The sequence below is a fragment of the Photorhabdus kleinii genome, from assembly GCF_025384885.1.
GTDB lineage: Bacteria > Pseudomonadota > Gammaproteobacteria > Enterobacterales > Enterobacteriaceae > Photorhabdus > Photorhabdus kayaii.
This window is the reverse complement of record NZ_JAJAFY010000014.1, coordinates 1-57,671: the sequence shown is the minus strand read 5'-3', so window position 1 is coordinate 57,671 and position 57,671 is coordinate 1. Positions and strand designations below refer to the sequence as shown.

The following is a 57,671-nucleotide window of genomic DNA, read 5'->3' as shown; positions in this document are numbered from 1 at the left end:
TAAAACGAAAAACCGAATCTTCATTGTTCCACATGTTGTTACAGGAAAGTACACTTGTGAGATAATAGCCTCCCGCAAAGATGGCCTGCCAGGAAAGGCCACCATAACACTTTATACGGATGCAATCGTTGAAAATAATGAGCCCCAGTGGTTCAAAGGGGACAGTAACGTAATGGAGTCTAAGCTACTCGATCTGTGTTACGAAGTATCTTGCGAAGGAACGGGTTTTTCATGGCAGCGAAAACCTGAAGAGCAAGTTCAATTCGAAAATAACTGGGAAAATGGGGTGCCGTTAATTATAATGCAAGACAGCCAAGATATCCAAAATGTGATCTATAGCCTTGTGCTCTGGTCTGCACCCGTTGATTTAAATCCCAATTTTAAAGATCCTGCCATCCTTTTACCCAATGAATAAAATAATAACCAACAGAAACTAAGAGTAAAGGTCATTTATCTGGGATGAAGTGATAGCAACACAATGAAAATCTTTAACCAGACAACCGGGGAACAATCCCCGGTTGAATATCCAATGAATACGGATAATATACTGAGTTATCATTCACCTTGTTTTTTATCAATCTGAAATATCACAATATTCAATTCAAGTTATTATACTGATTTTCCAATAAAAATTAAAAAAGCGATAACTTCTCACTTCAAATGAGAAGTAAATAACCAATTACTGTAACTGTTAATATTTACACTAACCATTTAATATCATTACGTCGGGTTTAACTCTTCTGAGTCACATCATTCACGTTCAATCACATTATCCGCTTACCTTTTCATGTTATTCTTTCAATACTTTCATTCGTATAACACCTCAATTTATGTGATATTTTCTTTACTGGAATACATCCACAAAATTATAAACTGATCGTGTTTTTCTATTATCTTTTTATTCAAATAACAGGTAATGTTACCCAGTAGCAATATAAATCTAGCTTAACTCGCGATAAACCGATTTTATCTTATAGGTAAAAGTAAACCCAATATTAACCTTATTTAGGAGAGCCAATATGAACCAAAATGACCATCCCTCATCAAACATGGCTACCGGTGATCGTTTTATCCAGCAAAACCTAAAATCAGGAAGAGAAAGTAACTCTGGTGGCAATACCTCCATCATCTCTATTGAATCGACAACCGTCATGTTATTGCAAAATGGCAGAGTGATCACTTGGGGGAAAAACTCAGATGATAATCAAGTCCCGCCACCAATTGCCGAATTTGCCGAATTGCAGGATATTGTCAGCATAAGTGCAACAAAATCTGCATTTTCAGCCTTGCGGGCAGATGGCAGCGTGTCTATCTGGGGTTCACTCCTCAATGACCTACTCCCGCCACAATCAAAAGTGGATAAGATGAAGAATATTGTCAGTGTGAGTTCAATTCCAATAAGAGATGTTTTCACGGGCCTACGGGCGGACGGCAGCATAGCCTCTTGGGGAGCAGTGGATTTTTTAAACACGGCTCTGCCAAGAATGTGTGGATTATCGCTACACAATATCATCAGCCTAAGCGCAACAGAGCAATCTTTTGCCGCCTTACGGGCAGATGGCAGCGTCGTCTCCTGGGGATTGGATTTTTTGCCAACCCCACCCGAAATTGCCGCATTAAAGGATATTGTCAGCCTAAGTTCAACAAATAATACTTTCGTGGCCCTACGAGCGAACGGCAGCGTTGTCTCTTGGGGTGTGGAAATTATCCCGCCAGAAATCGCCAAATTACAAGATATCGTTAGCATAACTACCAATTATAATTATGCCGCCGCCCTACGGGCAGACCACAGCGTCGTTTCCTGGTGGGGAATAGTGGTTCCACCCGAAATTGCCGCATTAAAGGATATTGTCAGTTTAAGTGCCACACCGTATGCCTTTGCCGCCTTGCGAGCCGACCGCAGTGTGGTTGCCTGGGGAGATATGGACATTGGCGGAACATTACCACTTAAGATTGCTCAACTGAACGATATCGTCAGCCTGAGTGCAGCAGATTGTGCTTTCGCAGCTCTGCGGGCAGATGGCAGCGTCGTTGCCTGGGGACAACCAAGTCGCGGTGGTTATGTGCCACCGGAAATTGCTAAGTTGAAGGATATCGTTAGCCTGAGTGCATCACACTCTGCATTTGCAGCCTTGCGAGCAGATGGCCGCAGTGTAGGTTGGGGAGGAGGAGATACCAAAGCACATGGTGAATACGATTAATCAGTAAATGTGTTTTTTAGCAGGAGAGATGCTGGCCTGAAAATTGAGTTAATCCTCATAATCTCTTCACCTGTTATGAACGGATTAACACACTACGCTGACCGCCAGCAAATCAAATACCGCAATACAGGTGCTTACACCCTTTAAGCAGAAACCCAGTTTGATGGGGAAGAAATAGGTTTTGCGGCGCAGAATTCCTACAAATAAATCCGACACAGCCTATCAGGAGAGTGATATGAATCAACATAACGAGTTCTCATTCAGCACAGAGACCAAAGACACTTTTATCAAACAACGATCTGGAAGAAAAACTATCAGCTATGGTAGCAATGACGTCATAGACTCTAATGACTTTGGAACCGCCATATTATTACAGAATGGCCATATCGTTGCCTGGGGGGATACGCGCTACGGTGGCGAAATCCCACCTGAAATTGCTCAACTGAGCGATATTGTCAGTTTAAGTGCAACAAGTGGTGCTTTCGCCGCCTTGCGAGCCGACCTCAGCGTCGTTACCTGGGGAGATGCGCGCTACGGTGGCAAAATCCCACCTGAGATTGCTGAACTGAACGATATTGTCAGTTTAAGTGCCACACAATACGCCTTTGCCGCCTTGCGAGCCGACCGTAGCGTCGTTAATTGGGGGGATAAGTTCTACGATGGCAAAACCCCACCTGATATTGCTCAACTGAACGATATTGTCAGTTTAAGTACCACACAATACTCCTTTGTCGCCTTGCGAGCCGACCGTAGCGTCGTTACTTGGAGCAATGAGTACTACAGTGGCGAACTCCCACCTGATATTGCTCAACTGAACGATATTGTCAGTTTAAGTTCAGCATATGATAGTTTCGTCGCCTTGCGAGCCGACCGCAGCGTTATTGCTTGGGCCGGTAGTTATAATTATGTCCCATCAGACATGGCTCAGCTGAATGATATTGTCAGTTTAAGTGCAAATAATGATGCTTTCGCTGCCCTACGGGCAAACCGCAGCGTTGTTGCCTGGGGAGGGGGTTATAGCGGTAATGTCCCATCAGACATTGCTCAGCTGAATGATATTGTCAGTTTAAGTGCAAATGATGATGCTTTCGCTGCCCTACGGGCAAACCGCAGCGTTGTTGTTTGGGGAAGGAGTGATAGGAATGATGTCCCATCAGAAATTGCTCGGCTGAATGATATTGTCAGCCTAAGTTCGACAAATTCTGCTTTCGCGGCCTTACGGGCAAACCGTAGTGTCGTTGCCTGGGGAGATCTAGATAATGGTGGCATACTCCCACTCGATATTGCTCAACTGAACGATATCGTCGGCCTGAGTGCAACAAATTCTGCTTTCGCGGCCCTGCGGGCGGACCGTAGTGTCGTTGCCTGGGGGAAGCCAAGTACCGGTGGGTTTGTTCCACCCGAAATCGCTAAATTGCAGGATATTGTCAGCGTAGACTCATCGGGGCGCGCCTTTACGGCTTTGCGAACAAATGGCAAACGAGTTGGCTGGGGAGGCGGGGATATTAAAGCACATGGTGAATACGATTAATTGCCGATTAAGCCATACTCTTTCATTGTAACCCGGTGACTGCTCCCCGCCGTAAAAAAACAGCGAGGCTTCCCACTTCTCAGGCCGCAACCGTCTTTATGACGGATTTACGCTGGCCTCCGTGGGCAGAAACGACAAGTCCCGCCGCCTGTAATGCTGTTATGCCCTTGCGCTGGATGTTGATCGCCGCATTGATATCGCGGTCATGTTCGACTCGACAGAAAGGGCATTGCCAGATCCGCCCGCTCATGGACTGCCGCCAGACGTAATCGGGCCTTGCCGCGGTTAGCACTGCCCTTTTAAGACAGTAAAAACGCTCAAAATAACGCGCTTTTTCATCTCAATGCGTCAGATATTATAGTGCTTCTTAAATTAATGATGTCATGCAGTATGAACTGCTATATCCAGCTTTCTATTTAACTGATGCAAAGCCAGTTCAACTATTTCAACCTTTGATGAATGTTCAACATCAAGAAGCCTATCAATCTGTGGCCCCTTTTGCCCCAACCGACGCGCAAGATCTGCTTTGCGTGTTCCTGTTTCTATCATTGCATTATGCAATGCCACTTTCATTACCACGAGAATAGGAAGACTGACGACGTATTCACCTTCCTCCAACACTGATGCTTCAGGTATAGGCCGACGTTCGCCTATTTCTATAGAAATAGCCGTAATCAACCCATCAATAGATTCGAGAAGCGCTTCATCGACTGAGTCACCTACCGAGTTGAATAAGGGAAGATCTCGACAACTAGCCACATAACTTCCCGTTTCTTCGTCATATTCCAGCTTTATGGGATAATTAAACATAGTACCTCCCTTGAAATTTAAAGCCCCAGATCCTTCATTATTTTCTTTCTCAATGGTTCCGGAATTTCTTTGGAACCATGATCGGGGAAAACCGACGATTTACCGTTTATGGATACCTTGCGGTGGCTTCCTCCACCTCTAGCCTTCTCAATTAAAACTCCTTGAGAAATTAGCCATCGGCGGAACTCACTGTATTTCATCCATGCCTCCTTTTCGACCAAGCGATGATGACACATAAAACAGCAAATACAACATTTTTGTTTCATTCAACAACAGTTGTGATAATACATAGAGCAAAATTTTAACTAAAGAAGTCAACCCCTTGGCGATACAAAATATCCATTGGCAATTTTTCCCCTAAGAAAATTTCGGCGGAAATGCATCGGCAACGCGACATGTGTGAATGGGTACGTGTATACTATTATAAGAATTTTATTCTGCTTTATTTAATTATTATCCAATCAACCAAGATACCACCATGATCCAAGGCACGTTATATATTGTCTCTGCGCCAAGCGGAGCGGGTAAATCAAGCCTGATTCAGGCTTTGTTAAAGACTCAACCTCTGTATGATACTCAGGTTTCTGTTTCCCATACCACACGTGCAATGCGTCCCGGTGAAAATCAGGGTGAGCACTATTTCTTTGTCACGGAAGAAGTCTTTCGTCAGATGATCAGTAACCATGAATTTCTGGAACACGCCCGTGTTTTCGGTAATTATTACGGCACATCCCGAAAAGTGATTGAAGACACCCTTGCCAGTGGCGTTGATGTTTTTCTTGATATCGATTGGCAAGGAGCGCAGCAGATCCGCAAACAAATGCCCTCTGCCCGCAGCATTTTTATCCTGCCGCCGTCAAAAGAAGAGCTCCGTCGCCGTCTGCGCGGTCGAGGGCAGGATAGTGAAGATATTATTGAAAAACGCATGGATCAAGCCGTTGCAGAAATGGTTCACTATAACGAGTATGATTATTTAATCGTTAATGATGATTTCAATACTGCATTGGCCGATCTGCACACCATCATCCGTTCAGAACGCCTGCATCGGGAGCGCCAGGCACAACGGCATGATGCTTTAATCAGCAAATTATTGGCAGACTGAACCAAGTTTCAGTATGATGCCCAGTCATTTCTTTACCTGTGGAGTCGCACACATATGGCACGCGTAACTGTTCAAGACGCTGTAGAAAAAATTGGTAACCGTTTTGACCTGGTGTTGGTCGCCGCTCGTCGAGCACGTCAACTGCAAACAGGTGGTAAAGATCCTCTGGTTGCTGAAGAGAACGATAAAGTCACGGTTATCGCTCTGCGTGAAGTGGAAGAGGGCCTGATCAACGGTAAAATTCTGGACGTGCGTGAACGCCAGGAACAACAAGAGCAGGAAGCCGCAGAAATGCAGGCGGTTTCCGCTATCGCGGAAAGTCGTCGTTAATCTACGGTAGGTCTGCCTTGTATCTGTTCGAAAGCCTGAATCAGCTTGCCCAGAAATACCTGCCCGGGGCTCAGATTGAGCTCCTCAAGCAGGCTTACTCTGTTGCGCGAGATGCCCATGAAGGGCAAACCCGTACCAGCGGTGAGCCTTACATTACTCATCCTGTCGCAGTTGCCTGTATTTTGGCCGAGATGCGTCTCGACCATGAAACGCTGATGGCCGCCTTGTTGCATGATGTTATTGAAGACACGCCCGCCACCTTTCAGGATATCGCCCAGCCTTTCGGCCCTGTGGTTGCCGGGTTAGTCGAAGGGGTTTCCAAACTTGATAAGCTGAATTTCCGCGATAAAAAAGAGGCACAAGCGGAAAATTTCCGCAAAATGGTCATGGCAATGGTGCAGGATATCCGCGTCATTTTGATCAAACTGGCAGACCGTACCCACAATATGCGCACGCTCGGCGCGTTACGCCCAGATAAGCGCCGCCGTATCGCCCGGGAAACGTTAGAGATCTACAGTCCCTTAGCCCATCGTTTGGGTATCCATCATCTGAAAACGGAGTTAGAAGAGCTAGGGTTTGAAGCCCTTCACCCTAACCGCTACCGGGTTATCAAAGAAGTGGTAAAAGCGGCCCGAGGTAACCGTAAGGAGATGATCCAGAAAATTTTGTCTGAAATCGCAGGCAGGCTGGCTGAAGCAAATATCGAGTGCAAAGTCAGCGGTAGGGAAAAACATCTCTATTCTATTTACCAGAAAATGCACCTCAAAGAGCAACGTTTTCATTCGATTATGGATATCTATGCTTTTCGGGTCATCGTTAATAATGTTGATATCTGCTATCGGGTTTTGGGGCAGATGCACAGCCTGTATAAACCCCGCCCGGGCAGAGTCAAAGATTACATTGCCATCCCTAAGGCCAATGGCTATCAATCCCTGCACACTTCCCTGATTGGCCCTCATGGGGTGCCAGTTGAAGTCCAGATTCGCACCGAAGATATGGATCAAATGGCGGAAATGGGCGTCGCAGCACACTGGGCTTACAAAGAACAAGGTGAATCCGGTACAGCCGCACAAGTCCGTGCTCAGCGCTGGATGCAAAGTCTGCTGGAATTACAGCAAAGTGCCGGTAGCTCTTTTGAATTTATCGAAAGCGTTAAATCTGATCTGTTTCCTGATGAGATTTACGTTTTTACCCCGAAAGGGCGCATTGTGGAATTACCTGCCGGTGCCACCCCGGTCGATTTTGCTTATGCCGTACACACCGATATTGGTCACGCCTGTGTTGGCTCGCGAGTTGATCGCCAACCGTACCCATTATCTCAACCGCTTACCAGCGGTCAAACGGTTGAGATCATTACTGCGCCGGGCGCTCGCCCAAATGCGGCCTGGCTGAACTTTGTCGTCAGTTCAAAAGCCCGCGCTAAAATTCGTCAGTTGCTAAAAAACCTTAAACGAGAAGACTCCATTGGGCTAGGCCGCCGTCTGTTAAATCACGCGTTGGGTAGTGGGAAGAAACTGGTTGATATTCCGCCGGAAAGTATCAATAAAGAATTGACGAGAATGAAACTCTCGACAATAGACGATCTGCTGGCTGAAATCGGGCTTGGCAATACCATGAGTATCGTCGTCGCCCGTAATTTGCTAGGCGCACCGCCAGAAAATACCACCAATACCTATCACAACAATGGCGCCCGTAAATTACCCATCAAAGGCGCTGACGGTGTGCTGATTACGTTTGCCAAATGTTGCCGGCCCATCCCCGGTGACCCTATCATCGCCCATATCAGCCCCGGCAAAGGGTTGGTTATCCACCATGAGTCTTGCCGTAATATCCGTGGTTATCAGAAAGAACCCGAAAAATTTATGGCCGTCGAGTGGGATCAAGAGATCAATAACGATTTCACCGCCGAAATAAAAGTGGACATGTTTAACCATCAAGGGGCGCTGGCAAATCTAACCGCCGCCATTAATGCAGCCAATTCCAATATTCAGAGTATGAATACCGAAGAGAAAGACGGCCGGGTTTACTGTGCTTTTATCCGGCTCACGACTAAAGACCGTATTCAGTTAGCGAATATTATGCGCAAAATCCGGATCATGCCGGATGTGATGCGAGTCAGTCGTAACAGAAACTAAACCGGATAGCTCGTGCAAATCAGCAGGTGAACAGCCAACAGCGCTATCTACCGGTGATGACGTCGCCGGATATGGGGCTGGCGGCATATCATCCTGGTTATCAAAGAACAGACCAATCAATACTGAATCAACCTCATCCAATATGCGGTCTAACCAACCCGCCCCATCCACACCAAACATCAATACCAGCCCGATAGCGATAAATAACAGTGGCAAGATCCATGTTCGGCACCAATACGCTAGCAGCATACGGGGATACCGCGAGTAGCGAATTTTGTTGCCCAATAAAAACCCACAGACGGCCAACAATATGATCCCGATAACCAGTACCATCCGACTTATCAGCATCCCATAAGGCATCACACACAGAACCGATAAAAACCCGTCTTCCATCATGTCCCGCCAGATAACCACATGAGTGATACAACTCAGGAGATAAACGGACCACAAGCCCGCTGCAAAAACCAAGTACGCATGTGATTAGCTTGTGATGATGTCCGGGAGCGCGTCGACTTCACCGTTTTCGTTACCGCCGCCTGACCCTTCTGGGGCATAGGTTCAACGACTGCCGTAACAATCAGCATCAGGCGACGACTTCCCTGTTTCTCACGAAAGAAGACTTTTTCACAGGCGATCACATCACGTCGCTCATTGTAGATATAATTCATCACATCTGTTGCCCGGCGTTCTGTCACTCGGAACACCTGGCTGATTTCACTTTTGGTAAATCCGCGCCCCTTCAATAATCCCCAATACGCGACTGCCATGTACAACGGTGTATCCTTCAAATGAGACAAACAGGCTGGCAGCCGAAAATCCCCATGATTACTTTGTTTGCCGGTAATAGTCTGACCTCCAGGCAAATCGGTCTGGCTGCCGCTTATCTGAAGCAGCATTGAATCATTAACATTGATTGTCATTTTACTCTCCACTGGTGACTAACGGGTCAATTTGTTACCACATGAGAAATGAAATAGTGTGATTTATTGAGACGAAGTACCTATGGCGGCTAAGCCACCATGCCATATTTAAATACCTTGCCAGCGCAGCGTTATTTCATGACTAGAGTTGCCTTCATAGACGTTTTGAACTCACCAGAAATCTTGGGGTCTATCGCCTTCGTTTGCCAAAGCTGCACAAGAAACTTGCTGAGAGAATGATGAGAATAATACACTACATTATTTTTAGTTTTTTTCACGGCTGACTTAGCATCTACAGTAAAAACCAGCACACTTTTAGGGTCAGCTGCAGAACCAAATGTTACTGGCTGACCAATCTGGTTGCCGCCTACAAGCTTAGTCTGTATGCCTAGAACTCGCGGCAACAGTTTTATCTCCAACGCGTTACCGAAGTCCTTAGTCCCCTCCGCCTTAGTGTCCATCACTATACTTTTACCATCAACACCTAGATGCTCGGTAGAAAAATTCACAATGGCTACGCCTGTATCTTCCTCATTGGGTGTATTGCATGCAACACTTATCAATAGATCATATATACCTACCGTTTTCCGGTGTAACTCTATTGGGAATATCGCGTCCGACGGCTCCCGGCGAATCTCTCCGAAATCAAAATTATTACTAGACTCACTTTCAAAAATACAAGCCGGAGGGGACATCACTGTTACAGGGTCTTTGATAGTCGGAAGAATTGGTCTAGACCACCACATAAAATCCCCTCCATCAATTAAAATACCCACAGGTGCATTAACATTCTGGGTTTCGAATTCAACTTTTTCATCGGCCTTTCGCTCCCATGAAAAATCTACCCCTTGACAAGACACATTAAAAGAAAGGTCACTTAGTTTTGCCTTTGCTACACTTTCATCATCCTGATTACCAGTAGTTCTCGCCTTGAGCGTTGATAGTTCAGAATAATTTGCATCTGGATATGGCTTATTAAGGCTCACCGTAAGGTGTACAATGGCTACTCCTGGACGACCATTTGTAAATTTGGCTTCAATTGAACATTCGTAACTGCCTGAAACCACTCTCGGGACTTTAAAAATTTCCCCGTGCCCTGCTTTGATCTGGAACTTGACCTGATCCAACGTTTTACTACTACCCCACTTCATAGACAGTGTTGGAAACACATCTTTTAAGGTCGCTTTACCCGTTGCCGGATAAGTGATTATTCCGTCACTCCACTTTACCTTTCGAGCAGGCCCCAGAGCTTCAATGGCGCGATCAGCATTCCAATTTATTGTCGACGCGGCGAACAGTGTGGGAGAAGAAAAGATACCCACGGATAGGCATATCATCCCCACCCATATCGGCATCGGCCACCAGCGACAATGAACCACCATCCAACTCATATCCTGTTTTATCTTGTTAATAAATGTCTTATTCGTCTTCATCGGCCGCCCAACCGGGAGTAACTTCCCAGTTGTCCTGTTAGAAATTTTCATTCGTTGATACACCCCATCCCGACCAGATTACATCCGCCTTTCAGAGGGTCCTCTTCCTAATAATTATGGTTTTCCACATTAGGTTGTCAGTGCAGAGCCACAACACATTGCCTCATCTTAACGACAGGTTTCGTTCAATTGCCTCATTGGATTCCAGCTTTTATCTGCCTTCGCCTTTACCGGAGGAGGCCCCAGGTTAAACGCCACCTCGCACTGCCTGTCCGGTGTACTGCCCCACTTCACTTTCAGTACCCCGCTGGGTGGCATACCACTCAGGTACACTTGTCCACCCTCCCCGACTATCGCGGCCAGATTTGTGTCTGTATCCCCTTTAAGCCCCGCCATTGCCCCAAACGGCACGGGCTTACCGTTATAGGTCAAATTCATCAGCAACTGCTGCCCAATACGCACGGGGTAATCCACCATCACAACCGCGCCACTCGTCGGGAATACGTTCTTGCTACCCTGTGCCATGTCAGCCCCTTCCGGCAGCGATGACGGATCTAAACTGATACTATTACGGCTGTACGTCTGGGCATAAGGCACAACCGCATATCCCCAGCGATTAGTAGTCACCGAACTGGAATTCATCACACGAATACCTGCAACCCCCGATGTCCGCACTAATACAGCAGCATCACCAATACGCGATGCCAAAGTAACGCCATGCTGATGTGCAATCAGTCCTCCACTAAACCCGTAGTTCACACCACGTCCCCCCCATGAATCGTAGTTGTATCCCAAGTTGGCTTGCCCAAAGGAACCAAGATATCCCATTGACACTGATCCGCTGCGCCCTCTCCCTTTATTCGCCTGACTCTGCGATACGTTCCAAGACAGACTATTATCATCCAGCACCGATCCGCCTATGCCCAACTGGTTATTACTGCGTCCCGTACTATCACGGGAAAAACTATAGTTAGCATACGCATTATTCAGCGCCGCATAGGAGCCAAACAGACTCAGTGGAACGTTTACGTTCAACGAAATTTGCCGGTTCTCAGGCCAGTCACCGTTACCGCGCATGCGATCAATGCTGTAATTAAGCCCCCAGCCCACACGGTAGAAAGAACCATTCAATCCCATCGATAGTGTGGTGTTAGTTTTAGAGCTTCCCCAGTAGTTATCCCGCTGACCACTGAGCCACAGAGAATAGTTACCGGGCAATGACTGGCTCAGTCGCATCTGCCAACTACTGCGTCGCCGCTCAGACATCCAAGAAGGGAGTTCTCCCCAAACACTGTAGCCTTGAGTATTCGCATCCGAAAAACTCAGGTAATTACGTGTGGAATAGCGGTACGCGGTTAAATCCACTGTCGTGCCAGTGGTCAGCATACTTTTCGAATATTTAGCGCGGTAAGATTCCCCACGCAGGATGTCAGGCGTATTTTGTAACCGGGTCCGGGAAGTCGTGATATCCGCAGATAATGCCCCCATCATACCCAGAGAGAGCCCAGTTCCCAGCGCCGCAGATTGGTACGATTGCGCCACCAGGCCACCACCGTATAACGTGACGTTACCAGGCAGACCGTAAATCATCGAGGCCATACCAAACACCGGCTTACGTATGCCGCTGCCATATCCACTACTGTAATAACGCCCGGCGGCCACTTCGTACTTGAATTGCCCCTGCCGCAACATCATAGGCAGACTGGAATAGGCCTGAGTGAACCCATGATGAGTACCATCGGCCTCAGTTATCGTTACCTGTAAGTCTCCCCCGACACTGCTGCCCACCAAGTCTGTGATACGAAATGGACCGGGTGCCACGTTGGTTTGATAAATCACACTGCCATTCTGCGTCACCGTAATCTGAGCATTAGATTTAGCTATCCCACTGATAATCGGCGCAAAACCACTCAGCCTGCCGGGCATCATCGGGTCACTGGTGGCAAGCCCAATACCACGATAAGGAAAACCATCAAACACCTGACCTGCCACACTACCGGTCGAGGTATCCCCTATCGTCAGATCACTGCGTAACGCCACCACGTCCCGCTGCAAATAGGTTTGCTGAAAGTTCCAACGTTGCTGGGATTCGGTTGTTTTTTTCACTGCGTCATTGAATGAGTCATACCGGTTATAAGTTTGAGTGTTATAAGAATAAGTAGCCGTATTACGAAGACGCCAGGCCCCCAGATTCAATCTAGAATTGAAGCTACCGAACAGACTCTGATTAGTCTGTTTATTGCCAAACTGTGAGCGTTGATTCTGGCTGCCATTGATGCTGTAGTTCAGTAAAAAAGCCGGAATGCCCTCCTGCCATAACTTCGGATCAACCAGGCCATTCGTTGAAGGCTTCATCGCTATTTGGGGTACGCTTACATTCAGCTGCATCTGGGAAAAGTTCAAGCGGGCCGCCGCTTGGGGAATCAATTTACCCAACGGACTCTCTATCGGCTTATCCACCGGCAATGCTTTCAATGCTGGTATACCGCTGATATTAACACCAGCCGCTTCCAACAAATCTGGGGTAAGTACCGGCGTCAGCTCGGCATTACCCTCGCTATGACGCTGGAACGTAATATCACGCGTATCAAAAAAAGTACCATTCACGTAGATATCAACACGGTAAGTTCCCGGCGCCTGACCTCCTACGGTCTCAAACTGTGATAAGTCTACCGGTTGACCGGAATTCGAACCAAAGTCCAATAAAGCCGGATCAAAATAATCACGCGCTGTTGCCTGAGCGCTCCATCCCGTCAGAAATGCCAGCATCACCCGACAAAAAACGAGAGAACCCCCCATTTGGTGCTTTGATAGGGTAAGAGAAGTAAAAATACCTTGATTTACACAACGACAACAAGTAGACGGCCGTTTTGAACGACGGCTTATTGCCGGAATCAACACTTTCATTCTTAATTGCCATCTCTTATTTAACATATAGAGGTTCATTGCTCATATCTATTCTGTCGATATCTTGCAACATCGCTATTGACCACTGCCGGATACGGCAATAGATCTACTCTCTTCATCAGTGTCTAACCCAAACTCATCAATAGCACGCCACGATACAGTGACATGACTACCAGGAGACACTTTACCCGCCGGCAGCGACCAGCTCTGCTGACCAAAGGGTGGCACCATCCTAAACAAATCCTTGCCCGGTACGGCAAACGAACTTACATGCAAAGTCTGCAACGTTATCCAAAACGGTGACGGATTAGACAGCATCACGACATCCTCTTTTACTGACGCACTTAACTGTTTCACCGCACCGGCAACCCCCTTTTCTGGTAACCCTTCAGGACGGTAGAACAATTTCACCGCCAGAGCTGTCACCATTCTCATCTTGCCAGAGTCATCTTTAGATACTGGTAATTGTTTCTCAGAAGGCAACATAAGCAGATTCAGAAAGAACAGAGATTCTCGATCTTTCGGCAAAACCCCACCAGTACGAAGGATTTTCAGCACCTGCCGTTCATCTGCCCCCACCTTCGCAATCGGCGGAATAACGATAAATGGCGCCTTAACCCCCAGCGGTAAACCGGTCTCTGGGTTTAGTTCTCGTACGATTGACTGAATGAGATAATTGTTGTCGCTGTTATTAATGAGTGTCGAAGAGACTCCGTTGCTGGATGATTCAGGATAAATCACACGAGCGTCATCGAGATACAACCCCTTCAGACTCTCTGCTGCCCTGAGCGGCAATACCGGTAATATTATTGCCAGAACACATGACACAGTTATAACGATCTGTTTTATTGAAATATTACGCTCCGCCATGTCATGCTCTTCCAATCTCAAAATATAAAAACACACTTAGTCGGCCCGTAACGTACCGCTCTGTAGTCTACTCACTCCACCGACATCGGTGATCATCGACCATGTCACCTTACTTCCCGCCTTACCTGCTAAGGAAAAAGTCACCTGGCCGAAAGGGGCCAACATTGACGGGGCTTTGTTAAGATCTACTGCCTTGCCGTCAAGTTTCAATTGGGCAAAAGTCTGGTAATACGGTGTTGGGTTGGTCACTACGACAGTATTGCCTGCTCGTATAAATGTCAGTCGGCTATAGGCCTGCTCCGGTGTCATCGGCAGCTTATCTGGCCGGTAGATAAGTTTAATATTCATCCCCAGCGCAATAGACAGAGATGCACCAATCTCTCCTGGTTTCCCATTGCCATTGGCCTTGCTCTCATCTAGTGTTTTCTTCGCCGGAATCGCATTAATACGAAAACGAAACAGAGACTCACGATCAGCTGGGAAATCACCGCCGGTACGTATAACACGCATCACGTTCAAGCTATTACCCTCCATACGAAACAACGGAGGCAACACGGTAAACTCCGATGAACGGGTATTTGAGTTATCTCCCGGAGTCACAGCAGCTTGTATTAGATACACCTCATCGCCTGAATTCTGCAATGACATGCTTTGCACCTTGTCGCCCTGATGATAAATAATACGTGTCTTCCTCAACATAAGACCCGCATGTGCTGGTGACGATGCCATAACCGCCCATATCGCCAGCATTCCCATGACTATCATCTTTTTCATATATCCCACTTCATCTCAGAGAATCAGACAAAATCCCTTGAATACACCCGGCTTAACACCATCTACTGATACACGAACTCAAAATGTATCTTCACAGTCGCAACTCCTCCGCATAATACATTGGTATCGTTACTCTCTGTTTTGCAGGTTACTGGATTATTTGTATCGCCCAGACCTCCCACATACGCCCTGAACCTCCTCATTGTTCCCTCCAATTTCCCACCATTTCCTTTTACACTGTCTGAGAGGTCTACCCTATACGGATCAGTCTTCTTCCTTACCTCTACAAACTTGCTAGTTCCCTCGTCGAATAACCTAACCCCTACCCCTTTAGTACTACTGACAGCAGGCATGAAAAGCTCCCGATCTGTTATGGCAGGCACATCACTCCATATGTAGAAAGCGGGTTTTGATTCGCCTAGATCACAGTCACTAAACATAAAGTTCAGTTCCACGGGATCTCTTGCGATATATTTGCTATTTCTGAGTTCACTGGCATAGACCGGAGCGAAAAAATCACCATAAATCCTGGCAAAGCTGGACCCATTCACACTCAACACACAGGTCGGAGGCAATAACATGCCTCTGAAATTGATTGTACGCTCCGTATCCGTATCTGCCTGCACTGGAAAAGTCGTCACACAACCGATGGTCCATCCAATCAGCATCATGAAGAGCAACACATATTTTGCCCTGCTGTGATATGTCATTAATTCACTGTTTATAAGATTGCTATTTTTCGTTTTCATCTAACTCTTTCCGCCTCTCCCAATTTTTATCATCCGTGATAAATCACACCTCACTGATAAGAATATGTAAATGTGACGTGCGCAATCAGCGTCCCGGGTTGAATAGCCTTACTATCTCTTCCACGTGCGATTGCTACCATTACATACATCTCAGCACTGCCCTCATCAAATTCAACCTGGAACGGGAACTCCATTGCCTGATGATTGATTGACAAGTTATCATTCAGCCCTATTTTCTTCTTCTCATTTTCTTCGATTAAAATAATAAACCCCAGCCCCTCAGAGGTACCAGAATCACCGGAACTAGGATCACTAAATATCACACCATGTTCAGCGTCGATGGTATTTCCAGATACAGTGATCTTGGGTGTAAGGCCGAGACTCCCCGGATCGCCACAATTCGTTAATTTCAGCTTAAATGACTTGGGGGCTGATACATTCCCTTCATGACTAAACTCCGCCGCCAGCAGGGAACCAAAATTCAGCTCCGAACCCTTCATATCACCACCACCGATCTCTATGTCACAAGGATCAGGATAAACACTTACACCCAGCTGTACGTCTACCCCACTCGTGATCGTCGCTGGGTACTTGGGCTCGGTCTTGGGCTTGGGCTTGGGGTCATCAGCCATGACGCTGCTTGCCAGGAACAGCAGAACCGTTACAGAACTCCAGCAGAAGCAGCGCATCACAACCTGCAATACCGGGTTTCTACCCTTGGTCAGGAAGGTCGACGGGTCATTCAGCCTGCTTTTTTTTTGTTCTGTCGCTGTCCCAAACATCGTGCTCACCTCAAATTAACCCTATCACTCTTCTGTTAACGCGATATCACGCTGCAATGCCGATACATCAACGATAATTAAACGTAAACGTCAGCGTAGCCTTGATTTTTCCTGCCTTTTTGCAGACCGCTACCGTCTGCGCGCCTGCCAAAGCACATACCAGTGAAAATTTCACCGGCACAGTAGGCGTTTTATCGTTTACGATTGTGCCTTTATTAGCCAGATGAAAAGGTTCACCGTCCTTTAAATCTGGGGACCATTCTGTTCCACTAAACTTCTTCAATTGCACAGTGATGCCCACTGCCATTGAAGCTTCGTTTTTTTCATCTGCTCCTTTATCACGAAACAAGCTCTTATCATTCGTACCAACATGATTTCCGGTAACGGTAATCGTGGGAGTAATACTGTTTCTATTGACCACACTCGTGCAATTTCTCAGCGTAATCTGAGTTTCCCTGTTAACTTTTCCTAATACCAAGTCTGCAAACTGCACTATGCCCAGCTCGATATTATTGCTGTCCACAATGACATCACACGTGCCTTGAGTAATTTCAGCCTTAAATGTGGCCCCGGCAGAATTCGCTGCCCACAAGGGACTAGAAGAGAGCCACAGAACCCCACCCATGCCTAGGTAACTCAGGTATCTCTGTATACGCTGAACCCTTGAGATACCGGCTTTACTGAATTTCACCATCGAAGTTCTCTCCACCGCCGAGATCGTTGATCACCGCCCATTCCACTTTCTTTTTGTTCTGATTGTTCTGAGCGGGATAAACATGGGTGCTGAAAGGCGCCAGCATTTGCGGATGACTGTCAGAAAACTTCACCGGCACCCCATCAACTTTGATCTGGGTAAAGCTGATGTGATAAGGCGAATTGTTACTGACTTGAACGCCACCGGGAGCATGGGTAAAGCGCAGCGCTTTGTATGCCAGCTCTGGTGTACCCACCAACCCCGTTGGCCGATAAAATAGTTTGATCGTATTGCCGATGGCATAGGCCAGCCCACCCGAAATCTTAGCGCTTTCAGAGCGCTGGCCCGGAGCATTACTACCGGGAATGGCAGAAGCATTAAAATAAAAGACGCTCTCCCGGTCAGTCGGCAACTGACGGGTATCACCCAAGATGCGCAACGTATTGGTCCCTTGAGGGTCCAGACGGAATAAAGGAGGCGAGACATAAAATGGTGTTTTACCCTTGCCATCAACGGTGGAGCTGATTTTAGCCGTCACCAAGTAAGGGATATTAGTTGTCGTATTACGCACCGAGACTATTGCTTCAGCTTTATCCTGTAAAAAAACAATGCGTGTAGCGTTGATGCCAAACCCGCCTTCAGCCCAGCTCTGTGACGCAAACAAAAATATGCCCAAGACGAGGCTTTTTACTATGATGTTGGGAAGTCGGAGTTTACTGATCATTATTTTTTCTCTTTTCGCCTCGTTACTCAGCCAATAGCGGTTTATAAAACGCCGTTTCAATCATCCAGAACTTGCAACCTAAAGAAGCCTGAAGAGAGGCTCCTCAGGCTGGTTTATCGAATTAACAATTACTCATATGCTATGGAAAAGTTAAGAGGAGCATGAATCTGCTGAGGAGATGGTTTTTCAGCCACTGACGCCATATAAGCTTTAAAGGTTACAGACTTGTTATTAAGAGCTTCCACTTTAGGATCTTTATCACTTGATGAAGCCAATACGATCTTGCTGTCTTTCTTAAGAAGCTCTTCCGTTGCAGTAGAGGAATCACCAACCTTATAGGTTAATGCAACACCCGCATTTGGAACGAAACCCTGCGTATTACCCTGACCATCACTAAATACATCAGTTGTTGATGCTATCGTAGCCCCTGTCACCAGTAGCTTAAGTGATTTCTTTGCGGCAACAGTCCCATCACAGCCACCGACACCGACAGAAAAAGTTTCATATCCAGGAATAACAAACTTTCCCTCCAATAAGCTATTCGAACCAGCCCCAGGCTTGAAGTCATCCGGCTTATGGTTACCCAAACTCACATCACCATTTTTTACGCCACTGGTAATGTCACATGACACATCCGAAACAGTACCGGTAATGGTCACTTGAGCATTATTTTTCGCATTAGCAACCGAAGCTGCCCCCAAAACCAACGCCGCCACGACGCTTATCTTTAATATCTGTCTTTTCATTTCATTAATCTCGTTTAACTACTTAACTAAAGTCCGATTCAAATTCGTGTATCATGTTTTGACAAACAGAGACATCTAGCTGTACATAAATTTGTCAATTAGGACCATTTTGACAATTGAGATACAAAAATTTTTCTGTGCAAAAACAGAGCAATATAGAGATAACTGTAGTTATTTTGCAAATTTTAAGGATATTTAATTATTTAATCCGAAATTAGTAACAGTAATTTCTTTAAAGTAACGAAGGAAGTGTAATGTTTTTACATATTGGAATAAAAAGAGTGGATTATCGAAATGTTTTTGTGGTAGGATGTTTGGGATTTACAAATATATACAAATCTGTCTCTTTTTTTATTAGAAAACTTTCAGTATAATTTCTAGGCAATTGTATCTCAATTGTCAAAATGGTCCTAATTGTAATTGCTTAACGTTTACCCTTTATACCCCAAACCCCTTGAAATCGTTCAGCATTACTGGCAGTATAGCGCACTGTATGGCGGATGTTTTTATGTCCAAGGTAATCTTGTATCAACCGGGTATCTATTCCCCGGTCTGCAAGAGCAAAACCGCAGGCATGGCGCAACATATGCGGATGCGGATCTACAGAGATATTAGCCAATTGTCCTAATTGGCTAATAATCTGATAAATACGCTGGCGAGTAAGCGGTTTCCCACAACGTGACAAAAACAGCCAATCACTATCAGCGCCCTGAAAAGTTTTGCGCACTTTAAGCCATGCCTTAATCGCCTTAACTTCACGCTGCAACAAAGGATGATTAGTACAAAACCCACCTTTTAATCGCCTGATATATAAGCATTTTTCTTTTAATTCCATGTCAGATAACCGTAAATGCCTGGCTTCGCTAACACGAAAGCCGTGAATATAGCTCATATACACCAGACAGTAATTCCGTTCTGGATTAGGCCCAACTTTTGCCATCTCCAACATGCTTTCTACTTCTGATTGAGTCAGATATTTTCTTTGGCCCATGATTATTTCTCCAAAATATATTGATAGTACAACCCGGCTATATCCCGCTTAGAACACCCTAACTCTGGGGACCCAGACCAGGAACAGGCAGAACCTGAGGATAAAATACACACCAAACCCAAATGATGCATGTTGTCTACCCAGGCTACAGAAGGTTATACAGATATGGGATAAAATTTAAACACCTTTTTTGATTATTTTTTCACCTCAAAAGAATGTTAGTTTACATTTGGTTGACGGGGAGGATTATTCAAAACAGGCTACAAGAACCTGTCGTTACAAATCGTCTTCTCGGTTATAGCAGCTTACTCTCAAGGTATTGATATGATTTTCAATCAGTTACTGGGAAAAATATTCCGTTGATTACGTCAAACCCGTCTGTATTATTATGGATGGTAAATAGGATCAGGCCGTGGTCTGTGAAACATGACGGACGGCCATGCAATCAATGGAGATAAAGAAACCGTATGAAAGGCCAACTGCTTGATGCCATCCCTTTGACTTCCCTGCATGGCGTCGGGGCAAATCAGGCCGCAAAATTAGCAAAAATAGGACTGGTTAATTTGCAGGATCTGCTGCTACATTTCCCGCTGCGTTATGAAGACCAAACACGCCTTTATACGATTAATGATCTTTTACCGGGTATTTCCGCCACCGTCACAGGTGAAATTCTTCGTACCGATGTTGTTGTTAGTCGTCGTCGAACCCTGATCTGCAAAATTAGTGATGGTACCGGTGTGCTCACACTGCGCTTTTTTAACTTTTCTATGGCAATGAAAAGCAATCTCGCGAAAGGGAAACAGGTTGTTGCCTACGGTGAAATCAGAAGAGGCAGTCAAGGCGCCGAAATTATTCATCCTGAGTATAAGATTCAAAATCATACTGGAAATGTGCAGCTTCAGGAGACATTAACACCGATTTACCCCACAACGGAAGGTGTTCGTCAAGCGACGCTGCGTAATCTCATTGATCAAGCACTGAAATTGCTAGATACCTGTGCAATCAATGAACTCCTGCCGGAAGAACTTAGCCGCTCCATCATTAGTCTGCCGCAAGCATTGCATATCTTGCACCGTCCAACGCCAGATATTGCTCTGGCGGATCTGGAAACTGGCAGACATCCAGTTTATCGCCGTCTGGTTCTGGAAGAACTTTTAGCGCATCATTTAAGTATGTTAGCCGTCAGAGCTGGCGTACAACGCTATCACGCTCAGCCATTGCCGATGGAAAACGAGTTAAAACCGCAATTCCTTAATCGCCTGCCATTTTCGCCAACTCATGCGCAACAGCGGGTTGTCTCGGAAATTGAGCAGGATCTGGCAAAAGATGTTCCCATGATGCGACTGATTCAAGGCGATGTAGGTTCAGGAAAAACACTGGTCGCTGCGCTGGCTGCGTTGCGGGTTATTGCTCATGGCAAACAGGTTGCCCTGATGGCGCCGACTGAACTACTGGCAGAACAGCATGCAAATACCTTCCGGCAATGGCTGGAACCTTTGGGGATTCAGATCGGCTGGCTAGCGGGTAAGCAAAAGGGGAAAGCGCGTCAGAAACAACAAGAAGCCATTGCCAGCGGTCAGGTCGCCATGATTGTTGGTACGCATGCCATGTTTCAGGAACAGGTGAAGTTTTCCGGTCTGGCGCTGGTGATTATTGATGAGCAACATCGGTTTGGTGTTCATCAACGTCTGGCTTTGTGGGAAAAAGGACGTGAACAAGGTTTTCATCCTCACCAATTGATTATGACGGCCACCCCGATTCCCCGTACCTTAGCAATGACCGCTTATGCCGATCTCGATACTTCTATTATTGATGAATTGCCACCGGGGAGAACGCCGGTCACAACAGTTGCGATCCCGGATACACGCCGCGAAGAGGTTATCAAACGGATCAAAAATGCCTGTCTTGATGAAAATAGACAAGTCTATTGGGTCTGTACGCTGATTGAGGATTCCGATGTGCTGGAAGCTCAAGCCGCGCAAGCCACCAGTGAAGAGCTGACTCTCGCCTTACCGGAACTGAAAGTTGGGTTAGTGCATGGCCGAATGAAAGCCGCAGAAAAACAGGCAGTGATGGAGGCTTTCAAATGTGGAGAATTACAGCTTCTGGTCGCCACAACGGTTATCGAAGTTGGCGTGGATGTGCCAAATGCCAGTTTGATGGTTATCGATAACCCGGAACGGCTTGGCTTGGCGCAACTACATCAATTACGCGGACGAGTCGGCCGTGGCGCTATTGCCTCCCATTGTGTTTTACTTTACAAAACGCCGCTGAGCAGTACTGCCAGAATACGCCTGCAAGTACTCAGAGACAGTAACGATGGTTTTGTTATCGCGCAAAAAGATCTGGAAATTCGTGGTCCCGGGGAGCTATTAGGAACACGCCAAACTGGAAATGCGGAATTTAAGGTGGCTGATTTGCTAAGAGATCAGGGAATGTTGCCGGAAGTACAGCGTATTGCCCGGCATATTCACCAACGCTATCCTGAACATGCTCGTGCCTTGATTGAACGCTGGTTACCGGAACGGACACATTATAGTCATGCGTGATTGAGAACATATCGGCGCGGGCTTTTCGCTTCTCAACGCTGCCAAAAATATGGATATTTGGTTTTATTCAATAATTAAGATGCTCTGCTACAGGGCTTTCTTTTAATTATTCAGTTTAATTGGCAATATATTATTTCAGAAGGAATTAAAAATCTAATTATAAAGATAAGTAAAATAAAATTCTTATTCTAATCTGCTATTTTTCATTATTTTCTTAAAAAAATTAAATCCAGTACCTCGGATTAATTGATACGACGTTTCACTATCCGAAGTCTTTTACCCGCTAATTGGGGTAACAGGCGGTTCCGATATTTTTCATCAAATTCAGTTATAGTGTATGCGGTATTAGCGCAATGTTATGCTCAAAGGTAAAAATGGTAATAGATGTAAATCTATGATAGGAAATTTTCATCAATGTAATATTGAATTACTAAGTTTAAATAGTAAATGTTTCTATTAACCCAATGAATGTAATTTTAAATATTTTCTTTTCGAAGTATAAAACTTTGATGGAGGTCACACAAATATTAGTTTTGTTTTGGTTTTTTTATCTATACTTAATTTCATTATGGTATACATTAGGGTGTTTTTAAATTAGAGCTAAATAAATCTACGTTGATATAATGGAGAGTTTAATATGATTTATGCTAAAAATATTTCAGATAAGGTGGTTAAAGTTTCAATTAATAAATGGGGTAGTGAAGAAGGTGATGACGAATATGTTGATATTAATCCAGGAGAGGTGGCTCAATGGGGTAGATCAGATGAGCGCGGTTTTTTAATGTCAGTAGCACGCAAAGATAGTGTTACATTGTTGTATTCAATAAGATCAAATGGCTACATAATTATTTATAATAACTCGGTTGAAAATAACGGTAGCCGAATAGATTCTTTATATTCCATACCATCCGTCTAAAAAAATTTTATTATTGCACTAGTTTTCTTAATTTAATTTCAGATCATATATTGTTGAATTAAATGCAAATGTTAATTATTGACATAGTGGAGGATTTATGATTTATGTTAAAAACCTCTCAACTGAACCGGTTAAAGTTTCGGTTAATAAATGTGGAGAGGAAGGCAGAGAGGAATATTTAGCTCTTGATTGTGAAGATGTAAAGGTGTGGGATCTATCCGATACGCATGGTTTTATATTTTCAGTAATACAGCGAGGTATTGAAAAATCATATTCTGCTTCGCAGAACAGTTTTATTATTATTTTTGATGATCATGTACAAGATAGCGGCACTAATATATCTCATTTAGAGAAATAAATGAGAATGTGTCATCTGATTTAATTGAGTGTTAGACCCAATTAGATCACCATCATCAGGAATGGAATCTCCATTCCTGAACTATTTATATTCAATGGTTTGCTACTTTCGCCCGTAATGCTTGTTTTCCTGCTTCACTGATAAAGATATTTCCAGCCTATTTATGATTAATCAGTTGTTTTATCAACTTCCGCTGACAGAATTTCCAGACTGGGTATTTAGAGAGGATGTATATCTTTATGGCTACTCTTATTAATACGCAAACATGTAACTTAAATATATAACGTAATCTTATAATGATTATCTGTAAAGCAAAGAATAAGAATCACCAAGGGTGGCGTAATATATTTTCTGTTTATAAAAAAGTGAGTTATTTTTTTTAGAATTTATATTTCAAACTATTTCGTAAAGTTATTTTCTTTTGATATTTATTTGAAAAGTGGTTTTGGTAATAACAGGGCGGGAGAGCTAACATTTCAAATTAAATAAACGATAGGCTGAACCGAGGTATTATGGCTCAGCCTTGTTTTTCGTGTTTTTTAGTAATTCATAATGACAATGGATTAATCATCATATTCACTGTGTACTATATTATCGCCACCAACATCCCAGGCTAATCTTTCTCCATTCGCCCGCAGGACTGAGAATGAACTTCCTGATGCGCTCAAGCTGACTATATCTTGTAATCGGGCTATCCCGGGTGGAACGCTGATACCACCCCCGCCATTGTCCCCCCAGGAAACCACACTGCGGTCTGCCCGTAGGACAGCAAAGGCATAAGTTGCTGCTTTCAGACTGGCGACATCCTTTAATGCGGCAATTTCGGGAGGGATTTCACCGCCTCGAAGATTATCCCCCCAAGCGACTACGCTACGATTTGCCCGCAAAGCCGCGAAAGCATAGCCTGTTGCACTTAGACTGACAATACTGCAATTGAGCAATTTCTGGCGGGATTTGCCCGCCATAGTCCGAAAGTACCCAAAAGTCATCTTGGTTGGCGGTTGGCTATTTTGATTACTGGTAGCTCCATACACTTTTAGCCATAATGGCTATTCGAGCCATTTTTAGACGGTAGGTGATGTATGGAAATTATTCCCGCACAACTAGCTAAGAACCAGTTTGGTGATCTGCTTAGGAAAGTTCAGCGTGAACCTGTGGAAATTACTAAGCATGGAAAGCGCGTGGCCGTGGTTATCTCTCCTGAAGAGTATGATCAGTTCGCACAGCTCAAGTTACAGAATTTAAAAGCCGTTCTGGCTGAATCTATTGCACAAGCTGATCGTGGCGAATTGCATAGTATTGATGATGTATTTGCACCGTTGACGGTTGATGAACTTGAGGGTAAGGCTTAAGGATGAGTGTCCGGTTTACTAAGAAAGCCAGAGAGCATATTCGTGCAATCAAACTCTATTCTATGCGCCGATGGAGGGCGAATGTCGCGGAAGCTTATTCAACTTCGTTACGTGTGACTATGACGGAAATTCTTGATCGTCACCCATCCCCCGGCCGTGATCGCAGTGACGATCTTTATTTTGGTGTGCTGAGTTTCCCCGTAGAGAGCCACATTATTTACTACCGGGAAGTTCCGACTGGTATTGAAGTGTTGGCGGTGTTGCATCAGACGCAAGATCCACATAACCATCTATAATGAAGAGCATAAAACATGGGATACTTTATTTAATTCGCAATAAAATAAGCAGTTAAACTTTTTTATCAGATGTTTGAGTGAATTACCCGAGCGCCGTTTTCCTCAGAAACCTGAGTTGTCGAACTATTTCATCCGGTTCTCACCGGACACATACCCCACAGATTTTATGCTCTCTGTACGCTATGCAGCTCAGCACATGGCCGCCTACCAAACCCTGACTTTCTCACCAGAATCCCGGCTGGAGGTCAGGAAGAGTTGTTTAGCAGGACGAGGGAAAGTCAAAAAAATCCCGCGATTTTCATCGGGGGATTTGTATAGGAAAGACAACAGATATCGGGGATTATCTCGTTAAACCTGACAAACAAGAGCTGTATCAAGGCAATTTCGTTGATAATCATCCCAAAAACCTGGGGGATGAGCCTCAATATCGCTTTGTAACAGCATTGGTTTTTGCCATTTAAATTGTTTGAACCCTGCCTTTTGGATCGCTGCTTGATATTGTTCACGACTCCAACGATACATAGTGAAAGGGCTAGGTGGTGTGGTAAGAAATTCAGCTTTCAGGAGAGTGGTGTCTTTCACCGGCTCTTCACTCAGAATTTTTATACAATAATTCTCATAATTCCCTTTCTCTAATCGATAATCAGGTTCAAAGGTATACGCAATTAGTTTACCGGAAGGCTTGAGATGAGCAGCAATGACACGGAACATAGTTTCAAGGTCTTCAATAGATTCTGCATGGCAAAATAACCAAGCTGCATTAACTATGTCAAACTTGCCAAATGACTCCATCTTGCAGACATCTCTTACGTGAAATTCGATATCGTCACCGTATTGTTGTGATTTGCTTTTCGCAATCGCTATCATGTTATCTGATATATCAACTCCAATGACTTTTGACGCACCACGATTTTTGTATTCTCGACTAAAGAGGCCATATCCACAGGCTAAATCTAACACTGATTTCCCGTGTATATCTCCTGCCAGATTGAAGATAGTTCTGATTTCTACTTTGATATGGTCAGTAGCATCTGAAAAGCTCTCGTAAAGATGTGCAATAGGGCCATATAAAGTGTTATCTTTCATGTTTTTTTATCCTTAGCTAAAGGCCAAAATACTTTATGTATCGAAGAGATATATTACTTAGTATGAATTAATAATTACTGAAAATTTTTCTCTTATTATAAATAAGATTCCAAAATAGTACCACATCTTACATCACTCACGATTCCATATATAACAATTGGTTAGCAAAATAACGCATAGCAAAATCATGAAACGTTATCTATATTAATACGTTAGTGATGAATTAGATATGATTTTTTAATATTGGTTAATTTTCGGATAAATATAAGGAGGAAAATAAATATAAAATACCTATGATGTGTTTTGTGGAAACTATTATTCTTATAATAATTATGTCGTATCATCAATTGTTGAAATTAGAATAATCTCAGCGTTAAACAATAGAAAAATGACAATGACCCGTCGTTATGCCTTTATATGGACTCCCCTGAACGATCAACGGATTTTATACGGGTATATCAAACAATACTGCACCAGCTATTCAGTTGGTGCAGTATCTTGCTAATTTACTCTACACCGCCGGGAATACCGGCAACAGCAGATAGAGTTTAATCACAATCGCATTAACGATATCGATAAAGAACGCGCCAACCATCGGCACCACCAGAAACGCCACATGGGATGGTCCAAAGCGATCGGTAATCGCCTGCATGTTCGCAATGGCGGTAGGTGTCGCCCCTAAACCGAAACCACAGTGACCCGCCGCCAGCACCGCAGCATCATAGTTTTTACCCATCACCCGATAAGTGACAAAAATCGCATACAACGCCATGACGATGGCCTGGATAGTGAGAATGACCAGCATGGGTAATGCCAGCGATGCCATCTGCCACAATTTCAGGCTCATTAGCGCCATTGCCAGAAACAGGGAAAGGCTTACGTTACCCAGTACAGAAACCGCTCGGTCAAAGACTCGGTAAAAACCTAACACCGACAGACTGTTACTGAGGATAACTCCGATAAACAGCACACAAACGAATGTCGGTAATTCAAACCATGTACCTTGCAGAAGTTCAGATACAAAATTACCTGCCATTAGACAGATAGCAATCAATGCGATCGTTTCCAGCATGACCAACGCAGTGATCATCCGCCCAGTATAAGGTTTTTCAAATGCTGTTGGCACTTCGGTATCATCTGACCTCAAGCCTGGGGTTTTGGTATTTCTCACCAGAAAACGAGCAACCGGGCCACCAATCAAGCCACCCAGTACTAAACCGAAAGTCGCACAAGCCATTGCTACTTCTGTTGCATTTTCAAAACCATAACGCTCACTAAACAGTTTACCCCAAGCGGCACCGGTACCATGACCACCAGATAGGGTAACAGAACCCGCCAGTAAGCCCATTAATGGGTCCAGACCTAACAGTTCAGCCAGGGCGATACCCACCGTGTTCTGAACCAGCAACAAGCCAACAACGACGAAGACAAATGTGAGCAAGACCTTACCACCCGCTTTCAGGCTGGCAAGATTGGCATTCAAGCCGATAGTGGCAAAGAAAGTTAGCATCAAAGGGTCTTTAAGAGACAAATCAAAGCTGATTTCCCAACCTATTGTTTGTTTAACAGCTAAAAGAATCAGAGCAACTAACAGGCCACCGGCGACCGGCTCAGGAATGGTGTATTTTTCAAGAAATGGGACTGATTGTACAAGTTTGCGCCCAAGTAATAGTACTAATGCGGACGCCACAAGCGTGCCATAAACATCAAGATGATACATCTATGTACCCCAGCTATATTGTTAAAATTATGTAAGTTATTACGACGTTATACTCATCCTTTAGAAAACGCCAAAAGCAGGCAACGCTGGATTAGAAAAAAAATCTGCAACAAACACAAGTTAAAACATATAAAAATGTGACCAAAGCGAATCATGGCAACGAACAGAATTTTTACGCAAACGATTGCCTTTACACCATTGATCATTAAAATGCGTTCTTTGTCAGTCCGGAATTTCACACCATGCTCACCTCATCCCCTGAACAGGCTGAAACAATACCCCCGAAAAAACCAGCTAGTGAATTGATTTATCCGGTGCGCCGTAAAACCCCGCTCTTCGGAGGGTGTGAAGATTATCGCGCTATCTTTAGCGGTTGGTATGGGCGTTGCTCAACAACCGCTAATTTTACAGTTCACTCCTGATTGGCTGAAAACTTTACTCTCTTCCGGTATTGCTGCCGGTGGTCTGACAGCCATCACTCTTAATCTGGTATTTCCTCAGGAGAAATAATCTTCCTATAAATCTGATATCGGGTTACACATAATCAACTCATCACGCACGTATATTTCATCATCATCGCGCGTGATGATGATTTATCTCCTAGCGGTTGGAAGGCCAAACAAAATCATTACCAACCCAACCATCAAGATCGTATTCACTCATACACTGCTCAGCAAACCCTTTCAATTGATCCACTAAGCCCGTGGCTTGAGAAGCCAATAACACATCGACCCTGATAGCTTCATGGTTGCCGGAATAATTGCGCTCGTATAATTCATGCCTGCCAGCGAATTCCGTACCGATAGAGTCCCAAATCAGTTTCATGAGCTTGACTCGCTCAACTGCACTATAACCATTGGAGCCACGCATGTATTTATCAAGATAAGGAGACAATTCCGGGTTGGAAAAATCGCGGGCATGAGAGTTAATATAAATCAAGGCACTGCCCAGATCCTGTTCAATAATTTCTTTTACCCGCGGGTAACCCAACGTCATAAACCAACGATAAGCTATCCCATATTCGTACCGAGGCAATAAGGCATCTCCACGCCAAGGCTCCGGAGATTTAATCATCGCATCACTGAGCGCCCAAAACATATTACGCCATGACAATACTTCACCAACCCGTGCTTGCACGCCACGAAAATCCTTCGTACCCGTAGCTTCAACACCCTTAATAAGCAATCCAGAAAGAAAATCAAGTTTAACCGCCAATCGAGTCACACCATGCAACATAGCCCGATGAAAATAACCCGATTCAGCAAAAAATAACGAAACTTTATCCACATCTCCATAGATAAATATGTTTTCCCAAGGAACCTTCACTTTATCCAGAATCATTATCGTATCGTTCTCATCAAATCGGGACGAGAGCGGATAATCAAAAGGACTGCCCATTTTATCAGCTGCCATTGCGTAAGAAGGACGACAAATTAATTTCACTCCCGGGGTATTCATCGGCAAGGTAAAGACCAACGCAAATTCCCGTTTCTTTATTGGTAAACCGTAATGACCAATAAAGTTGTAGTGACTAATCGCCGATCCTGTGGCAACAACTTTAGCGCCGCTGACAATTAATCCATCATCACATTCTTTTTCAACATGAATACAAATATCCCCAATTTCATCAGGTGATAAATGACGATCTATTGGCGGATTAATAATCGAGTGATTCCAGTAAAACACGCTCTCCTGCGAACGGATATACCAGTTTTTTGCATTATCAGCAAAATCACCATAAATTTCCGGTTTTACGCCGAGCGAGGTAAGAAACGAAGCCTTATAATCAGGGCTTCTACCCAACCAGCCATAACTCATGCGAGCCCACGCGGCAATAGCATCACGATCAGCAATTAAATCTTGCTGTGAGCGCGGTATACGGAAAAAAGGATGTGTTACACCACAACTCCCCGTATCTGTCGCCGTGGTCAGTACGTCACGATAAGCAGGATCGTGCAAAGCGTCGTAGAGTTTCGCAACAGCTCGGGCCGGATTTTGAAAAGCAGGATGGTTGACAACATCGTGAATACGTTCACCATAAGCCCAGACTTCCCGACCATCATTTAGCCCATCCAGAAATTCCTTTCCATTAAGTGGGCGGGTTGTGCGGATATTACCTTCATCCGACGATTTTTGTTTCATATTTTCTGACATAGAAGATTCCTTACATTATTTATTTACCAGAAGATGGGTGAAAATAAACTATGCAGTGTTATTTCAAGCATCAATCAAATTGAGAAAGGAATAGAAAGGAATGACGAAAAAAATACCATTATTCCATTTACAACCATCCACTAATACATTAATTCATTCAGATGTCATTGGCTATATTGTCATGCAATAAAATATAGATTTAATAATTATATTAATCACACAATATAATTATTAACAAATTAATACAAACATGCCAAGTCATTAATAAACACTTAGCACAAAAAACAAAAATACAATTAATCAAAGACTAATCCCAGAAGTTTATTTTAATAGAATAAAACGATAACGAATAATTGATTATTTCCCTCATTTCATATCCTGAAATTATTATAAATAACAACTAATATATACCCTATGGATTTCAAGTTGCATCGCGACGGCAAGGGAATGAATCCCCGGGAGCATAGATAACTATATGACCGGGGTGAGTGAGTGCAGCCATGAAGGATGACGGGTATAGTGACTTATTGGTATTTCTATTGTTAAATTATACAAATGTTACAAATAATAATTTCTCCTCGCTCATAACTTTTATTCACCATCTCTTGAGTGAACACAAAAATTACGGCATAAAAGGAAGCTATAAGCCGATTAAATTGGAGTCTGATGATGAGATGGTTAGGAAAATCGCTGGTTACTCTGTTATTACTGGTAATACTGGCAGTAATCACTGTTTATGTCGTGATGCAAACAAATTGGGGAACACATCAGCTTAGTCAATGGTTGAGTCATCACAGCCGTTATCGGGTTCAAATAGGCAATATCGAACATAACTGGTCACAACCGGGCACCCTGGCATTTTCCAATATTGTCATTAGCAATCAGCAACAGACTTTCATTTTAGCAGCTCAAGTTGTCGCATTCGATTTCAACTGGCAGCAACTTACTTCCCCGCGTCATTTTCATCGTCTGTTATTGCAACAGGGCCAATTAACAATCAAAGGCCAGCAACAATCCTTGCCTTTTAGCGCCAACATTCTACAACTTAATCAGATGGCTATTCAGTCAGAAAATGCAAGCTGGCAAATTCAAGGGCAAAACATCACTGGCGGTATCACCCCCTGGAACCCACAATCAAATACGTTGGCAGGGAATGGGGAATTTCAATTCAGCGCTGATAAACTGAATTTCAATGATATTTCTCTCGAAAAAGTCATTATACGAGGAGATAACCAGCAAAATACCCTCACTCTCCGTTCATTTGGTGCAACATTGGCACAGGGTGCGGTATCAGGCAATGGGCAACGTCTGCCTGATGGTAGCTGGCAATGGGATAATTTGCTTATTAGCAATATTCGTTGGCAAACGCCAATGACACTTGAAGCATTATTGCTAAAAGCAAGCAAATTACCCGCAGTCAGCATCAAAGATCTAAGCCTGACTAATGCCAAGCTGGAAGGTAAAAACTGGTCTGCTAACTATTTGGATATCTCAGTAAAAAATGTCGGTTTGGCTAACGGCAACTGGCAGGCAAAAGAGGGCATTATTGATTTCAACGTTATGGATACTACGCTAAATGATCTTCATTTCACCGATGTTATTGGTCACCTTCTTCTTACAGGCAATGAACTCACTATTTCCAATCTCACTTCCCGTTGGGAAAAGGGATTATTCCACGTCAAAGGGCAATGGAATCACCAAACAAAACAATTCAACATCACCAATGCAACGGTTGCCGGTTTAACTTATACCTTGCCACAAAACTGGCATCAGTTGCTGAAAAAATCATTGCCTAAATGGATATCCGGATTTTCCATTAACGAGCTGACAATTAGCAACAGCTTGTTAATTGATATTAACCCCGATTTTCCATTCCAACTTACTGCCCTCAGTGGTTATATCTATGACATGGAATTACTGAAAGAAGGGAAATGGGGAATCTGGCGTGGTTCTTCAAATCTAAATGCCACCAGCGCAACATTTAACAAAGTTGAATTACGTCGCCCTTACCTTAAATTACATACAGAGGGAAATAAACTGATCCTCGACCAATTAGATGCCTCTGTTGATGATGGATTACTAAAAGTGAAAGGTACAGTAGATCAACAGGTACAGAAGCCATTTACTTTAGATTTCCGGGGAATAGATGCAGATTTAGCGATTTTGCCTCAATGGCGGTGGGTGCCGTTGAAATTACAGGGTAAAGGCAATTTCACGCTGTTAATACAGGGAGATCTTGCTGCTGATGATATTAAAAGTACTATCGATGGTTCATTGACTGCCACGGATAAACAATCAGGCAGCGAAACTCAAGTCATTAATAAGGGGCAAATATCCACACCAAACTGTGAAACTTGTCCGGTTGTTAAGCTATAGTAACGAATATTCGGGTACCTATGTGCCCGACTCAACCTTATAATAGTTATTTTCTATTTCAATCCATTAATAAAATCTCCGATCAGTATCAGCCGAAAAACCACACTAATATCGATGACATTAAAAACGCAATTAAATTTCACCAATGAAGTTGTAACAAGGTACAAAAAATGACGTGTATACTGCCTGAAGCCATTGAAAACAAACTGCAAAATTATGACCGTATTGTTGTCGGCGGCATCATCAGAGACCAAAATAGCCATATTCTGTTCTTACAACGAGCGCCTGATGAATCCCCGCCTAATCTCTGGGAAATTCCTTCCGGCGGTGTAGAAAAAGGAGAAAATCTATTACAAGCACTATCTCGTGAAATAACTATCTCGTGAAATAGAAGAAGAGACCGGACTGCTTCTTGATAATGTTATTGGTTTTCTCAGCGCGGTGGAATATTCTATTAAGCAGACTCTATGCCTTCAAGTAAATTTTAATGTCATATGCACAGGTGAAGTTAAGCTTTCTCCTGAACACACTCAATATATATGGAGCAATATAGCCAATTTCCGCACTAAACTTGATGATTTTATGCTGCGTGTACTCAACGAAGCTTAATTTTATAAAAACGACTCTTATTATTGCTACTGATGATATGAAAAATCCCCAGTGGCATATTTAATGCCACTGAGAAATCTAAGCGATAGCCGTATAAGCATTTGGCAATACCATATAGGTACCCGTAAATACCGCACCGATTCCCTGATCACCGCTAACAATCACATCCAATTTCACTCTCGCTTTACTGCCTTGTGCCAAACGAGCCAAATCGCCGCTCATATTTTTAAGATCGGCAACAGATTTTGGCCTGCCAACAACCGGTTTTTTGTAACGGATATCGGCATCAGCCAGAATGATATCACCACCTAGTTGACGTTCCTGTAACAACAGCCAGATCAATCCCCAACCGGTCAGGGTTGCCAGAGAAAACAGACTGCCAGCAAAGATAGTTTGGTGAGGATTTTGATTACCGGCTTCCGGCATGGTGGTAATAAAGCTCTGACCGGTATATTGAGAAATTCGTACCCCCATTTTTTCACTGAGGGGAATATGTTTGTACCAAGCCTGTTGCAGTTCGTTGCACCAATCTGGCCGGTGAAGAATATCATCAAGTGTTGCAACCGGCTTTATCATCAGAAAATGGCGAATGGGTGTCGTTTGTGGGCTAGCAATTAGCCCACGGTTTTCAAACCCCAATTTACTGAAAAACTCCACCGCATGTTCACGAGCACTGCATACTACCCGTTTAACACCCTCCTGACGGGCAACAGATTCCAAAGCCATTGCGATTAATTTTCCTAACCCTCTACCTTGCATGTTGGGATGCACTGCCAGAAAGCGGATTGCCCCTTCACTATCCGCATTGATATATAAACGCCCTACCGCCACCGGGTTCCCTTTCTCATCCACAACCATCTGATGATGAGCCATCGTGTCGTAACCATCTTTCTCAGAGCCTACAGGCTGATGCAATGGCTTACGCAACATTTCCCAACGAAATCGATAATATGCTTCCAGTTCTTGTTCTGTTTCAGGTACTCGCAGATGATACATAGAAACTGCCCCTTTCTTTTGCTCATGATGTTAATCGGGGATGGTTGCGTTCTACTGGCTATTTTTGGTTGCTAGACCTGCAACCAGAAAGTGACTGGCCCATCGTTTGTCAGGCTGACTTTCATATCGGCCGCAAACCGCCCGATTTCTGTTTTTACACCACTTTGGCGGCATAGTTCAACAAAATAGCGATATAATTCGTCGGCCTTATCTGGGGCGGCACCACCGGAAAAACTGGGTCGCATGCCCTTTTGAGTATCGGCAGCCAGTGTAAACTGGGAGACAACTAACAAACTGCCTCCGATTTGTTGGACGTTCAAGTTCATTTTGTCCTGTTCATCACTGAATATCCGATACCCTATCACCTTCTCACACAACCGTTTTGCTTTCTGTTGATCATCTCCTTTCTCAACACCTAGCAACACCAGCAGGCCGTGACCAATTTCCCCAACCACTTCGTTCTTAACAACAACATTTGCCTGTGTTACCCGCTGGATTAACGCGATCATATTTTTCCTTTACTCAAATAATAGCATCAGCACACTATCCTTTGTTATCCGTTCAATCCCTCATTTTGTTCAGAAAAACCGCTTGCCTCGAAATAATCTGGCACTGTCTGCCTATTAACAACATGAACGCTATTGATCCCTAACGCACTGGCTGCTTCCACATTTTCCAGCACATCGTCAAAAAACACCGTCTGATCCGGTGAAAAACCTTCTGTCTCAAGCACATATTTGAAAATATCCGGTTCAGGTTTACGCATTGCCAAATCCTGCGACAAATAGAGGTAATCAGCGGATGCTGCAATTTCAGGATAATTATGTGGCCAGTAATCCAGGTGCAAACGGTTTGTGTTGGATAACACCACAACCCGGTGTCCCTCCTCACGTAATTTCTTCATTATCTGAATGACTTCAGGTCGAATATTAATAAAGATAGCATGCCATCCAGCAGCAAACTGCTCAAAACTGAGTGAAATATTCATTTCCTGACATAAAGTATCAGCGAATTCCAGATCAGTAATTTGACCACGCTCATGTTTTTCAAACGTTTCTCCCATAGAGAAACTTTTAGTCAAAGTCGCAAGAGGTGTCCCGCTCAAATTACTCCATACCGCTAAAACTCTTTTAAAATCAATCTCAATAATCACATTACCCATATCGAAGATATATAACATAATTACCCCCTGGCTAATTAATAACTTTTTACTTTAATCGTATTTTCAATGAGAAAACAGTACGGACAAGTAAAAAGCGAATTACTTCACGGTATTTTTCTTACGAAACGATAAAGTAGCATCCAGATTAAAAAAGTCGAGTAAGGTGTTATAGTTATGTTGTGGTTCCTCCTCTGTATCGGCCTTCTTCTGGCTGGATATTTCATATATGGCAAGATTGTCGAAAAGATATTCACTATTCGACCAGAAAGAAAAACCCCTGCTCTTTCTATGGCTGATGGTGTTGATTACGTTGCTATGTCCACCCCAAAAGTTTGGTTAATTCAGTTACTAAATATTGCCGGCGTTGGTCCTATTTTCGGCCCAATTCTTGGCGCCCTCTATGGCCCGCTTGCCATGCTGTGGATTGTATTCGGCTGTATCTTTGCCGGTGCAGTACACGATTACTTCTCCGGTATGCTCAGTGTGCGTGCCAGCGGTGCATCCGTGCCCGTTATCGTTGGTAACGAACTGGGCAAAACCATGAAGCATTTCATGAACATATTTGCTGTTATTCTGCTGATGCTAGTTGGAGTCGTCTTTGTTTTGAGTCCAGCCGGCTTACTGAATAACTTGCTGAAAGAGGCAATGGGTTGGGATAACATTGCTATCTGGGTCGGTGTTATCTTTGCTTACTATATTCTCGCAACGCTGGTGCCTATTGATAAAATCATCGGTCGCCTTTACCCACTGTTTGGTGCATTGCTGCTGTTTATGTCTGTTGCGCTGATGGTCGGTTTAGCGATGAGCGATAAGCCTTTCTATTCACAAGGATTGGATTTCACCACTAACTTTAACCCGAAAGATCTGCCTGTCTGGCCATTGCTGTTTGTCACGATTGCTTGTGGCGCTATTTCAGGTTTCCACGCCACTCAATCTCCGCTGATGGCACGTTGTATGCGGAATGAAAAAAATGGCCGTTTCGTTTTCTACGGCGCAATGATTGGTGAAGGTATTATCGCGCTAATCTGGTGTACATTGGGCCTGAGCTTCTATGAAGATACTAACGCATTACAGGCCGTGATTGATCAAGGTACGGCCTCTCTGGTTGTTCACGAAGTGTCCACGTCTCTGTTAGGTACTGTCGGCGGTATTCTGGCAATCCTCGGTGTGGTGATTTTGCCAATTACTTCTGGCGATACTGCATTCCGTTCTGCCCGGCTTATTATTGCTGAATTCCTGAATATCCCTCAGCAACAAATGACCAAACGTCTGTTATTAAGTGTGCCAATGTTTATTGTCGGTTATCTGATTACCAAAACCGATTTCAATATCATCTGGCGTTATTTCGGTTGGGCGAACCAAACCACAGCAATGGTCATGTTATGGGCTGCTTCCGCATGGCTGCTGCGCCGTAATAAATTCCATTGGATTACCACCCTACCAGCCATGTTTATGACCGCGGTGTGCTTCACCTATCTGGCATTTGCACCAGAAGGTTTTGCGCTAAACTGGAATATCTCTGTTGTTATCGGCCTGGCAGCAATGGCGGTTGTCACAATTGCTTTCTTTGCAAAAGTCCGCTCTCAATTAGCTTCCGATAATATAAAAGCCAAAGCATTAAATGAGTAAAAACCCAAGAAGAGATTAAATATCACAACAGCCCCTCACGATAAAAAGTTGAGGGGTTTTAATTGCCCGTGATAAAAAACATTTATTCCTCCTGAAAATATCAGACGAGATATCACATGGATATTGATAATTTAAGCGTTACAGCCAGAACAATGAGTGTCTACATATTGCAAGTTATGCCAGAAGCACACGGCTCATTATCGTGACAAACAATGAAAAAGAATTCATCTGGGTAGAGGATTAATTGTAGAAAATTGGATAGATTAGGCCATTTAAAAGCAAACCTACGAATAGTCGTTAAATTGGGAAGTTTCCAGACAAAGATACGATTTGTCGTTTTTAATCGTTTTCTGCTTAACTATTAAATAAAAAACAACTCATTGAAACTCTCGCCAAATGATAATCACGCTAATCCTGCTGAATGGTGGCAAACATAAACAAGATTGACTACAATTGTTATTCGCAGCACACTACGTATAGTGTGTTAAATCATACACCATTCGAATACTAAAACTTTGCTTTAATAAATGTAGGTTTGTACGTTTTCAAATGCGATACCAAAGAGAACGACACCCATTAATGGCACCAAAGCTCTTCTTTTAATGGACAACTTGTCTTTGGATAATTGATCGCTTGTATCGAAGTAAACGATCCTAAACTGAGTTCGATAAATTCCCTACCCTGAAGAAAGCAATCTACTACAGGGAAAGGTCTTGAATGTTTTTAGAAAACAGGAGAATCAACCATGTATATGTTTTTACCTTTTTTACTCGCATTATTTGCGGTTATCACCACCCTATATGGAAAGTATAAAACGAGTTATACCCTATGGGGTCTTCTTTCGGTGACGACTGTAGCTTGGTTTATCCATCATGCAACCGATTCGTTAAATCTATCTTTTTAACGGGAGACAATCTGATGAATCAGGTATTAGCAACAAAACAACAGATCAGCGTCGGCATGATATTTAACCTCATTGGGTTATTTGCTATCAGTGCTGTTCTAACCCTTGCTTTCTATTATCAATTGGTCCTTTCCGAACTCCCTTGTCCATTATGTCTGCTACAGCGAGCAGGCATGATCATGATAGGGTTTGGTTTTCTGTTTAATCTGTGTTTTGGTATCAAAAGTGCGCACTATGGCTTATCTCTTATCGGCTGTGTCGTAACTGGCATTGTTGCGATCCGACAAGTATTTTTACATATCACGCCCGGTGATCTCGGTTATGGTTCCGCGCTTTTTGGTATACATTTCTATACTTGGGCCCTTATCTGCTCAGTTATCGCGATTATCGGCATATCAGTCATGCTGATATTGAAAAGCCTGGAAAAAACAACCGAAGAAAAGCAAAAGACGTCTGCCATCGGTCAGATTGTTATCGGATTATTTGTCATATTAATTACCGCAAATTTAATCTCCACTATTTTGGAATGTGGCGGTGGGCAGTGTGATGACAACCCAACGTTCTATCAATTGCTCGGTAAATAATCTTCGATTTGTTCAATTTGAACAGACAAATCCCAGAAAACTCAGGGCGCCATTGGCGCCCTAAGCATTGGTATTGCAGGAAAGATTATGCTTCTTTACTGCGATACGCACGACGGCGTTCGTTTTCCGTCAAATGGCGTTTACGCAGACGAATAGATACCGGGGTCACTTCCACCAGCTCGTCATCATCAATAAACTCCAAAGCCTGCTCCAGGGTTTTCTTAATATGTGGAGACAGGGTTGTCGCTTCGTCAGTACCAGATGCACGGACGTTAGTCAGTTTCTTACCTGTCAGACAGTTAACTGTCAGGTCATTAGAACGAGAATGAATACCGATCACCTGGCCTTCATACACTTCTGCACCATGACCAAGGAACAACTTACCGCGATCCTGTAAGCTGTAAAGTGCATAAGCAACCGCTTTACCCTGACCATTGGAAATCATCACGCCGTTCTGACGGCGACCGATTTCACCCGGACGAATATCATCATAGTGGCTGAATGTTGCATACAGCAGACCGGTACCGGAGGTCATCGTCAGGAACTCAGTACGGAAGCCAATCAGACCACGGCTTGGAATAACATAATCAAGGCGCACACGGCCTTTACCGTCTGGCAGCATATCGCGCAGATCTGCTTTACGCTCACCCAAGGCCCGCATCACATCTCCCTGATGCTGCTCTTCAATATCCAGCGTTACTTGCTCGAAGGGTTCTTGCTTACGGCCATCGATCTCACGGAAGATAACTTTCGGACGGGATACCGCCAGTTCAAAACCTTCACGGCGCATGTTCTCAATCAGAACAGATAAGTGCAATTCACCACGGCCAGAAACACGGAACGCATCCGGATCTTCTGTTTCTTCGACACGCAGGGCGACATTGTGAACCAACTCTTTCTTTAGACGCTCAAGAATTTGACGTGAAGTGACATATTTGCCTTCACGTCCACAGAAAGGGGAGGTGTTAACACAGAAATACATGCTTACCGTCGGCTCATCAACAGCCAGCGGCGGCAGCGCTTCAACAGCATTAGTATCACACAGCGTATCGGAGATATTCAGCTCACCCAAGCCGGTAATCGCAACGATGTCGCCCGCTTCCGCTTGCTCACTCTCAATACGCTCCAACCCCAGATGGCCCAGTACCTTACCGATTTTACCGTTCCGGGTTTTACCTTCGCTATCAACAATCGTAACGTTCTGGTTTGGCTTAACAGTACCGCGCTTGATACGACCAATGCCGATAACACCGACATAATTATTATAGTCAAGCTGAGAAATCTGCATCTGGAATGAACCATTAAGGTCAACTTTCGGTGGCTCTACATGATCGACAATCGCCTGATACAACGGCGTCATATCTTCCGCCATATCATCATGATCAGTACCGGCAATTCCCATCAATGCCGATGCATAGATAATGGGGAAGTCCAGTTGCTCATCAGTCGCACCCAGATTGACAAACAGGTCAAACACCTGATCCACAACCCAATCAGGACGTGCGCCAGGACGGTCAACTTTGTTAATGACCACAATCGGTTTCAAACCATGAGCGAACGCTTTCTGTGTCACAAAACGGGTCTGAGGCATTGGCCCGTCCATAGCATCGACCAGCAACAGTACACTGTCAACCATAGACATAACACGTTCTACTTCACCGCCGAAATCGGCATGTCCCGGAGTGTCTACGATATTAATACGGTAGTCATTCCATTTAATGGCGGTATTTTTTGCGAGAATAGTAATTCCCCGCTCTTTCTCCAAATCATTGGAGTCCATCACACGCTCTGTCGCTGTCGCACGGTCACCGAAAGTACCGGATTGTTGCAGCAGCTTGTCAACCAGGGTAGTTTTACCATGGTCAACGTGCGCGATGATGGCGATATTACGCAATTTTTCGATCACAAACTTTGCCTCAGGCATTTTATAAATGGCGCGCTATTGTACACACATTGGTCGAAGGACTAAACAGGATCACAATAATCTATGCTTAACAACTTGATAACAATGAAATTGTGATCCCTTTCACGCCTATAAACAGACGCACTTTCGGCACAAATGCACTAATATTGTGCTTCGCAGTAACATAATTGCACCAATTTAGTGCAACATTCCCTAATATCAAGGTATCCCATCACGGGTATACTCACAACACAGTATATGGCAAGGCGTTAAAAAGTTGGCACGCTTTTCGCAAATGCTTTCGTGATTGAATTGATTTTCACAACTATTTGACTTTCACAACGATACCCTATGGATTTCAAGATGCATCGCGACGGCAAGGGAGCGAATCCCCGGGAGCATAGGTAACTTGACCGGGGTGAGCAAGTGCAGCCAACAAAGAGGTAACTTGAAAGATAACGCGTATATAAGTTTGCAAACGTGTAAATAGCCTTGTTAAGGTAAAACGATGTGACTGTGTTTTCTTTAGTCTTAACCACGACCATTTTATCAAGACCGACACAAACCAGGAGAAACCGAGTATGTCCGTTGAACATGTTTTAACCATGATTGAAGAGCATCAGGTGAAGTTTATTGATTTGCGTTTCACTGATACCAAAGGCAAAGAACAACATATGACCATTCCTGCTCATCAGGTTAATGCAGACTTCTTTGAAGATGGCAAAATGTTTGACGGATCTTCAATCAGCGGTTGGAAAGGGATTAACGAATCTGACATGGTACTGATGCCAGACTCAAGTACAGCCATGCTTGATCCCTTCTTTGACGATGCCACATTGATCCTACGTTGTGACATTCTGGAACCAGGCACCATGCAAGGTTATGATCGTGATCCCCGTTCCATCTCCAAACGTGCTGAAAACTTCCTGCGTTCAAGCGGAATTGCCGATACTGTCCTGTGTGGACCAGAACCTGAGTTTTTCCTGTTTGATGATGTGCGCTTCGGCAGTGCCATGTCTCATTCTTACTATTACATCGATGATATCGAAGCTGCATGGAATTCCGGGACGCAATACGAAGGCGGTAACAAAGGCCATCGGCCTGCGGTAAAAGGCGGTTATGCTCCGCTGCCTCCTGTTGATTCTTCGCAGGATTTACGTTCAGCGATGTGCCTGACGATGGAAGAGATGGGGTTGGTTGTAGAGGCTCACCATCATGAAGTAGGAACAGCAGGCCAAAATGAAATCGCTACCCGCTTTAACACTATGACCAAAAAAGCGGACGAAACCCAGATTTACAAATACGTCGTACATAATGTCGCGCACAATTTTGGCAAAACCGCAACCTTTATGCCAAAACCACTGGTTGGTGATAATGGCTCCGGTATGCACTGCCATATGTCTCTGTCTAAAAACAGCACTAACTTGTTTGCCGGTGACAAATACGGCGGTCTATCTGAACTAGCGCTATTCTACATTGGCGGTATTATCAAACATGCTCGTGCGCTGAACGCGTTTACCAACCCAACAACCAACTCTTATAAACGTTTGGTTCCGGGCTATGAAGCACCAGTGATGCTGGCCTACTCTGCCCGTAACCGTTCAGCATCTATCCGTATTCCCGTTGTCGCCAGCACCAAAGCTCGCCGTATTGAAGTACGTTTCCCTGATCCGGCAGCTAACCCTTATCTGGCATTCGCCGCTCAATTGATGGCTGGCCTTGACGGCATCATCAATAAAATCCATCCCGGTGATGCGATGGATAAAAACCTGTATGACCTACCACCGGAAGAAGCCAAAGAGATCCCCACTGTCGCCTCTTCTCTGGATGAAGCACTGGCAGCGCTGGATGCCGATCGCGAATTCTTGACCCGTGGCGGAGTATTCACCGATGACGCCATTGATGCTTATATTGACTTGAAAAACAGTGAAATAGAGCGTGTCCGTCTGACACCACATCCACTGGAATTTGAACTCTATTACAGTGTGTAATTAGCAGCGCCGTTTCCGCTGATCATTTTTTGTTGCCGTGAAACCTTTAGCCCATCTTCGGATGGGCCCTTTTCCTACCATCTAAATTTCAGGCTTTGACTAGGTTTTACGCTCGAACATGATACAGTGCACCAAAAAAGTGCAGGAGTGTGGATGAAAACGGAAAATCTGCCCGATAGCGGGCAAATATTAAATTCGCTCATTAACAGTGTACTGGTACTGGATACTGATCTCGTCATCCGCTATGCCAACCACGCAGCACTACAATTATTCGCTCAGAGTGCCCGTAAATTATTCGGTACACCTCTTCCAGTACTGTTCAGCTATTTTTCACTGGATACAGAATTGATGCGCTCTAGTCTGGTCAGTGGCCAGAGTTTTACTGATAACGAAGTAACATTAGTGGTTGAGAACCGCTTTCACATTATGTCGCTCAGTGCCCAACCAATTTCCGAGCAGTTCATCTTGCTGGAACTGGCACCTATGGATAGTCAACGCCGGTTAAGCCAAGAGCAGGTACAACAAGCTCAGCAGATAGCCGCACGGGAATTGGTTCGGGGGCTGGCACATGAAATCAAAAACCCCCTTGGTGGGTTGAGAGGAGCCGCACAATTACTGTCAAAAGCACTGCCTGATCCTGCTTTGCAGGAATACACCCAAGTGATTATTGAACAAGCCGACCGATTGCGCCATCTGGTAGACAGATTGCTTGGCCCACAACATCCGGGTGAACGAATTAAACAAAGCATTCATTATGTTGCTGAACGGGTCTCCCAATTAGTCTCGCTGGAAATGCCGGATAACGTCACACTGGTAAAAGATTATGATCCCAGTTTGCCAGAACTGGCCCACTATCCTGATCAAATTGAACAGGTATTGCTAAATATCACCCGTAATGCCTTACAAGCGCTAGAAAAACAGGGGGGAACCATTACCCTCCGCACTCGTACTGCTTTTCAAATTACCTTGCATGGCAAGCGCTATCGTCTGGCTGCCAGAATTGACGTGGAAGATAACGGGCCAGGTATCCCGCCACAAATTCAGGACACCTTGTTTTACCCAATGGTCAGTGCGCATGAAGGCGGAACAGGTCTTGGTCTATCCATTGCTCACAATTTAATAGACCAACACTCCGGCAAAATAGAATTTACCAGTTGGCCGGGGCACACAGCATTTTCTATCTACTTACCAATTAAGAAATAGAGGATAACGATGCAACAGGGAAAAATCTGGATCGTCGATGATGACAGTTCAATCCGCTGGGTACTGGAGCGGGCGTTAAGTAACGCGGGGATGGAATGTACCAGTTTTGCAGACGCGGATAGCGCCCTGACCGCACTAGCCCAAAACACGCCTGATGTACTGATTTCGGATATCCGTATGCCGGGAATGAATGGGCTAAACCTATTGAATAATATCAAACAGAGCAACCCGTTGCTGCCAGTCATCATTATGACCGCTCATTCTGATCTGGATGCTGCGGTCAGTGCTTATCAGCAAGGGGCTTTTGACTACTTACCAAAACCCTTTGATATTGATGAAGCCGTTGCCTTGCTGGAACGAGCACTTAGCCACTCCCGCGATCAGAATCAGCCAACTAAAAACCCGCAGGTCGTCACACCCGTTTCTGACATGATAGGAGAGGCGCCTGCCATGCAGGACGTTTACCGCATTATCGGCCGCCTCTCCCGTTCCTCTATCAGCGTCCTGATTAATGGCGAATCCGGTACCGGAAAAGAGCTGGTGGCCCATGCGCTGCACCGTCACAGCCCACGGGCCAATGAGCCATTTATTGCCCTTAACATGGCAGCCATCCCTAAAGATTTAATTGAGTCAGAGTTGTTTGGTCATGAAAAAGGGGCTTTCACCGGCGCTAATCAAGTACGCCATGGGCGGTTTGAACAGGCTAATCGCGGTTCACTATTTCTTGATGAAATTGGTGATATGCCTCTGGACATTCAGACCCGTCTGTTACGGGTATTGGCGGAAGGCCAGTTCTACCGAGTTGGCGGTTATGCTCCCGTAAAAGTGGATGTGAGAATTATCGCGGCAACCCATCAGGATCTGGAACGTTTGGTAGAGCAAAGTAAATTCCGTGAAGATCTCTATCACCGCCTCAATGTTATTCGTATGCAATTACCGCCTTTACGTGACAGAGTAGAGGATATCCCTCGCCTGACCCGCCATTTCCTACAACAGACCGCCAAAGAGTTGGGCGTAGAAACAAAGATTCTCCATCCTGACGCAGAAATGGCCTTAATGCGCTTACCCTGGCCGGGCAATGTTCGCCAGTTGGAAAATATCTGCCGTTGGCTGACAGTCATGGCAGCAAGCCAAGAGGTACTGGTACAAGATTTGCCGCCTGAATTATTTGAAACTCATCATACCGAAATCGACACAACAACATCTGTAAATACCGTACCGGCAAATACGACAGCTACAAATACAACACCGGAAAACTGGCCGCAGCTACTTGCCCAGTGGGCAACAAGCGCCTTGGAAAACGGTCAGCAGGATCTGCTATCCGAAGCATTACCGTTATTGGAGCGTACCTTACTTGATTGTGCCCTTAAGCATACCAAAGGCCATAAACAAGAGGCAGCACGATTGCTAGGTTGGGGACGCAATACTATTACACGGAAGTTAAAAGAACTTGGGTTGGAGTAAGGAGATAATATCTCCATCCCTATAACCATTTTGTGGAATTTAATATATCAGATTCCCCATTAGCAGGATTAAATAACCGATCTCGATCACACTTTATACTATCCATTCAGACAAGGACACAATACTACACTAAAGCCGATGTCACTATTATTCCTGGCACGGGTAATACCGCTGGAATAAAAAAGCGACGTTGACAAAGTTTTTAGATTGATTAATCAAACCAGTGTTGAAATGCAGACAGTAAAACCACTTGATATAAAATTTTAGGGATCGTTATAACTGATTGACTAGCTGTATTATATCTGATAAAACCAGTATCAAGCGTGATTAATTTACGATCAATCGAGATAATAGAATCGACAAAAGGCAAGATTGAGCAGTATCTATCACCTTCCAGTTGAAGACGACAATTTTGTCCAAGAAACGGCGTATCTGAAAGAATAGCGCTTCCTGATAAGGAGAAACCCAATAACCTCAGAAATCCTGATGTACCTCATTGAGAATGTGTGACGCACTACCAACGTAGTTATATGCAGCTAACTTAACCCTGACCAAAGTTACAGGGGTATATTGAGTAATAACCTAATTTAAAAAAACCACAACCTCGGTTGTGATTTAGATTCAAACCAGTAATTATAGGGTTGGTTTAAAATAATGAAATGGTGTCGGATTATTATGGCAGTTATTTTGTTTTATTCTCTTTTCGTTGGTATGATGCAAGTATTGTCGCTTAATTTTTATGTTTTTCATGATTATTTTGGCTGGTGGAAAATTCCAGCCAAAGTGGCCGCTGCTATAGCCTCTCTTTACGTTTTTGTTCTACTTGTTAAGTTTTTGCCTCTTATTATTGTTATTTTTATATGTAGCTTGGTTATGGTGGTAAATGTATGGCATTGGTCATTATGGATTTCGATCCTTATACTTATTTGGCCGGTTATTGTTGTCTTGTCTTATTGCGTACTAACCAAAAGCCTGAAATATAATACATCAGACTAGTACTACAACCATAATTCTCTTTCCCAACAGACAATACATTCATAGAAAAGCTTAAATCATACTATTTCTCAGTATTGTAATTATCAGAAAAAATACAATCTCACACTGGAGCTGGCTACAAAGAATAACGGAACTTCATTACACATGTTGATTATTTTTTATAGAATAAATCAAAATATTTGGAATTTATATTTTATTTTACGGAAACCAATATCTGACATTGTACTTTTTTAGTGAATTTTTGTTACTTGATTGATATAGTTATTTTTATATAAATATGTTATCTTAATTTTTATTAATTAAGATAACATATGGATGACAGAGGTACATTAATGCAACAAATAAATAATGCTCTAGTTAATAGCTCAGTTATAGCTGAGGACAAACTAACTGTAATGATGATATTCTGCTTTCAATTATTATCATCTACAAATACAGATGAAGTTAATATGCATATCTCTGATGGTAGGGTATTAACACTGAAATTCGAAGAAAATTTAATTAATCATTGATTTGGAGCTTATGTATGGAATCTAGTATCGAAAATGACCTCTGGAAAGAGGTAGATCGGCAAAATGATTTGCTTTGGAGAATAGAAGAAGCTAAGCGTGTAGCGGGCCTCAGTCTCGAAAGGGCAGTAAATGACACTATAGAATTAGGTGAAGAGGTCGTAGATACTATAGGCTTAGGTATGAGACGTAAGCTCTGGCAACTTTCATATTTTTTTGACGGTTATGAAGATGTATACGGAAGGATAAAAGAAGAAGATCACAGAATGAAATTAAATCTGATGGATCTTAAAAATGAAAATAAAAGAAAATTCATTTCGAGAATAACAGAAATATATGTTGATGAAGTATTTAAAGGTAATGAAGAAAAGGAAAAAGAAAGAATATATGGAAAAATATTAAAATTTTCCGCTAAAGTGACAATAGGTAAATCAATTAAATTAAGTGTATCAGCTATAATAGCAGAAGCCATATATTTAAATTTAATTAAAAAAACCATAGTGAAAAATGTAGCCAAGCGATTTATAAGTGGATTATTAAATATTGCCCAATTTTATGGATATTATGAGAAAGCATCAATATCAGCAAATAGACTTAAAATAACATGTCCACAACTCTATTGGGCTTTGTATTTTCAAAAACTGGAAATGTTATATTTTATAGTTGAACCTGAATTAGAAAAAGGAATTTATTTAATAGAAGGATTTAGGAATAAGCAGGTCAGCGAAGAAGAAGTTGCACGTGTACTTGCACATATGATGGGTGATTGAATTTATATATGAAAAATAAAACATTTAGTAAAGGGTGGTTCAAAAATCTTTTTTATGTATTTATTAAAGAATTATTGTGGTCAAATATGCCCGTTGTAGCCATTTTTATATGGGGGATTGTATCAGTGTATTTCTTCCCCGATGAATGGTGGATTGCATCTTTAATAGGAAGTATTGTAATTGTTGTTCTATTTCTTGTTCTCACATATTTAAGTGAAAGAAAAAAAAGCTAAGCATATATGCTTAGCTTTAATTTTTAATAAATTCGTTCATCCCATATACTATAGGCTGATGTTCCTGCTGTTACATGGTTCCATGTAATGGATTTATATTTAAGAAAAATTTTCTCATACGGCATTAACTCATTACTATTAATTGAATTTGGATAAGTACAGGAAATATCAACAATAGTTGCTTCTGTAATTTTTACTTCATAAAAAATCTCTGACTGCCCTGTCTGACTTGTCCTATAAAAAATAAAAACACCATTCAATGATTCGTTAGAATCTATAGCCATAGCCAACAATGGGGATGATTTATCAATAGGCTTGATAAATTGTATGGGATGATGACTTACGTTCTAGTTACGAGTTATTGCGTGATTTAGACTGAGTACCTGTATTTGATCTTCATGTCCTTTTTGGTATCGATTCCCTATAGAATCGAGGGTTGAGCATCCAGCTGATATTAAGCCTTGTTTCTTACCATTTAATGTTAGATAAATCATGTATGACATAAAGATTACCATCCTAGTTTTTTATTCAAATGATGTTAACTCGATATTTGGGCTAAAGAAAAAAGTAACTTAACATATAAAAAAACTTATGAATACCGGAAGGATTTTTTCAGTGAAAAGTTAACTGTGTTTCCCTCCAAAACATAGCTCACGAGCAGTTAAAATCACATACTCGGCCCATAATTACGATAAGGTTTATTTTTCAGCGCCGGTTGCTCTAACTTCTGCTACCTTATCGCTTGTTCTGTTTGTAAAAACTCTCAAACTGTTGGAGCTGCGCTGTCCATTCGGTCACACAATTGTTTAAGTAATCGACTTGTTTCAACAACGTGACGTTTTCTTCCGAGGCTCACTCGAACATGTTTTGCAAGGAGAACTCTATTTACGATTTTGTATAATTGCCCTTTTATTTAAATAGATATATACCTGTGCTCATTGAAACTGCTTGATTTTCGCCCAAATGAGGTTCAGGGTATCCGTCATGAAAATATTCATTACCGATGAACAAAAAGCCGAACTTGAACACCTCCATCACACCTGCCGTGATAAGAGAGAGTGTGATCGCATCAAAGCGGTCCTCCTGGCCTCTGAGGGCTGGAGTTCTGTCATGATCGCTCAGGCCCTGCGTCTTCATGAAACGACCGTTAATCGTCATATCAGCGATTACCTTAATCACCGTAAAATCAAGCCCGAAAATGGCGGCTCTCAGAGCCATCTCAGCGAAACACAGACTCAGGAACTTATCGCCTATCTGACCGCGAATCTTCTGCCTACCACACAGGCGATTATCCGCCTTGTCAAAGAAGCGTGGGATATCCGTTACACCGTTCCCGGCATGAATAAATGGCTACGCCACAAGGGATTCAGTGATAAAAAGCCGACCGGCGTGCCACACAAGTTCAACGCGGAACAGCAGCGGGCCTTTATAGAAACCTACGGGAAACTCAAGCAGGAAGCCGGAGACCATGAGCCCATCCTGTTCATTGATGGCGTCCATCCCACGCAGGGGACGAAACTGGCTTATGGCTGGATGCGTAAAGGTCAGAAAACCGCGGTGAAAACCACGGGAAGCCGTACCCGTCTGAACCTGATGGGTGCCCTTAATCTGGCTGATATTAGTAAAATGGTCGTACGCGAGTATGACCGTATCGACAGTTATCACATCGCCGAGTTTTTCATTGCCATCCGTGAGACCTATCCGGTCAGTCAGAAGGTTCATATTATCCTTGACGGAGCCAGTTACCACCGAAGCAGGCTGGTGAAAGACTGGGCTTATGTGATGAATATTGAGCTTCATTACCTGCCACCGTACAGCCCGAATCTGAACCCGATAGAAAGGCTGTGGAAGGTGATGAATGAACAAATCAGGAATAACCGTTATTTCGCCTCGACGACCTTGTTCAAGCAAGCAATACATCGCTTTTTTACGGAAATATTACCGGAACTGGCCGGGAACCTGTCGTGCCGTATTAATGACAACTTCCAGGTTATGAATCCTGCATCTTCAAGTTAAGCGGGTATAGGTAAATGAGGTTAAGTAAAAACTATAAAACCGGATACCCAAATGTAAAATAAAAAGAGGTTAAAACCTTCTTATTTAAAAATCATGCTCTGAACAATCAAATCACCCTTGAAAACTGACGCTGGTGAATCTGTTGGCGTAAATAAATATCAAAACACATACAGATATTACGAATCAGTAACCGGCCTCGTGGCGTTACCCAAATCTGTTTCTCATTCACTTCAACCAATCCATCTTCAACCAATGGCGCTAATAATTGCAAATCTTCTGCGAAATAGCGGGTAAAACTCAGCCCATATTGCTGCTCAATATCGGCAAAATTTAGACGGAAATTACAGATAAGCGCTTTAATAACATCACGGCGAATACAATCATCTCGGGACAAAGTTAAACCACGCCATAAAGCATGCCCCTGTTTTTCTAATTCCGCATAATAGGTTTTTAACTCTTTTTGATTTTGGCAATAGCTATCGCCCAACATACTGATAGCAGAAACTCCCAAGCCTAGCAGGTCACACTCTTCCTGAGTGGTATAACCCTGAAAATTGCGATGTAATTTCCCTTCCCGCTGAGCGACTGCCAGTTCATCATCCGGGCGAGCAAAATGGTCCATGCCGATAAACTGATAACCATTATTTGTCAGCGTTGCAATTGTTTCTTGCAATATATCCAGCTTTTGCTCGGCACTCGGTAAATCATGCGCTTTGATTTTACGTTGAGCAGCAAATAAGTTCGGCAAATGAGCATAATTGAAAATACTCATTCTATCCGGTGACAATGCTAATACTCGCTCCAGAGTGAAAGCAAAGCTCTCTGGTGTTTGTTTCGGCAGACCATAGATCAGGTCAATACTAGTGGAATTAAAACCCGTTTTGCGGGCACGGGCAACCAAAGCAAAGATAAACTCTTCATCCTGTTCACGGTTCACCAGATGCTGAACTTCTTTATTGAAATCCTGCACACCCATGCTCAGACGGTTAAAACCTTTATTGCGCAAGTGATCAATCATATCCAGTTCAATTTCACGTGGGTCAATTTCAATGGAAATTTCAACATCTGGCAGAAAATCAAAATGGTTACGCAACAATCCCGTCAATTTACTGATTTGGTCTTTATCAAGGTAGGTTGGTGTACCACCACCCCAATGCATCTGACTCACTTTACGGCCAGAAAACAACTTTGCCCGGTCACGAATTTCCCGTTCAAGCCATTGCAAATATTCATCCGCTTTATGCTTTTGACGGGTGACCAGTTTATTACAACCACAGAAATAACAGAGCTTATGGCAAAACGGGATATGGAGGTAGAGAGAAAGCGGTCGTTCAGGGTAACAGGTAGCAGCCTGGATAAATGCTGCATTGTCATACTGTTGATTGAATTCCAGCGCCGTAGGATATGAAGTATAACGAGGGCCGGAATAATTGTATTTCTGGATCAAAGGCAGATCCCAAACGATGGCTTGCTCAGACATGCTTATCCCTTCCGATGTTTTTGCCCATCAAAACGTAACGCTTTCATATGCTTAATATGTTGCGCCGTTGTGACTCTGCGCAGCCGGGTTTTACGCCGCGATAATCGCCATAGTTTACCCAATAACCATAGCAAATAACATACTAATAGTATGGTTATTAGGATCAACCCGCCTCTGATCATGGGAGATTAAATTATTTACCTTTCAACAGTTGCATAATGTCATCCTGCTTCTCTTCTTCACTCTCTTCCTCATCCAGCTTAATACCTAACTCTTCCATCAGAGCATCAATCCGATCCAGCGTAGTGTCAACATAAGCATGCTCTTCTTTAGACAGACTTTCGCCATTTTCCAGACGCTCTAACAATGCATCCAGACGATCGTCGTTTTCCAGCATCGCCAACTCTTCTTGTAGTGACAGACGTGGTTTTGTCTCGACTTTATTAGCAATGACAGGTTTTGTCGGTTGTTCTCCAACGATCAGCGGAACAGGTACTTTACTGCCAAGACGTGGATCACGTTGCTGTTTGCCTGACTGATGTTTATCACCGCTCTGCTCCTGATTGCGGTTACCGGGCGGATTGCCGCGATGTTTTTTCTCACGCTTACGTGCACGCCCTTCCGCATTCAATTCTTCGCGGTTTTTTCTTTTCTGTTTATTAGCAGATGTTTTGGCTGGTGCTTTTTTCTTTAACGGGTTCATAGCCGGTTACTCAGTTTGGTTTATCAGGGTATTGCTGCGCCGGAATCTAGCAGAAACTGCACATATAGAAAAGCGCCGTGAATAACTCTTTATCTTTTAAAAAATATAGCCAAAAATCTCTTATCATTCATGCATGGTTTAACCATCAACAAATATTCTATTACTCTTAGCTTTCAATAAATGATAAATCGATATGCCTATTTTTGATACTTCTTGCTATAAATACGTTTACTTGTGGGTAGTTGGTTATGCTTTGTTATGGATGATAGTGAGTTATTCATTCGACCCAACCGTCCCTTATGATGCCGTCGAAGCATTGAACTGGGGAAAAAACGGCGAATGGGGTTCACCTAAAAATCCGTGGTTAGTGGGTGTAATGATGCTGCCTGCTATCCATATAAGCGGTGTTTCATTGAGTTTTTACTGGTATTTCATTCACTTTATTGCTATCGCGATTGGCATGCTCGGTGTATGGCATCTGGCGTTCCGGCTAACAAGGAAAAAAGAGCTGGCATGGCTTGCCATGCTGACATTGAACCTATCCGGTATTATTAACTTTGATATTATTCCTTACAACGATAATTATCTGCTAATTATGCTATGGCCGTGGGCTATGCTGTTCTTTCTACGAGCCGTGTATGACAATCCGCGTTGGTGGCTGGCATTTGCCCTCAGTTCCGGGCTGGCAGCAATGGGGAAATACTCCACATTGGCACTGGTTGGTTCGGTTTTTCTGTTGACTCTATTTGTGCCTAAAGTTCGACAATGTTACCGCCAACCCGCGCTCTATATCGCACTGGTTATCTGGTTTGTGCTGGTATTGCCTAATTTCTGGTGGCTATGGAACAATGATTTTGCCGCTTTCAAATGGGTAGATTCACAAATAGATAATGGATTTAATCTACACACTACCCGATCGTTATTATCGGTATTTTATCCGCTGATTATCGTTGGCATTATTATCTATCAGCTTGGCGGCCGTATTAGCTGGCCGAAGGAGCAACCGAACCGATTGGTAAACATTATCATCTTGTTGCCATTACTGATTATCTACTGCTGGTTCTCATTCAATAAGGGGGGAAGAATGACAGAATGGCTGCACCCCTTTATGTCCGTTTCATCAGCGCTGTTGGTTGGTTCTATTACTCGTTTTCCACAGAAATCATTACGCAATACCCTGAGAGGGCTGATTGTCGTCGCAGGGTTGATTCTGATGGGATATGTACTGATTATGGCAGCCAATATTCGCGGTGCCGGCCATAAATTCGAAGGTATCAAAGATTTTTCCTGGCAACTAGAACAACGCTGGCATCAACGCTATTCGACACCGCTCCATTATGTCGGGGGCGAATACTTGCATCAGTGGCTGACTGTTTACGCGCCAAGTCAGCCAGAGACTATTCAACCTTGGATATCAGGAGAGCAGGCACCCAATATCTACAACCGCCATGTTAAGGAAAGCGATATTATACGTGACGGTGCTATTCTGGTAGGTGCAAAGGGAAAAACCTGCGAACAAGAAGATTTTCACAGTGTTTTGCAAGACTGGTCAAAATTAAGAATAAATAGTAAGGAAGAATTTCTTTTCCAGCCCGAACCTGAAACGAAACCAATACTGATCTGTGTAGGTTTTGTGTCACCGGAAAAATATCAGTAGTTTTCTCTGAAATTTGAAAGCCTGATTTAACAGGCTTTCAACACTTCATACACCGTTAATGCGTATCTACAAATACCATTTTCAATACAAACAATAACGTCACCATCACCACACAAGGACTGATTTCACGCCAGCGGCCAGTTCCGGTTTTCATGGCGCAATAAGCAATGAGTCCGCCCAAAACCGTTAATAAGAACCCTTTTACACTACGATGGCGTGAGTGTTCTATCTGAGAGATATTTTTCAATTGGTCATTAATGGGTTGAGTAGGCCGCGGGAACTGCCCCCGCAACCTCTCGACTCATACCGCTCCCATCAGCAAACACACCTGTCATTCCTGCCCGCCAATAGGCAAACAACCCCTTATGCTTCTTTACGGCAGCCGCTTGAGGGGGTTTGAAGCCAGCTTCCGACAGCGGACTTCGATGGGCCTGCCACCCTCTCCTCCTGAGCTTATGCTACATACTGGCTGCGTTCCCTATGCTGCTAGTTTGTATGCCTGCGGCACACTTTCTATAATAAAACGTTTTGATAACATCAGTTTGTCCCATGCAGCAAGAACTTGTGCTTTCATATTACGCCTCTTTTTAGTAATGAAAGTCACTTCTGCCTTCGCTAAGTCATTGACGAGAGGTTGACTGAGATAACCTTTATCTGCGTAAAGAGAGCCGCTTAATCCTTTAGTCAAGTCACGCACAGGTTCTCGGATCCACATTGTCTGCCGTGAGTTTGACCGAGATGATTTCACCTTGATGATTAATGACCAAATGTAATTTGAACCCATAAAACCATCCCATCGTGTTTTTTCCTCGTTTCGCCATCCCCCTCAAAGACCTTATGACGGGGAATGCGAATATGATGGCAAACACGAAGGCTTGTGGAATCGATAAAAACAATCCCTGTTGGTTTGAGTCAAGTAACTACAAAACGGAACTAAAACAGAAGACGCAATCCCAACGAAACGGGTATAGCTGAGTCAAGCCGGAAAATCTTTGTGATGATACTGCCAAATATCCGTAAATCAGCAAAAACTGGCGAACCCACTGAGAAAACCTCAACACGCTCTTCAGGTATCCGCCCGATATCCGCAAGGCAGTCTATACAACAAACGCGATAGAATCGCTGAACAGCGTCATCAGACAGGCAATAAAGAAGTGTAAGGTGTTCCCGACAGACAGCGCAGTGCGTAAAGTGATTTATACCCTATAGATTTCAAGATGCATCGCGACGGCAAGGGAGTGAATCCCCGGGAGCATAGCTAACTATGTGACTGGGGTGAACGAGTACAGCCAACAAAGAGGCAACTTGAAAGATAACGGGTATAGGCAAGCCTCGAAAAAATGGAACAGACCAATCTACAACTGACGACAGGCCATGAACCGTTTTATTATTGAGTTCGGTGATCGTCTGAACGATCATCTTTAAATAGAAGACAATTACACCGAACTATTTACAAAGTCCTTCCAGATTAACGATGTTGCACTTATTATGTTAATCTACCTATTTAAAATACCACCTTATTTTGAGTTATTTTTAAACCAAGACTGTTTATTGATCACACCCACTGTGTGATCAATAAACAAACAGCCATATTCTCATCCTGAAAGAAACAGGAGGTATTCCGTTTATTAGAAACGTAAATTATTACCCTTTGAATAACATAATTTTGATTATAATAGGAGTTTTTATGACATTTTATTCCTTTGCCTTTTCCCCTATTCTTATTTCAGTTTTAGGATACATATTATATATACATAATCACGTAAGGAAAGATAACATCAGCAAGCAAATTCAGTATCTATTACTTTTTTCTTTTTTCGTCTGTTTATCTTACCCATTATTCAGTATTTTTATATTCAAATCTTTCAATATATTTGACAGCGTTACATTATTTTCTATAATATCATCAATACTATCGATAGTTATAAATGCAATAATTCTTTATTTATATAGGGAATTAAAATAATGAAAGAACTGTCACAAAATGAGTTGGCAATTATTTCTGGTGCTTCAAATCTAGCAAAAGATATGGCAAAAGGAGCAGCCGCGGGTGCATCAGGGGGGGGCAACAGCAGGTGCAATATTCGGTCCTCCAGGAGCTGGCGCAGGGGCTCTACGTGGAGCAGTGAGTGGAGCAATTGGTGGCGCAATAAAACCTGTATTTGAAGCGGGTATAAATTCTTTTCCAAAAAATGCTTTTCCATTGCCTGTTCAAATGCCTACTTTTCCAATGAATCCAAGTTGGGTTACACAAAGACCAAGATAATAACTTCATTGGAAAATCATATTTCTACTATTCATAATAGAAATAAGAAATAAATTTTTTGTAATAGCCCTGGTATTGCCTGGGGCTATCTTTGTTTAGATAGAATAAGCTATTATTTAATCGTACAATCTTCACAAATTCAAGGTGTGGTGTTTCTTTACCTATAATTTTAACTTCATGACAGCAGTGATTTCGATGCTCTACAGTGAGCCAGAAACATGAATGTCTTTTAAAATAAAACCAGGATCCGTCAGATGTGGTTAAGAAAATCATAATAATTGATAACTTAAATTAAATAATTAGCCCAAAAGCCCATAAGAAGCTTACTTGACATTATGAAGATCTAGTGGCATAGATTAGCGACTTAGTGATAAATCATAATGCATTGACAACAAAATAGACAACAGCACGAAAGAAAACAGTGCGCGGATTCACAATAACAATAGTTGAGAATCATAGTTTTAATTTGGAGGTTTCATTGTTTCGTCAACAGGTGATTGAGAATAGGAAAAAAAAGTGGCGTGGAAAAGCTATTCTGCTACCGGGCATATCCCCTTGGTTAGTCAGTATGTTTAGTCTTTTTTTTCTTATTACTTTTCTTATAGTTATCATCTTTGGTACATATACGAGAAGAGTGAGTGTTACCGGAGAAATTACCACTTATCCTCGAGCAGTCAGTGTTTATTCTGGAGTGCAGGGATTTGTGGTAAAACAATTTGTTAGTGAAGGACAAATCGTAAAAAAAGGTCAACCAATTTATCAAATTGATGTCAGTAAAAGCACGCGTAGTGGCGTTGTCAGCGACAATCAAAGGAAAGACATTATAAACCAGTAGCTAAAGATTGATAAAATGATTACACGGCTTAAAGAAAACAAAAAAACCACACTAGAAACATTAGAAAAAAAAGAAACAATATACTGAATCATTTAAACATTCTTCTGAAATAATTAAACGAGCAGAAGAAGGCATAAATATAGCAAAAAAATATGGAGAATTATCAGATTTATCAGGCCAAGGGATTGATTAATAAAGATCAGTTAACCAATCAAGTTGCAAATTATTATCAACAACAAATTAAATATTACTCGAGTGATCATTGCTCATAGGGAATCAACTATTGCTTCAGTCGATAGGGTTATCCCTCTAATATAATCTGAACTAGTTCAGTCGTTATATGTAAGAGAGCATGCAAAACAATACAACATGTGCTGGACGTGTCGGATTTTAAACACTATCGAATCAACCATAGCACGGAGTTTGTAGACAGTAAAAATGGTCAAAATCATATCAATGAGATAGAGAATTTTTGGAACCAGTCTAAAACGTCATATGCGTAAATTTAATGGCATACCAAAGGAGCATTTTGCGCTGTTTCTCAAGGAGTGTGAGTGGAGATTTAATACACCGGGTGTAAAAGACCAATTACATATTCTAAAACAAATAGTTAAGGGGAAAATATAATCGTTATCTAGGACAGCCCTTTAATAAATAATCTCTCTATCATTAAAATAGGGAGATTATGCCTTAGATATATATACCCTATGGATTTCAAGATGCATCGCGACGGCAAGGGAGTGAATCCCCGGGAGCATAGATAACGATGTGACCGGGGTGAGCGAGTGCAGCCAACAAAGAGACAACTTGAAAGATGACGGGTATATACCCGTAATCATTGAAGATGCTTGATTTTATCCGAAATGGAGATCATTATCCTCGCTATGAAAATATTTATTACATCAGAACAAAAAATCAAACTTGAGCATCTTCACGACACCACTCGTGATGGTCAGGTACGAGACAGAATAAAAGCTATCCTTCTGGCTTCTGAAGGGTGGAGTTCTGTGATGATAGCCCAGGCATTGCGACTCCATCAGACCACGGTTGACCACCATATCAGTGATTACCTTAATCAAGGTAAACTTAAATCGGGTAATGGGGGGTCTGACAGTTTACTTTCCCGGGAACAAACTGATTTTTTAATCAACCACTTATCTCAACATCTTTTCCATCACACACATGAAATCGTGGCCTATGTCGTTCAGCTCTGGAATATTACCTTTAGCATTCCAGGCATGAATAAATGGCTACA

General features: G+C 43.3%; 50 protein-coding genes and 8 pseudogenes (1 of these 58 running past the window's edge). 30 read left to right on the top strand and 28 right to left on the bottom strand.

What is annotated here, in order from left to right:
* The 3 genes from LG003_RS09525 to LG003_RS09515 all read left to right on the top strand — a co-directional run.
* Window positions 1-415: the 3' portion of a hypothetical protein gene (locus LG003_RS09525; protein ID WP_262980602.1), read on the top strand. The gene continues 272 nt to the left of window position 1, outside the view; the window shows 415 of its 687 coding nt (coding positions 273-687); its start codon lies off the left edge, out of view; its stop codon occupies window positions 413-415.
* A 604-nt stretch (window positions 416-1,019) separates the two neighbouring features.
* Window positions 1,020-2,201 carry a hypothetical protein gene (locus LG003_RS09520; protein WP_262980601.1) on the top strand — a complete coding sequence of 394 codons (1,182 nt, stop codon included), beginning with the start codon at window positions 1,020-1,022 and terminating at the stop codon, window positions 2,199-2,201.
* A 235-nt stretch (window positions 2,202-2,436) separates the two neighbouring features.
* Entirely contained in the window at window positions 2,437-3,732 is a 1,296-nt protein-coding gene (locus tag LG003_RS09515; protein ID WP_262980600.1) for an RCC1 domain-containing protein, read from the top strand.
* 79 nt (window positions 3,733-3,811) lie between these two features.
* Here LG003_RS09515 and LG003_RS09510 read toward each other — a convergent pair.
* From LG003_RS09510 to LG003_RS09500, 3 genes and pseudogenes are all read right to left on the bottom strand, one after another.
* Window positions 3,812-3,973, bottom strand: a pseudogene (locus LG003_RS09510) (zinc ribbon domain-containing protein); the annotation flags it as partial.
* A gap of 140 nt (window positions 3,974-4,113) precedes the next feature.
* Window positions 4,114-4,542 (bottom strand): hypothetical protein, encoded by a 429-nt coding sequence (locus LG003_RS09505; protein WP_112878898.1) that lies wholly within the window; start codon window positions 4,540-4,542, stop codon window positions 4,114-4,116.
* 17 nt (window positions 4,543-4,559) lie between these two features.
* On the bottom strand, window positions 4,560-4,742 hold the full coding sequence (locus LG003_RS09500; RefSeq protein ID WP_036778383.1) for a type II toxin-antitoxin system HicA family toxin: 183 nt from the start codon (window positions 4,740-4,742) through the stop codon (window positions 4,560-4,562).
* Window positions 4,743-5,020: 278 nt separating this feature from the next.
* On the opposite strand from LG003_RS09500, the gene gmk reads away from it, so the two are divergent.
* From gmk to spoT, 3 genes are read left to right on the top strand one after another with little or no spacing between them, the layout of a single operon-like run.
* On the top strand, window positions 5,021-5,644 hold the full coding sequence (gene gmk / locus LG003_RS09495) for a guanylate kinase (RefSeq protein WP_262980599.1): 624 nt from the start codon (window positions 5,021-5,023) through the stop codon (window positions 5,642-5,644).
* Window positions 5,645-5,698: 54 nt separating this feature from the next.
* Entirely contained in the window at window positions 5,699-5,974 is a 276-nt protein-coding gene (gene rpoZ, locus LG003_RS09490) for a DNA-directed RNA polymerase subunit omega (protein WP_011144672.1), read from the top strand.
* 17 nt (window positions 5,975-5,991) lie between these two features.
* Window positions 5,992-8,109: a bifunctional GTP diphosphokinase/guanosine-3',5'-bis pyrophosphate 3'-pyrophosphohydrolase gene (gene spoT / locus LG003_RS09485; protein WP_112878900.1), complete on the top strand. Its 2,118-nt coding sequence runs from the start codon at window positions 5,992-5,994 to the stop codon at window positions 8,107-8,109.
* Here the strand turns inward: spoT and LG003_RS09480 are convergent.
* The 12 genes from LG003_RS09480 to LG003_RS09425 form a co-directional block, all read right to left on the bottom strand.
* Entirely contained in the window at window positions 8,041-8,505 is a 465-nt protein-coding gene (locus LG003_RS09480) for a hypothetical protein (RefSeq protein ID WP_146748323.1), read from the bottom strand. The genes spoT and LG003_RS09480 overlap by 69 nt on opposite strands.
* 32 nt (window positions 8,506-8,537) lie before the next feature.
* Window positions 8,538-9,029 carry a CaiF/GrlA family transcriptional regulator gene (locus LG003_RS09475; RefSeq protein WP_112878902.1) on the bottom strand — a complete coding sequence of 164 codons (492 nt, stop codon included), beginning with the start codon at window positions 9,027-9,029 and terminating at the stop codon, window positions 8,538-8,540.
* Window positions 9,030-9,160: 131 nt separating this feature from the next.
* Window positions 9,161-10,462 (bottom strand): hypothetical protein, encoded by a 1,302-nt coding sequence (locus LG003_RS09470; RefSeq protein ID WP_146747916.1) that lies wholly within the window; start codon window positions 10,460-10,462, stop codon window positions 9,161-9,163.
* 168 nt (window positions 10,463-10,630) lie between these two features.
* The gene (locus LG003_RS09465) at window positions 10,631-13,396 is read right to left on the bottom strand and encodes a fimbria/pilus outer membrane usher protein (protein ID WP_240003012.1); all 2,766 of its coding nucleotides are present in this window, start codon (window positions 13,394-13,396) and stop codon (window positions 10,631-10,633) included.
* Window positions 13,397-13,444: 48 nt separating this feature from the next.
* Window positions 13,445-14,239, bottom strand: a complete 795-nt coding sequence (locus LG003_RS09460) for a fimbrial biogenesis chaperone (protein ID WP_262980598.1) — start codon at window positions 14,237-14,239, stop codon at window positions 13,445-13,447.
* Between the two features lie 36 nt (window positions 14,240-14,275).
* The gene (locus LG003_RS09455) at window positions 14,276-15,013 is read right to left on the bottom strand and encodes a fimbrial biogenesis chaperone (RefSeq protein ID WP_262980597.1); all 738 of its coding nucleotides are present in this window, start codon (window positions 15,011-15,013) and stop codon (window positions 14,276-14,278) included.
* A gap of 62 nt (window positions 15,014-15,075) precedes the next feature.
* The gene (locus LG003_RS09450; RefSeq protein WP_262980596.1) at window positions 15,076-15,762 is read right to left on the bottom strand and encodes a fimbrial protein; all 687 of its coding nucleotides are present in this window, start codon (window positions 15,760-15,762) and stop codon (window positions 15,076-15,078) included.
* A 50-nt stretch (window positions 15,763-15,812) separates the two neighbouring features.
* Window positions 15,813-16,544 (bottom strand): fimbrial protein, encoded by a 732-nt coding sequence (locus LG003_RS09445; protein WP_262980595.1) that lies wholly within the window; start codon window positions 16,542-16,544, stop codon window positions 15,813-15,815.
* A 67-nt stretch (window positions 16,545-16,611) separates the two neighbouring features.
* Window positions 16,612-17,238, bottom strand: coding sequence for a fimbrial protein (locus LG003_RS09440; RefSeq protein WP_262980594.1), 627 nt, complete (start codon window positions 17,236-17,238; stop codon window positions 16,612-16,614).
* Entirely contained in the window at window positions 17,222-17,902 is a 681-nt protein-coding gene (locus LG003_RS09435; protein ID WP_240000845.1) for a fimbrial biogenesis chaperone, read from the bottom strand. Before LG003_RS09435 ends, LG003_RS09440 begins: the two co-directional genes overlap by 17 nt.
* Window positions 17,903-18,090: 188 nt before the next feature.
* Entirely contained in the window at window positions 18,091-18,708 is a 618-nt protein-coding gene (locus LG003_RS09430; protein WP_146747917.1) for a fimbrial protein, read from the bottom strand.
* 424 nt (window positions 18,709-19,132) lie between these two features.
* On the bottom strand, window positions 19,133-19,699 hold the full coding sequence (locus LG003_RS09425; RefSeq protein WP_049584031.1) for a tyrosine-type DNA invertase: 567 nt from the start codon (window positions 19,697-19,699) through the stop codon (window positions 19,133-19,135).
* A gap of 467 nt (window positions 19,700-20,166) precedes the next feature.
* Here LG003_RS09425 and recG point away from each other — a divergent pair, with 467 nt between their 5' ends.
* The 3 genes from recG to LG003_RS09410 all read left to right on the top strand — a co-directional run bounded on the left by recG (window position 20,167) and on the right by LG003_RS09410 (window position 23,522).
* Window positions 20,167-22,248, top strand: coding sequence for an ATP-dependent DNA helicase RecG (gene recG / locus LG003_RS09420; RefSeq protein ID WP_262980593.1), 2,082 nt, complete (start codon window positions 20,167-20,169; stop codon window positions 22,246-22,248).
* A gap of 637 nt (window positions 22,249-22,885) precedes the next feature.
* Entirely contained in the window at window positions 22,886-23,164 is a 279-nt protein-coding gene (locus LG003_RS09415) for a hypothetical protein (RefSeq protein ID WP_112878910.1), read from the top strand.
* Between the two features lie 97 nt (window positions 23,165-23,261).
* Complete coding sequence (locus LG003_RS09410) at window positions 23,262-23,522, top strand: hypothetical protein (protein ID WP_112878911.1); 261 nt, start codon at window positions 23,262-23,264, stop codon at window positions 23,520-23,522.
* Between the two features lie 563 nt (window positions 23,523-24,085).
* On the opposite strand, the gene LG003_RS09405 is transcribed toward LG003_RS09410, so the two are convergent.
* Window positions 24,086-24,487, bottom strand: a complete 402-nt coding sequence (locus LG003_RS09405; protein WP_112878912.1) for a hypothetical protein — start codon at window positions 24,485-24,487, stop codon at window positions 24,086-24,088.
* Window positions 24,488-24,604: 117 nt separating this feature from the next.
* Between LG003_RS09405 and LG003_RS09400 the strand changes: the two genes are divergently transcribed.
* Window positions 24,605-24,874: a type II toxin-antitoxin system Phd/YefM family antitoxin gene (locus tag LG003_RS09400; protein ID WP_112878913.1), complete on the top strand. Its 270-nt coding sequence runs from the start codon at window positions 24,605-24,607 to the stop codon at window positions 24,872-24,874.
* A gap of 2 nt (window positions 24,875-24,876) precedes the next feature.
* Window positions 24,877-25,170, top strand: coding sequence for a type II toxin-antitoxin system RelE/ParE family toxin (locus LG003_RS09395; RefSeq protein ID WP_112878914.1), 294 nt, complete (start codon window positions 24,877-24,879; stop codon window positions 25,168-25,170).
* A 348-nt stretch (window positions 25,171-25,518) separates the two neighbouring features.
* Here the strand turns inward: LG003_RS09395 and LG003_RS09390 are convergent, their stop codons facing one another.
* Together LG003_RS09390 and gltS are read right to left on the bottom strand one after the other, a co-directional pair.
* Window positions 25,519-26,256: a class I SAM-dependent DNA methyltransferase gene (locus tag LG003_RS09390; RefSeq protein ID WP_262980592.1), complete on the bottom strand. Its 738-nt coding sequence runs from the start codon at window positions 26,254-26,256 to the stop codon at window positions 25,519-25,521.
* A 511-nt stretch (window positions 26,257-26,767) separates the two neighbouring features.
* Window positions 26,768-27,976 carry a sodium/glutamate symporter gene (gltS, locus tag LG003_RS09385; RefSeq protein WP_262980591.1) on the bottom strand — a complete coding sequence of 403 codons (1,209 nt, stop codon included), beginning with the start codon at window positions 27,974-27,976 and terminating at the stop codon, window positions 26,768-26,770.
* A gap of 348 nt (window positions 27,977-28,324) precedes the next feature.
* On the opposite strand from gltS, the pseudogene LG003_RS09380 reads away from it, so the two are divergent.
* Window positions 28,325-28,486, top strand: a pseudogene (locus LG003_RS09380) (xanthine permease XanP); the annotation flags it as partial.
* Between the two features lie 90 nt (window positions 28,487-28,576).
* Here the strand turns inward: LG003_RS09380 and LG003_RS09375 are convergent.
* Window positions 28,577-30,130, bottom strand: coding sequence for a 4-hydroxyphenylacetate 3-hydroxylase family protein (locus LG003_RS09375; protein WP_112878917.1), 1,554 nt, complete (start codon window positions 30,128-30,130; stop codon window positions 28,577-28,579).
* A 666-nt stretch (window positions 30,131-30,796) separates the two neighbouring features.
* On the opposite strand from LG003_RS09375, the gene LG003_RS09370 reads away from it, so the two are divergent.
* Both LG003_RS09370 and LG003_RS09365 read left to right on the top strand, forming a co-directional pair.
* On the top strand, window positions 30,797-32,506 hold the full coding sequence (locus LG003_RS09370) for an AsmA family protein (protein ID WP_262980590.1): 1,710 nt from the start codon (window positions 30,797-30,799) through the stop codon (window positions 32,504-32,506).
* Window positions 32,507-32,676: 170 nt separating this feature from the next.
* Window positions 32,677-32,892, top strand: coding sequence for an NUDIX hydrolase (locus LG003_RS09365; RefSeq protein WP_240000847.1), 216 nt, complete (start codon window positions 32,677-32,679; stop codon window positions 32,890-32,892).
* Window positions 32,893-33,193: 301 nt separating this feature from the next.
* Here the strand turns inward: LG003_RS09365 and fabY are convergent, their stop codons facing one another.
* From fabY to yihX, 3 genes are all read right to left on the bottom strand, one after another.
* The gene (gene fabY, locus LG003_RS09360; RefSeq protein ID WP_112878919.1) at window positions 33,194-34,111 is read right to left on the bottom strand and encodes a fatty acid biosynthesis protein FabY; all 918 of its coding nucleotides are present in this window, start codon (window positions 34,109-34,111) and stop codon (window positions 33,194-33,196) included.
* Window positions 34,112-34,182: 71 nt separating this feature from the next.
* Complete coding sequence (dtd, locus tag LG003_RS09355) at window positions 34,183-34,620, bottom strand: D-aminoacyl-tRNA deacylase (protein WP_112878920.1); 438 nt, start codon at window positions 34,618-34,620, stop codon at window positions 34,183-34,185.
* Between the two features lie 44 nt (window positions 34,621-34,664).
* On the bottom strand, window positions 34,665-35,291 hold the full coding sequence (gene yihX / locus LG003_RS09350; protein WP_262980589.1) for a glucose-1-phosphatase: 627 nt from the start codon (window positions 35,289-35,291) through the stop codon (window positions 34,665-34,667).
* 156 nt (window positions 35,292-35,447) lie between these two features.
* On the opposite strand from yihX, the gene LG003_RS09345 reads away from it, so the two are divergent.
* The 3 genes from LG003_RS09345 (at window position 35,448) to LG003_RS09335 (ending at window position 38,390) form a co-directional block, all read left to right on the top strand.
* Window positions 35,448-36,902 (top strand): carbon starvation CstA family protein, encoded by a 1,455-nt coding sequence (locus tag LG003_RS09345; protein WP_262980588.1) that lies wholly within the window; start codon window positions 35,448-35,450, stop codon window positions 36,900-36,902.
* Between the two features lie 745 nt (window positions 36,903-37,647).
* Complete coding sequence (locus LG003_RS09340; protein WP_157852135.1) at window positions 37,648-37,806, top strand: DUF5993 family protein; 159 nt, start codon at window positions 37,648-37,650, stop codon at window positions 37,804-37,806.
* A gap of 14 nt (window positions 37,807-37,820) precedes the next feature.
* On the top strand, window positions 37,821-38,390 hold the full coding sequence (locus LG003_RS09335; protein WP_112878923.1) for a disulfide bond formation protein B: 570 nt from the start codon (window positions 37,821-37,823) through the stop codon (window positions 38,388-38,390).
* A gap of 85 nt (window positions 38,391-38,475) precedes the next feature.
* Here LG003_RS09335 and typA read toward each other — a convergent pair whose 3' ends face one another.
* A complete protein-coding gene (gene typA / locus LG003_RS09330; protein ID WP_112878924.1) occupies window positions 38,476-40,314 on the bottom strand; it encodes a ribosome-dependent GTPase TypA in 1,839 nt (612 codons plus the stop codon).
* 560 nt (window positions 40,315-40,874) lie between these two features.
* Here typA and glnA point away from each other — a divergent pair.
* From glnA to LG003_RS09300, 6 genes are all read left to right on the top strand, one after another.
* On the top strand, window positions 40,875-42,284 hold the full coding sequence (gene glnA, locus LG003_RS09325; RefSeq protein ID WP_262980587.1) for a glutamate--ammonia ligase: 1,410 nt from the start codon (window positions 40,875-40,877) through the stop codon (window positions 42,282-42,284).
* A gap of 153 nt (window positions 42,285-42,437) precedes the next feature.
* Window positions 42,438-43,487, top strand: coding sequence for a nitrogen regulation protein NR(II) (glnL, locus tag LG003_RS09320; protein WP_112878926.1), 1,050 nt, complete (start codon window positions 42,438-42,440; stop codon window positions 43,485-43,487).
* Between the two features lie 9 nt (window positions 43,488-43,496).
* Window positions 43,497-44,951 carry a nitrogen regulation protein NR(I) gene (gene glnG, locus LG003_RS09315; RefSeq protein ID WP_112878927.1) on the top strand — a complete coding sequence of 485 codons (1,455 nt, stop codon included), beginning with the start codon at window positions 43,497-43,499 and terminating at the stop codon, window positions 44,949-44,951.
* A gap of 675 nt (window positions 44,952-45,626) precedes the next feature.
* Entirely contained in the window at window positions 45,627-45,947 is a 321-nt protein-coding gene (locus LG003_RS09310) for a hypothetical protein (RefSeq protein ID WP_240000848.1), read from the top strand.
* A 526-nt stretch (window positions 45,948-46,473) separates the two neighbouring features.
* Window positions 46,474-47,226 carry a hypothetical protein gene (locus LG003_RS09305; RefSeq protein WP_112878930.1) on the top strand — a complete coding sequence of 251 codons (753 nt, stop codon included), beginning with the start codon at window positions 46,474-46,476 and terminating at the stop codon, window positions 47,224-47,226.
* 8 nt (window positions 47,227-47,234) lie between these two features.
* Window positions 47,235-47,459 carry a hypothetical protein gene (locus LG003_RS09300; RefSeq protein ID WP_049583998.1) on the top strand — a complete coding sequence of 75 codons (225 nt, stop codon included), beginning with the start codon at window positions 47,235-47,237 and terminating at the stop codon, window positions 47,457-47,459.
* 23 nt (window positions 47,460-47,482) lie between these two features.
* Here LG003_RS09300 and LG003_RS09295 read toward each other — a convergent pair.
* Window positions 47,483-47,962, bottom strand: a pseudogene (locus tag LG003_RS09295) (Hcp family type VI secretion system effector).
* Between the two features lie 481 nt (window positions 47,963-48,443).
* Between LG003_RS09295 and LG003_RS09290 the strand changes: the two are divergent.
* On the top strand, window positions 48,444-49,475 hold the full coding sequence (locus tag LG003_RS09290) for an IS630 family transposase (protein WP_262980586.1): 1,032 nt from the start codon (window positions 48,444-48,446) through the stop codon (window positions 49,473-49,475).
* Between the two features lie 106 nt (window positions 49,476-49,581).
* Here LG003_RS09290 and hemN read toward each other — a convergent pair whose 3' ends face one another.
* Both hemN and yihI read right to left on the bottom strand, forming a co-directional pair.
* Complete coding sequence (gene hemN / locus LG003_RS09285) at window positions 49,582-50,955, bottom strand: oxygen-independent coproporphyrinogen III oxidase (protein WP_262980585.1); 1,374 nt, start codon at window positions 50,953-50,955, stop codon at window positions 49,582-49,584.
* A gap of 193 nt (window positions 50,956-51,148) precedes the next feature.
* The gene (gene yihI, locus LG003_RS09280; protein WP_262980584.1) at window positions 51,149-51,658 is read right to left on the bottom strand and encodes a Der GTPase-activating protein YihI; all 510 of its coding nucleotides are present in this window, start codon (window positions 51,656-51,658) and stop codon (window positions 51,149-51,151) included.
* A 193-nt stretch (window positions 51,659-51,851) separates the two neighbouring features.
* Between yihI and LG003_RS09275 the strand changes: the two genes are divergently transcribed.
* Entirely contained in the window at window positions 51,852-53,315 is a 1,464-nt protein-coding gene (locus LG003_RS09275; protein WP_112879711.1) for an ArnT family glycosyltransferase, read from the top strand.
* 157 nt (window positions 53,316-53,472) lie between these two features.
* Here LG003_RS09275 and LG003_RS09270 read toward each other — a convergent pair.
* Together LG003_RS09270 and LG003_RS09265 are read right to left on the bottom strand one after the other, a co-directional pair.
* Window positions 53,473-53,565: pseudogene (locus LG003_RS09270) on the bottom strand (IS982 family transposase); the annotation flags it as partial.
* Between the two features lie 255 nt (window positions 53,566-53,820).
* Window positions 53,821-54,327: pseudogene (locus LG003_RS09265) on the bottom strand (IS982 family transposase); the annotation flags it as partial.
* Between the two features lie 8 nt (window positions 54,328-54,335).
* Here LG003_RS09265 and LG003_RS23630 point away from each other — a divergent pair.
* The 5 genes and pseudogenes from LG003_RS23630 to LG003_RS09240 all read left to right on the top strand — a co-directional run.
* Window positions 54,336-54,740, top strand: a pseudogene (locus LG003_RS23630) (transposase); the annotation flags it as partial.
* Between the two features lie 625 nt (window positions 54,741-55,365).
* Window positions 55,366-55,581 carry a hypothetical protein gene (locus LG003_RS09255; RefSeq protein WP_112879709.1) on the top strand — a complete coding sequence of 72 codons (216 nt, stop codon included), beginning with the start codon at window positions 55,366-55,368 and terminating at the stop codon, window positions 55,579-55,581.
* Window positions 55,582-56,059: 478 nt separating this feature from the next.
* Window positions 56,060-56,655: pseudogene (locus LG003_RS09250) on the top strand (colicin V secretion protein CvaA); the annotation flags it as partial.
* Between the two features lie 132 nt (window positions 56,656-56,787).
* Window positions 56,788-57,043, top strand: a pseudogene (locus tag LG003_RS09245) (transposase); the annotation flags it as partial.
* Between the two features lie 257 nt (window positions 57,044-57,300).
* Window positions 57,301-57,671: helix-turn-helix domain-containing protein (locus tag LG003_RS09240; protein WP_262980583.1), on the top strand; the 371-nt coding region annotated here is incomplete at its 3' end.

Excerpts from the sequence above, each read along its gene's own strand:
- LG003_RS09520 (WP_262980601.1), top strand. The coding sequence starts at position 1,020 with ATGAACCAAAATGACCATCCCTCATCAAACATGGCTACCGGTGATCGT.
- LG003_RS09515 (WP_262980600.1), top strand. The coding sequence starts at position 2,437 with ATGAATCAACATAACGAGTTCTCATTCAGCACAGAGACCAAAGACACT.
- LG003_RS09505 (WP_112878898.1), bottom strand. The coding sequence starts at position 4,542 with ATGTTTAATTATCCCATAAAGCTGGAATATGACGAAGAAACGGGAAGT.
- LG003_RS09500 (WP_036778383.1), bottom strand. The coding sequence starts at position 4,742 with ATGAAATACAGTGAGTTCCGCCGATGGCTAATTTCTCAAGGAGTTTTA.
- gmk (WP_262980599.1), top strand. The coding sequence starts at position 5,021 with ATGATCCAAGGCACGTTATATATTGTCTCTGCGCCAAGCGGAGCGGGT.
- rpoZ (WP_011144672.1), top strand. The coding sequence starts at position 5,699 with ATGGCACGCGTAACTGTTCAAGACGCTGTAGAAAAAATTGGTAACCGT.
- LG003_RS09480 (WP_146748323.1), bottom strand. The coding sequence starts at position 8,505 with ATGATGGAAGACGGGTTTTTATCGGTTCTGTGTGTGATGCCTTATGGG.
- LG003_RS09475 (WP_112878902.1), bottom strand. The coding sequence starts at position 9,029 with ATGACAATCAATGTTAATGATTCAATGCTGCTTCAGATAAGCGGCAGC.
- LG003_RS09470 (WP_146747916.1), bottom strand. The coding sequence starts at position 10,462 with ATGAAGACGAATAAGACATTTATTAACAAGATAAAACAGGATATGAGT.
- LG003_RS09465 (WP_240003012.1), bottom strand. The coding sequence starts at position 13,396 with ATGTTAAATAAGAGATGGCAATTAAGAATGAAAGTGTTGATTCCGGCA.
- LG003_RS09460 (WP_262980598.1), bottom strand. The coding sequence starts at position 14,239 with ATGGCGGAGCGTAATATTTCAATAAAACAGATCGTTATAACTGTGTCA.
- LG003_RS09455 (WP_262980597.1), bottom strand. The coding sequence starts at position 15,013 with ATGAAAAAGATGATAGTCATGGGAATGCTGGCGATATGGGCGGTTATG.
- LG003_RS09450 (WP_262980596.1), bottom strand. The coding sequence starts at position 15,762 with ATGAAAACGAAAAATAGCAATCTTATAAACAGTGAATTAATGACATAT.
- LG003_RS09445 (WP_262980595.1), bottom strand. The coding sequence starts at position 16,544 with ATGTTTGGGACAGCGACAGAACAAAAAAAAAGCAGGCTGAATGACCCG.
- LG003_RS09440 (WP_262980594.1), bottom strand. The coding sequence starts at position 17,238 with ATGGTGAAATTCAGTAAAGCCGGTATCTCAAGGGTTCAGCGTATACAG.
- LG003_RS09430 (WP_146747917.1), bottom strand. The coding sequence starts at position 18,708 with ATGAAAAGACAGATATTAAAGATAAGCGTCGTGGCGGCGTTGGTTTTG.
- LG003_RS09425 (WP_049584031.1), bottom strand. The coding sequence starts at position 19,699 with ATGGGCCAAAGAAAATATCTGACTCAATCAGAAGTAGAAAGCATGTTG.
- recG (WP_262980593.1), top strand. The coding sequence starts at position 20,167 with ATGAAAGGCCAACTGCTTGATGCCATCCCTTTGACTTCCCTGCATGGC.
- LG003_RS09415 (WP_112878910.1), top strand. The coding sequence starts at position 22,886 with ATGATTTATGCTAAAAATATTTCAGATAAGGTGGTTAAAGTTTCAATT.
- LG003_RS09410 (WP_112878911.1), top strand. The coding sequence starts at position 23,262 with ATGATTTATGTTAAAAACCTCTCAACTGAACCGGTTAAAGTTTCGGTT.
- LG003_RS09405 (WP_112878912.1), bottom strand. The coding sequence starts at position 24,487 with ATGGCGGGCAAATCCCGCCAGAAATTGCTCAATTGCAGTATTGTCAGT.
- LG003_RS09400 (WP_112878913.1), top strand. The coding sequence starts at position 24,605 with ATGGAAATTATTCCCGCACAACTAGCTAAGAACCAGTTTGGTGATCTG.
- LG003_RS09395 (WP_112878914.1), top strand. The coding sequence starts at position 24,877 with ATGAGTGTCCGGTTTACTAAGAAAGCCAGAGAGCATATTCGTGCAATC.
- LG003_RS09390 (WP_262980592.1), bottom strand. The coding sequence starts at position 26,256 with ATGAAAGATAACACTTTATATGGCCCTATTGCACATCTTTACGAGAGC.
- gltS (WP_262980591.1), bottom strand. The coding sequence starts at position 27,976 with ATGTATCATCTTGATGTTTATGGCACGCTTGTGGCGTCCGCATTAGTA.
- LG003_RS09375 (WP_112878917.1), bottom strand. The coding sequence starts at position 30,130 with ATGTCAGAAAATATGAAACAAAAATCGTCGGATGAAGGTAATATCCGC.
- LG003_RS09370 (WP_262980590.1), top strand. The coding sequence starts at position 30,797 with ATGATGAGATGGTTAGGAAAATCGCTGGTTACTCTGTTATTACTGGTA.
- LG003_RS09365 (WP_240000847.1), top strand. The coding sequence starts at position 32,677 with ATGACGTGTATACTGCCTGAAGCCATTGAAAACAAACTGCAAAATTAT.
- fabY (WP_112878919.1), bottom strand. The coding sequence starts at position 34,111 with ATGTATCATCTGCGAGTACCTGAAACAGAACAAGAACTGGAAGCATAT.
- dtd (WP_112878920.1), bottom strand. The coding sequence starts at position 34,620 with ATGATCGCGTTAATCCAGCGGGTAACACAGGCAAATGTTGTTGTTAAG.
- yihX (WP_262980589.1), bottom strand. The coding sequence starts at position 35,291 with ATGTTATATATCTTCGATATGGGTAATGTGATTATTGAGATTGATTTT.
- LG003_RS09345 (WP_262980588.1), top strand. The coding sequence starts at position 35,448 with ATGTTGTGGTTCCTCCTCTGTATCGGCCTTCTTCTGGCTGGATATTTC.
- LG003_RS09340 (WP_157852135.1), top strand. The coding sequence starts at position 37,648 with ATGTATATGTTTTTACCTTTTTTACTCGCATTATTTGCGGTTATCACC.
- LG003_RS09335 (WP_112878923.1), top strand. The coding sequence starts at position 37,821 with ATGAATCAGGTATTAGCAACAAAACAACAGATCAGCGTCGGCATGATA.
- typA (WP_112878924.1), bottom strand. The coding sequence starts at position 40,314 with ATGCCTGAGGCAAAGTTTGTGATCGAAAAATTGCGTAATATCGCCATC.
- glnA (WP_262980587.1), top strand. The coding sequence starts at position 40,875 with ATGTCCGTTGAACATGTTTTAACCATGATTGAAGAGCATCAGGTGAAG.
- glnL (WP_112878926.1), top strand. The coding sequence starts at position 42,438 with ATGAAAACGGAAAATCTGCCCGATAGCGGGCAAATATTAAATTCGCTC.
- glnG (WP_112878927.1), top strand. The coding sequence starts at position 43,497 with ATGCAACAGGGAAAAATCTGGATCGTCGATGATGACAGTTCAATCCGC.
- LG003_RS09310 (WP_240000848.1), top strand. The coding sequence starts at position 45,627 with ATGGCAGTTATTTTGTTTTATTCTCTTTTCGTTGGTATGATGCAAGTA.
- LG003_RS09305 (WP_112878930.1), top strand. The coding sequence starts at position 46,474 with ATGGAATCTAGTATCGAAAATGACCTCTGGAAAGAGGTAGATCGGCAA.
- LG003_RS09300 (WP_049583998.1), top strand. The coding sequence starts at position 47,235 with ATGAAAAATAAAACATTTAGTAAAGGGTGGTTCAAAAATCTTTTTTAT.
- LG003_RS09290 (WP_262980586.1), top strand. The coding sequence starts at position 48,444 with ATGAAAATATTCATTACCGATGAACAAAAAGCCGAACTTGAACACCTC.
- hemN (WP_262980585.1), bottom strand. The coding sequence starts at position 50,955 with ATGTCTGAGCAAGCCATCGTTTGGGATCTGCCTTTGATCCAGAAATAC.
- yihI (WP_262980584.1), bottom strand. The coding sequence starts at position 51,658 with ATGAACCCGTTAAAGAAAAAAGCACCAGCCAAAACATCTGCTAATAAA.
- LG003_RS09275 (WP_112879711.1), top strand. The coding sequence starts at position 51,852 with ATGCCTATTTTTGATACTTCTTGCTATAAATACGTTTACTTGTGGGTA.